The organism is Dysgonomonas sp. UBA7630, assembly GCF_002483985.1.
GTDB lineage: Bacteria > Bacteroidota > Bacteroidia > Bacteroidales > Dysgonomonadaceae > Dysgonomonas.
This window is the reverse complement of the sequence record NZ_DLIY01000012.1, coordinates 139,271-196,941: the sequence shown is the minus strand read 5'-3', so window position 1 is coordinate 196,941 and position 57,671 is coordinate 139,271. Positions and strand designations below refer to the sequence as shown.

Sequence of the window (57,671 nt, the reverse complement as noted above, 5' to 3'; positions counted from 1 at the left end):
AATTGCTGAGTGCGCCATTAGACACAAAATGAGTGTAAATAGCAATTTTCTGATTATTGTTTTCATGGTATTAAATAAAATGTTAGTAACTATTTCCCTTTTATTTTTACTGAGTTGTCATATATTTCATATTCTATTGGTGTTATTTTGTTAAATAGGTCGAGAAACTCTCGCAGCGATTCGGTATTCAAAAGGAATGTGTATCTTTTACTTTCATCTAATTGAGAGTAAGAGATATTAACTCCATACCATCGTTCGAGTTTCTTTATTGCAGTATATAGTGTCGCATTATGAATGAGCAATTTATTTGCAGTCCAAAGTTTTGCTTCCTCTGTATCTTCGTTTATTATTTCGTATTTCAGATTGTGTTTATTTATGTGTGCTCGTTGAGACGGTGACAGATTAAACATATGCTTGTCTTTTTTTGCATCCAGTACTTCTACTTCACCTTCGATAAGGGATATTTCGAAAAAATCATCACTTTCGTAATTGGAAACATTAAAGCTTGTACCCAGTACGCGGATTTTTACTTTGCCGATGTCTACGATAAAAGGCTTATTCTGATCGTGTGCAACATCGAAAAAAAGTTCTCCATGTGCTTCTATTGATCTATTTTTATCATTGTAGTCGCTAGCAAATGATAGCTTTGACTTAGAATTAAGCCATATCTTTGTCCCATCAGCAAGTATTGCTTGAGACTTTTCGCCCCATTGGGTACTTATATATGTAAAAGATTTGGGTTTGTAAGTATTATTAATCAAATATCCCGATATCGTGAGCAAAGACAATATTAACACAGCAGTAAGTGCCCACATAGTATACGGAATAGAATGTTTCTCTCTTATACCGGTGTCTTTTTCGAGATATTGTTTGTAATCTGTTTTATTACAGACTTGCTTCCATACCGCTTCTTTATTAGGAATAACATATGATGGATTATTTATGTAAATCCATTCTTTCTGTAAGTCAAGAAAGGTATTTAGGTTGTTGTCATCAGCAGCAAGCCAGTCTTCAATAAATCGCTTTTCTTGGATATTGCATTCATTTTTGCAATATTTGATTAATATTTCGTAAGGAATCTCCATCTTCTAATGCTTTATACAACTATGACACATACGTTGAAGAAAACCCTACCTTAGAATGGAAAATATTTTTTTGAATTGGCTATGGGGAGGTGTTTTTTATTGAGAAAATCAATTATTTTTATTCAAATATAAGGTTAGCCTCTTACCCGTTTTCTGCTTTTTTATGGTCAATATCCCGATTATTTTTTATATATTTACAAACCGGAATCATTTATACAAGCACAATAGCATCCTTTTAGCTGTACCAGTGTTTGCTCCGGATATGATTAGACAAATATCGTTGTGGCATATTTTATAAACAGATAAGATAAATTTTTGAGTCTTATCTAATTTAGCTTAATTATCATTTAAGCTTGTCTTTTTGCCTCTTAACTGATTGTAATTATTCAGCTAGCGACATTTATGTCTCTGCAAAATATATATTAAATGGCCTACGCTTAGATTATCAATAAGTGTAGCTTAAAAAACTTAACTATAATATGAATAAATCCCGAAATCAACTAAAAACGTTCACATTACACAATTATCAATCTATACCTCAAATAGCCAATATTCCAAAGGAGTTTGTTAAGGATATTGAAGTTGTAGGAAGAGTACTCCCATTCAAAACAAATAATTATGTAATAGATGAATTGATAGATTGGGATAATATCGACACTGATCCGATATTTACATTAAATTTTCCAAGAAAAGGAATGCTTGATAAAAAGCATTATGCGATAGTTGAAAAGCTACTAGATGACAATGTCGAAAAATCTATTATTGAAGATGAAATACACAAAATACGTCTTTCCTTAAACCCCAATCCTGCAGGACAGGAGCACAATGTCCCATCTTTAGGTGAAATAAAGCTGAAAGGTATCCAACACAAATATCCGGAAACTGTATTGTTTTTTCCCAGTCAGGGACAGACTTGCCATGCTTATTGTACATTTTGTTTTAGGTGGCCTCAATTCTCAGGGATGAGCGAATTGAAATTTGCAATGAAAGAAGTTGATCTGTTACTTAAGTATCTGCGAGTTCATAAAGAGGTTACAGATGTTTTGTTTACGGGTGGAGATCCAATGGTAATGAATGCTGCTATTCTGGGTAGTTACATCAAACCATTATTGACATCTGATTTTGATCATATCCGTTCTATCCGTATTGGTACAAAGTCATTAGCCTACTGGCCATATAGATACCTTACCGATTCTGATAGTGATGATATTATCCGGTTATTTGAAGAAATTAACAAATCAGGGAAGAACTTATCGATTCAAGCTCACTTTAATCATCCACGAGAGCTTTCTACCGATGCTGTTAAACAAGCGATTTTACGAATAAAGAATATCGGTGCACAGATACGGACGCAATCACCTCTACTAAAGCATATCAATGATAAGCCTGAAATATGGGCGCGGATGTGGCGTAATCAAGTTGATTTGGGCTGTATTCCTTATTATATGTTTATCGCACGAGATACAGGATCAAAGCAATACTTTGAACTTCCACTCGAAAGATGTTGGAATATCTTTCGCCGAGCATATCAGCAAGTGAGTGGTCTATGCCGGACGGTAAGGGGACCGAGTATGAGTGATCATGCCGGGAAGATACAGGTACTAGGTGTACAGGAAATTAAAGGAGAAAAGCTGTTCGTTCTTCGTTTTATTCAAGGACGTAATCCTAAATGGGTACATATCCCATTTTTTGCTGAATATGATTCTAAAGCAACTTGGTTTAATCAGCTTAAACCTGCATTCGGTGAAGACAAATTCTTCTTTGAAGAAGACCGTCATAAACTTATCGATACGGAACCATTTTTGTTTGAGTAATAAATAACGTTATAGAAAGATACAAATTTGATAGCTTAGGCCACCTTATGATGGCTTAAGCTATTCATGAATTCTATTATTTTACTCCTGTCACAGTAATGGAATAAATACCGACATTTCCTTTTTTATATTTTTCAATTGTCGATTCATCGAGATGTTCCTCTAAAACATCATCAGGAATGATTACCATTTTTGTCCTTTCAATTTTTATATTAGTAAAATTAGCTTTTTCAATCTCGCCTAAATAATCGTCTTTTTGTATGGCACTGGCTATACAGCCTGCATACATAGAAGCATTATCCGTAAACTCTTTTGGAAATAAACCATTCAGCACCACATCGGAAATACAGAAATGGCCTCCATGTTTCAATATCCGATATATTTCTTTAAATATCTTATCCTTTTCAGGTAACAAATTTAAAACACAATTACTTACTACAACATCTATAGAACTATCGGGTAGAGGCATATTTTCTATATCTCCCTCAATAAATTCGACATTGGTATATCTTCGCCTAGTTGCATTCTTTCGCGCTTTTTCTATCATTTGTGGAGAAAAGTCAATGCCGATTACTCTCCCTGTTTCTCCGACTTCTGCTCGGGCTATAAAACAGTCGTTGCCCGCACCCGAGCCTAAATCCAAAACGGTATTACCCTCTTTAATACCTGCATACTCAGTAGGTAATCCACAGCCTACTCCTAAGTCTGCATCTGCTTCATATCCATTAAGCCCACTGTAATCTTCGCTCATGATCGTAAAGACCTTTTTTGAAGGAGTAGCAGGACTCGTTCCACAACAGCAACCTGACTTTAGAGCATCGCTATTCAATGCTAGTTCGCTATATCTCTGCTTTACTAAAGCTTTCTTTTCTTCGTTTGAATTCATCTTAAAGTATTGTAGTTATTTTATTTGTAATATTTCTTCTTTAACCAAAAAGCAATGTTCACTAAAAGTATGAGTACAGGTACTTCAACCAATGGCCCTACTACTCCAGCAAAGGCTTGCCCGCTATGTAAGCCGAAGACTCCGATAGCAACTGCAATAGCCAATTCAAAATTATTGCCCGTAGCTGTAAATGCTATCGAAGCATTTTTATCGTAAGATGCTCCCATTAATTTTCCTGCAAAGAAGCTGAGGAAGAACATGACTACGAAATAGATCAATAACGGTATGGCTATACGTAACATATCCAACGGTATTTGTACGATCAGTTCCCCTTTGAGACTAAACATTAATACAATGGTAAATAGTAAGGCGATTAAAGTAATGGGAGAGATTGCCGGGATAAACTTTTCTTTATACCATTGTTCCCCTTTGATTTTAACTAATATCAAACGGCTTAGAATACCCATCAGAAAAGGAATTCCTAAATAAATAGCTACTGTTCCGGCAATTGTTTCTATGGATATATCAACAATTACACCTTCGAAGCCAAATAACTGTGGTAGCTTTGTTACAAATAACCAAGCATAAAAACTATAAAAGAATACCTGGAAGATACTGTTTAATGCAACCAATCCTGCACCATATTCGGTATTCCCTTCTGCCAGGTCGTTCCATACAAGCACCATTGCTATACACCGTGCAAGACCTATCAGAATAACCCCAACCATATATTCAGGATAATCGTGCAAAAAGAGAATGGCCAGTAAGAACATTAAGACAGGCCCGATAATCCAATTAAGGATTAAGGAAATAGATAATATTTTTACGCTAGAAAATACTTTCGGTAGTTGTTTATAATCCACTTTTGCCAATGGTGGGTACATCATCAGAATAAGACCGATTGCCAAAGGAATGTTTGTTGTACCGCTCGACATAGAATCTATGTAGCTGCTGAAAGTGGGTATAAAATAACCTAATCCTATACCGATAGCTATCGCAAGGAAAATCCAAAGCGTTAAGTTTTTATCTAAGAAATTCATCATCCTTTTACTCATGACCTTTTATCTTATCGGTGTATAATTTATAAAATATTTTTTTGATTTCATCCCGTACTCTGATATACTCGGATTGAATAAATTCAGGTGTTCCTATAGCTTCGGAGGGATCATCAAAACCAATAGGTAAGCGGTTCTTTACTTTTCCTAAGAATGTTGGGCAGCTTTCTTTTGCACCTCCGCAAACAGTAATCACATAATCCCACTCATCATTCATGTATTTGTCTACACTATCGGATGTATGATGTGAAATATCTACTCCTGCATCCTGCATGACTTCTATAGCCTTTGGGTTTACTTTTCCGCTAGCTTTTGTCCCTGCAGAATAAACAGACAATGAAGGATCAAATGATTGTAAAAAGCCATGTGCCATTTGACTGCGACAACTGTTGCCAGTGCAAAGTATGAGTATTTTCATATTTTATATTTATTAGAAGTTAATCCGTTCGTTGTTCGTGAAAACACGAATATTGCAAATAAATTTTTTACTTCGCATTACAATTATCTTCATTGCGAATCTCTATGAAAAATGTTGAAAATAAACCTTTCGCTTTGTTCCAATTCTCCTTATTGATACAATATTTCACAGTAGGTAATGTGATTGTACCTTGAATTAATCCTGCATCTTTTAGTTCGTTCAAATGCTGAGACAGCGTACTTTTGGCAATGGGTAAAACTTCTGACATATCACCATGATAGCAGCAAGATTGATTGGCTAGCATTTCAAGTATAGCAATGCGAATAGGATGTCCTAATGCTTTCGCAAAGCGTGCAAGTTGTTCTTGATCGGCAGTTAATTCTTTTTTTGACATTGAGTTAATGTTTTTTTTATGTTCGCAAATATACGAATAATATTTTAATTCGTATATTTACGAACAATTCTTTGATGCAAATATTAACTTAATTCAGTAATTTTTTAATTTTTGAGTTTTAGAACCCTAAGTCATTGCCAAAAATTGAAAAAATGATGTACCGGGCCATGTCCTTTCCCTATTTTGTATTCTGCTCCGGCTAGTATAGCTTTATTTATATATTCCTTCGCTTTTATTATAGCATCGTTGAGCGAGATACCATGAGCTAGATAAGCTGCTATGGCAGACGAGAAAGTACAGCCTGTACCATGTGTGTTTTGTGTTTTAATTCGCTTTGAACTCAGATGTATAATTTCATCTGTTTCAGCGTTATAAAAAACGTCTATTAACTCATCATTAGTTAGGTGTCCTGCTTTTAGAAGTACAGAAACAGATCTGTCAAAAGATAAATCTTTGATAACTAAAGGTAAATCCTCTTGTGTTTGGATTTTTTTTTCTAATATTATCTCCGCTTCGGGTATATTGGGTGTTATTACCCGCACAAAAGGAATAAGCTCATTTTTTAATGTTTGGATGGCTTCATCTTGCAGCAATTTATCGCCTGATGTAGCTACCATAACAGGGTCTAATACAATATTTTTTATATTGTAATGCGATAATGTTTCTTTTACGGTACGTATAAGTTCAGAAGAATGTAGCATCCCTATTTTTATAGCATCCGCACCAATATCGTCTAGTACAGATTTGATTTGTCCTGCTACAAATGGAACCGGAATAGGGTGTACACCTGTTACACCAATCGTATTTTCGTCTACTACCGCCACTATTGCTGTTGCTCCATAACATCCGCAAGCAGAAAACGTTTTAAGGTCTGCCTGAATGCCGGCTCCTCCACTAGGGTCGCTTCCTGCTATGGATAACACTCGCTTATATTGTTTTTTCATTTTCCTTTGCTGTTTAAATTATCCACTTTTCTTGTTTATATGCACTGTCCCAAAACATCCATTCCAGTTTGGAGCACATCACAAATGCCTCGGTCATAGCTTGTTTTTGTGATTCGGTACATTGTGCAGCAACCTCATCGCAAATAGCAATAGCTCTCGATACAGATTCTTCGAAACCATCTCCGCCATAAGTGTTTATCCAACTCTGATATGGATTATACCCTTCAGTTTGATTTTTTAATATATAATCTCCCACTTTCTTATAAATCCAAAAACAAGGTAAAACAGCAGCTAATGCTACTTCTATAGGAGCATGGGCTAATTGTTTATGTAGGAATGATGTATATAACAAACAGGTAGGAGATGCTTCACTCTTTTCATCTTTTATTTCTTGCAGAAAAGATTCATGCAATGCATTTTCTACATTTATACTGTCGCTGGCAAAATTGACAAAGGCAGTAGTATGTTCTGTTTTGTCCAGCTTTGAGGCTATGCCTATCAATATCTTCCCATATTCAGCGAGGTATAAGGCATCTTGTCTGATGTAGAATATAAATCGTTCTTTTGTTAACTTTCCGTTTATTAATTCTTTTATAAATGGTAACTCCAGTATCTTATCATAAACAGGTTTTGCGGAAACCCATGCTTCTTCACTCCACTTCATTTGATTCTTTATTTTTTGATTTAATTATAATTTCTAATAATTCCGATGCTCCTAGTCGGGGATTGTCAGCAGACATAATAGCCGATACGACGGAAACCCCATCTGCTCCGGCACGAATAATATCTTGTGTATTTGATTTATTAATTCCTCCTATACCCACACTCGGATGTTTCGATATTTGAGTTATATCATGTACTCCACTTAAGCCTAAAGCTTGTGCGGTATCGGTCTTGGTTAAAGTTCCGAAAACAGGGGATATACCAATATAATCTATGTCTAGTTTATTGGCTTCAATAGCATCCTGTATATTCTCTACCGATAGACCAATAATTTTATTTTTGCCTAAGATTTTACGTGCTATATGATATGGTATATCATTTTGACCGATATGCAGTCCTTCTGCATCGCAAGCTAGTGCAATATCCAATCTGTCGTTGATTATTAGAGGTACATTATACGGTTTCAGACATTTTTTTAATTTCAAGGCTTGGTCATAAAATTCTTTCGAAGAACATGTTTTTTCTCTTAATTGCACCATCGTTACACCTCCTTTTACAGATTCTTCCACAACATCGTCTAATGCTCTGCCGAGGGATAATGAACGGTCGGTAACCAAATATAGGGTTAGATCAAAGTCTTTCATAGCCTGATGTTTTTTCTTACCATTTCTTCATTGATATTGAATAATGTATCGAGAAAGTTTACTTGTAAGCTTCCATTCCCTTGCGAGTGTGCAGCGGCAACTTCTCCACATATTCCCATCACCAACATCCCATGTGTGGCAGCTTCGAGCAGATTTTTATTTACTGCTGCAAAAGCTGCAACCACGGCTGTAGCTGTGCATCCCATTCCTGTGACTTTCGCCATCATTGGATTACCGTTTTTTACAGTTTCAACAGTTATGCCATCGGTTATATAATCAGTTTCGCCGCTGATTACAACTATTGCTTTTGTTTTATAAGCCAATGTTTTAGCCGAGTCTAATGCCGAGTCAGAAGCATTTGTGCTATCTACGCCTTTCGTCTGAGCCTGAGTATCAGACAAGGCTATTATTTCCGAAGCATTACCGCGTATAATCGACGGTTTACATTCTTCTATCAATTGTTTACATACCTTCGAGCGGTATGATGTTGCTCCGGCTCCAACCGGATCGAAGACAATTGGGGTAGATTTATTTAACGCTGTCTTCCCGGCTATAAGCATAGCCTCTACCCATAGAGCCTCTAATGTGCCGATATTGACAACCAATGATGAGGCTATATTTGTCATCTCTGCTACTTCGTCCACAGAATGTGCCATTACAGGAGATGCACCTATAGCCAGTAAGGCATTGGCAGTATTGTTCATTACTACATAATTTGTTATATTATGTATAAGCGGTGATTGTTTTCGGATCAGATCCAGATCTCGTATAAGAGATTCGATATTTATCATAATTATTTATTTTATGTATAGATATTTTTTATTTTTTACAATAAAAAAAGCCGCTTCATATCTATGAAACGGCTTGATTAATACTCTATATATAGTATTATTAATATCTTCTATTCATTCCGTTTCCCTACGACGCCAATTACAGCATATCAGGTTCAAGGGTTTAATCTCAGCTCTTATAAAAAGAACACCCCTAACAGAGATAAAACAAATTTACATATAAATATTGACAATAAAGGATATTCTTGCGACTCATTATGAACTAATCTTTATTTATTTGTTATTTAATGTTATTTATTTAATATTTTCTAATTATTTCTTTTAGAATTATTTTCTTGTGGAAATTATTTATTATCTTTGTAGCATTATAATATAAGAATAACTAGATATGCAAATTATAAAAAACAATTGGACATACCTTTTAGGTGCTCTCATCGGAGCAGTAGGCGGATATATGTACTGGAGGTATATCGGTTGTAGTACCGGTACTTGTCCCATAACTTCATCACCTACTATCAGTACTCTATACGGAGTATTGTTGGGAGGTTTATTCGGAGGAATATTTAAAAAGAATAAAGTAAAGAAACAGTAATAAAATAAATAATATGGCAGGATTTCTTAGCAGATTTTTTGGACTAGAGGACAAAGCTGACTTTAAGGCACTCTTAGAGAATGGTGCTATACTTTTAGATGTTCGTACAAAAGAAGAGTATAAACAAGGGGCGGCAATTAATTCAATCAATATTTCGTTAGATAGTTTAAGCAGTAATTTATCTAAACTGAAAAAAGATAAACCGATTATTGCTGTATGTGCGAGTGGCATGCGTAGCCGCAGTGCCGTAACACTTCTAAGAAATAAAGGTTTTCAGGAAGTATATAATGGTGGAAGTTGGTTTAATTTTAAATGAATAAGAAAATGAATCGCATATTGAAGAATTGGGATTTTGCACGGATCGTTCGTTTGCTATTAGGAATACTTATGGCTATCTATTCTATGATTTCGCAAAATTATATATTTCTGGTTTTTGGAGGATGGCTGCTTTTCCAGGCAATTATGAACATTTCCTGTTGTGGTTCCGGAGAATGCTATACAGATACTAAGCACAAAGAAAATATTTATGGAGATCAGATAAAAAAATATAAACCCGATTAATATGAAGTATACAGTATTATTCTCACTCGTGGCATTATTGCTTATTTCTTGTAATAACAAGGCAGAAACAAAAAATCAAATAGAAGAAACAATTAAAAAAGAAAATAAAATGACAACAATACATTTAACAAAAGCTGAATTCTTATCAAAAGTTGCTAATTTTGAAACAAATCCTACTGAATGGAAATATTTGGGGGATAAGCCGGCATTGATCGATTTCTATGCTGACTGGTGTGGCCCTTGTAAGGCTATAGCTCCGGTGTTGGAAGAATTGGCTGCAGAATACGGAGATCGTATATATATTTATAAGATAAATACGGAAACAGAGCCAGAACTTTCTGCTGTCTTCGGAATAAGAAGTATACCATCTTTACTGTTTGTTCCGATGAATGCACAACCTCAGATGGCTGCAGGAGCATTACCCAAGCAGCAATTAAAGGAAGCTATTGATAATCTTTTATTAAAAGAATGACAGTAAATATAAACTTATACTAAAATGGCAGACAATATAAATAATTCGCAAGTAAAAACATTATGTCAGATCAGGGATGTGTATCGGGCGATTTATGACTTTGAACTAAACTTTCAACAATTATATGATCTTGGACTGAATGAAGGAATGCTACTCTGTTCGTTAAATACTCAAAAATATTCATCAAATGAATTGGCGAGCGTATTGGGGCTGAGTAATTCAAATACATCGAAAGTGATAAAGTCGGTCGAGAAGAAAGGTCTTATCCGACGTATTGTCGGCAAGGAAGATAAGCGCCAGATGTATTTTATGTTGACTGATTTGGGTAAGAAAAAGCTTGAATCGATAAAATGTGCTGAGTTTGATATTCCCGAAACGCTTGGATCTATTATAAAACGATAGGATTGTGATCTTGTGATTAGGTGTTTTCCTTTTTTCTACTATAAAACACGTCGTAAATACACAACAAAATAGCTGCATATTAGTAAGTTAGATTTTTTAGTTAAAATCTAACTTCTATGTATTTTTATGGGTTAGACAAATTTTATTATCTTTGTAAGAATCTTGGATACATTGAGAACAACCTTGTTTTTCTCCTCTTTAAAATCTACTTATTCGGTAGATATCTTATTTATACGGAGTTAATCCGAAATATAGCCAATATATAATTCAGTTTCCTTAAAAGAATTTAAGTTCGTCTTTTTGGCTTCATATGATAATTAATCTGAGGATAATAAAATTTTTATAGGTTCATTACATCCTTCTGTGTTCGAGAGAATTATTCTATTTTTAATAATCGGATCGCCCTGCCCGATATAAAATATGTATTATGAAGTTGATTATTATATCTAATAGATTACCACTAAAAGTGGTGGAAGAGGAAAATGAGTACAAGGTCGTTCCTAGCTCGGGAGGCCTTTCAACCGGACTGAACTCATTAGAGATAAATATGGAAACGCATTGGGTTGGTTGGACAGGAATGTATCTTGAAGATGTTGATGAGCAGCAGAAAATAGACAAACAACTAGCTGATCTGAACTTTCATTCGGTAAATCTTACTCCTTCACAAATAGAAAATTATTATGAAGGATATAGCAACAGTGTAATTTGGCCGCTTTCTCATTACTTTTTCAGCAATGTAAGGTACAATAATTGCTACTGGACTGTATATAAGGAAGTGAATGTTTTATTCTGTGAAAAAGCGATGGAGATCATAGAACCTGATGATATTGTTTGGATCCAGGACTATCAATTGATGCTTTTACCCCGAATGATAAGAGACAGAATGCCTGAAGTAAGTATTGGTTACTTTCATCATATACCATTCCCTTCTTATGAATTATTTAGGTGCTTACCCGAAAGAAGTGATATTTTAAACGGTCTGCTGGGCGCCGACCTTGTTGCTTTTCATACGCATGGATATATGAGACATTTTATTAGTGCTGTTTATAGGGTACTAAAATTAGATTGCAATCTCGATGAAATCCATTTAGATGGCAGAATCGTAGATGTGGATGCTTTTCCAATGGGAATAAACTATGATATGTATCACAATGCTTTATTAAATCCTCATATAAAGAAACAAGCAGAGAAACTACGTGGTGAGTTTGGCAACAGTAAGCTTATATTATCTGTAGATAGGTTGGATTATAGCAAAGGGATTCTTATGCGTTTAAGGTGTTTTGAAGACTTCTTAGCAAACCAACCGCAATATAGAGGAAAGGTTAGTCTCATTATGATTGTAGCACCATCAAGAGACAATGTTGATATTTATGCAAAGCTGAAAGAAGATATAGACCAGAAGGTAGGAGCCATCAATGGTAAATATGCTACAGCAGGATGGCAACCAATCAATTATTTTTATAGGTCATTCGTCTTCGAAGAGATAACAGCTTTGTATCATATATCGGATATATGTTTAGTCAACCCTTTTAGGGATGGAATGAACCTTGTTGCAAAAGAGTATATTGCAACAAAACGAGATGGGAAAGGGGTACTCATCTTAAGTGAAATGGCCGGAGCATCTATTGAGTTATCTGATGCGCTGATAGTGAATCCAACTAATATAAAGGATTTAGAGAATGCTCTTCTTATAGCATTGGAAATGCCGGAAGAGGAGCAAAAAGCAGCTATATCAAATATGCAAGAGATTATTTCTTCTCAACATGTTGGGCAATGGGCTAAAGATTTTATAGATGAATTGTTTTCAGTAAAAAAGAAAAATAAAGAATTACAAAAAAAAATAATCGTACGAAAAAACTTCAATGAAATAAAAGATGCATACCAAAAAGCTCAAAAACGTCTGATTATTTTAGACTACGATGGCACATTAGTCTCATTTCATCGCAATCCGATGAAAGCATCACCAACGACTGAAGTTATTGATCTTTTGAAAAAAATGTGTGCTGATAGCCATAATAGAATGATAATAAGTAGTGGTAGAGATAAACAGACTCTTGAAGATTGGTTAGGACATTTGCCATTAGATATGGCAGCCGAACATGGTATGTTTTACAAAGAGAATGGTATATGGAAAAGCAAAGGGCAGAAAATTGAATGGGATCAAGAGATAATAGACATAATCAAACATACAGTAAAAAAGACTCCTCGGTCGAAACTTGAAATAAAAGAAACAGCCTTGGTCTTTCATTACCGGGATGTTGATGTCTGGTTGGCCGAACTGCGTGTAACACAGCTGATAAATGCTTTAATAAATCCAGCATCAAGACAAAACTTGCAGATAATGAAAGGAAATAAAATTGTAGAGATTAAGTCAGGCGAATTTAATAAAGGCTCAGAAGCTTTAAGGCTAATCAATCAAAGTGAATACGATTTTGTGATGGCCATAGGAGACGATACAACTGATGAAGAAATGTTTATGGCATTACCCGATACGGCTATAACGATAAAAGTAGGAGACCCATCAAATGCAGCGCGGTATAATATTCCAAAACAAACTTTAAACATTGATTTCTTGAAAAAACTAATAAAATAATTTAATTGCTTATGGATAATCTAGATTACGGTGTAGTCGGAAATTGTAAAACTGCTGCTTTAATATCAAAAGAAGGAAGTATCGATTGGCTTTGTTTTCCGGTATTCGATTCTCCATCTGTATTTTCTAAATTATTAGATAAAGATAAAGGCGGGAGTTTTTCATTCATTGTTTCTGATAGTTATCGTATTACACAAAATTACTTTAAAGAAACAAATATACTTTGTACTCGCTTTGCTTCTGATGAGGGCGTATTTGAAGTACTCGATTTTATGCCGAGATACAAGACCCGTGGAGACGAGTATTATATCCCTTCCGAAATCTATCGTTATATAAGACTCATTGATGGTAAACCACGTTTTAGGATAAATTATACTCCTGTAATGAATTATGCCAGAGATTCGGTCATACACAAAAAGTTTGCCTACTTTATAAGAACATTCTCTTTAGTAGATGGAAATGATAATATCTATTTATATTCAAGTATTGATTTTGACACCATATTAAATCAAGAAGAAATTATTCTGGAGCAAGACCAGTACATGCTATTGTCGTATAGTCAAAAACTAGCGAATATAGATATCAACCGAGCCTATCTCGAATATCAGCGTACAAAGATTTACTGGTTGAATTGGAATAATCGTTCCCGAAAATTCATAGAATACAACGACTATATTTGTCGCAGTCTGTTGGCTCTTAAACTGATGTGTTATGAGTCATCCGGAGCTATTATGGCAGCTCTTACCACCAGTATTCCGGAAACAATAGGCGAAGTCCGTAACTGGGATTATCGATTCTGCTGGATTCGTGATGCATCGATGTCTATAGGAACTCTCATAGAACTTGGGCATCATTCAACAGCGAAGCGGTTTATGTCTTTTGTGAAGGATATATTGAAATCTAAATCAGATTCTTTACAAATTATGTATGGAATAGATGGCAGTCGTACGTTAAAAGAAGAGATGCTACCGCATTTGGCAGGATATGAAAATTCCCAACCGGTAAGAATTGGAAATGCCGCATATTTCCAAAAACAAAATGACACTTTTGGCTATCTGATGGATGTTATACATAGCTATTATTTCCGTTTTCCAGGGACATTGGGCGAGTTGGAAGAAATGTGGGAAGTTGTTAAATCGATCATCAGAACGGTTTATATTGTTTGGCGAAATCCTGATCAGAGTATATGGGAGTTTCGTAACATCGAAAAGAATTTTGTCTTCTCGAAGGTAATGTGTTGGGTAGCTCTTGACAGAGCAATAGAGATAGCCAAACTTTTAAATCAGACTGACTATGTATCAGCATGGCAAAAAGAAGCGATGGCTATAAAGGAAGATGTGATGCAGAATGGATGGAACGATCAGATTCAGAGTTTTACTCAAGCCTATGATAATACGCATATGGACTCATCATTGCTTTTGATGGAGCAGTATGGTTTTATAGATGCAAACGACGATCGCTATATAAAGACAGTAAAACGTATAAAAGAAGAATTATACCATAATGGATTAATGTATCGATATAAAGTCGATGATGATTTTGGTTTGCCGTCTTCTGCTTTTACTATCTGTACTTTTTGGCTAACTCGTGCATTGTTTATGATTGGTGAGAAAGGCGAAGCCCGGAAAATATTTGATCAGTTACTGGAATATTCGAATCATCTGGGGTTGTTTAGTGAAGATTTGGATTTCGAAACCAAACGTATGCTAGGTAACTTTCCTCAAGCATATTCTCATCTGGCGTTGATAGATACAGCTTTGCTATTCTCTGAAGAACGAAAATATATCAATTTTATTAAACCTTAAGACTGAATCAGTAGCCTTTTATAAGTAATATAATAGAGGCAACGGTAAATGATAACCGTTGCCTCTATTTTTATTTATATCTTTTTCCCGATAAAGCGTATTACCGAGGCTTTTCCATTATGCCCTATACCTTCAGCCAATTCTACTTCTACCTCTTCCAAGAAATCGATTTTTAAAGAATCAAAGATCGAGAGAATCTCTTCCTTCGAATACATCATTTCCACATGTGGAGGACCCCCCGCCAATGGATTTTTTTGTTGGTATTTTACATGCTCTTTACTGAATCCTTCGATAATAATATGCCCTCCAATTTTCAAAAAAGGCAATAATGATCTGTGATATTTTACTTTTAACTGTTCCGGTAGATGAACATATGTAAGAGCGACTGCATCATAAGAGTCTACAATATAATTTTCAGAGATGTCTTCGAAATCAATCACTTTGAATGAAATATTCACACTGTTTTTTTGAGCCAAACGCAAGGCTTTTTCTTTAGCTTGCTGGCTTTGGTCGAAAGCGTCTACACTCCATCCCCTTGTTGCTGCATATACACCATTTCGTCCCTCCCCATCAGCCGGAAGAAGAATTTTTCCTGTAGGAAGCTTATCGATGACTTGCTTGAAAAATAGATTCGGGGTTTCTCCGTAGCGGTATTTTTCAATATTATAACTTTCGTCCCATTTATTATTCATAGTCATTCATTTTTTGTTAATATGCACTGAAGAAATCCGGCTTTATCGTAAATCCTATTCTTACCTGATTTGTATATTTCTTGTAATTTAGCAACCCTTCTCCATATCCGGCATAATAATCCAAAGTTAAGTATTGATTTGAATTTTTGGATACTCTAAATGATAAAGATGTATGTAAATTAGGGTTTATAACCTTATCTCGAGGCATTATATTAAGGCTAAACCACCATAGATTTTCCTTATCTATATAATTGACCGAAAAAATGCCATATCCTTTGTAGCGCAATAAATCTTTATTATTACCACCATCTACATAGGGCAGATATATTTGAGCTTTAGCCGATAATCGCATATTGTAAAAGTATTTGGCTGATAGATTTATATAATTCCAACTCCGTGAGTCTTCTCCGGCTTTACCATTCGACTCATGTTCCAAAGAAATCATCATTGCCCCTTTCAGTTTATTGTCTTTTATAACATACCTGCCAAAGCCTATTCCCGGATTATAATTTGTATCGCGGAAAGGACTTGATTCGTCGTAAATATCCCAAAATGATTTCTGAGAATAAGTAATGTATAAGAATGAGTTGAAAGGAAGTACACTTCTAGTAACTCTGTGGCGAATGCTAAATTGAAAGAAAGCATCAGCAGTTTTGCGGGTTACCGATTTATTTAAAGGGATTCCGGTTACCATATAATTATCCTTATATACCGCAAAAGGTGTCTGCTTGTCGAGTACAGATCTTACAAGGTCTTCCGAAACTTCAATCGGTTTATGTCTCAATACATTTATCGACTGCATCTCATTCAGATAGTTATTCCGAAGTGAAATACTATCTACCTGTAAGATCGTATTTTCCTGTGAGTAGACGCTGGGAATGTGTATAATGAGGATAAACAATATGATTATTGTATAAAATATTGTTTTCATATCTAAAAAAGAGAGCAAAAGACGATTTCTGTATTCGGTTTTTGCTCTCTCATGTTTAATTAATCAATTTACCGTTTAATATTCAGTTTATCGAGCAGGATTTCCAACGGACAAAATTTAGTAAACGAAGACTGTATAAGATTCACTCCAACAAAAGCAGGTAACAACAGCCATCCGATAGAAACAAAATAAGCCAGAGAAATGCCTGTTAAAACCATTGTACCCGCTACTATCCGTATAATATATTCACGTTTCATAATCAAATCAGTTTAGAAAAATTCTCTACATCAAGGACAAAAGCATGTACAGGGAAAGGATTTTTTGTCTCAATATTACAACTATCAATTTCTAAAATAGCCTTGTCTGCAATTTCTTTTGTTACAAAGCTGAAAAGCATTATCGAATTAGTTTTTGCATTATTTCCATTCGCTGCAAACCAGCCCAAGTTTTCTTCCTTCTTTTTATATCCGGTGATATTGGTTACACTAAACCGTTTTACTCCGGCATCATGGAGCAGGCTTCCCACCTGCTCCTGATATTCCTTTATACTTAATACAACTAATAGCTTCATAATCATTTTACTTTCTTTTTCAACATTTTGAAATACAACAACGGCACAACAATCAGTGTCAGTACAGTAGAGGTTATTGTTCCACCCATCAAAGAAATTGCCAGACCTTGAAAAATGGGGTCGAATAGAATGACGATTGCCCCCAAGACTACGCCTCCGGCAGTCAGTATGATAGGCGTGGTGCGTACAGCTCCGGCTTCAATCACAGCTTGTTTTAATGGAATACCATCTTTGAGTCGTATGTCGATAAAGTCGATAAGTAGTACAGAGTTTCGCACCATAATTCCGGCTAAGGCAATGAATCCAATCATAGACGGAGCACTAAAGTAAGCTCCCATAATCCAGTGACCGAAAATAATACCAATCAATGATAAAGGTATGGCAGCCAGCTGTACCAAGGGCGTTATAAAGTTTTGGAACCAAGCGACAATGAGTACATAAATAATAATTAATACAAATAAGAATGCTAATCCTAAATCACGGAACACCTCGTATGTTATTTGCCATTCTCCATCCCACTTTAAGGAAAAGTTGTCTTCATATTTTGGTTGTTTACTATATTCTTCTGATAAAGTGTATCCTTCAGGGAGTTTTACCTGAGATAACTTATCCGACACTTCCGTAATAGGATATATTGGGCTTTCTAAACTTCCTGCAACCTCGGTTAATATGTAAACTACACGTTTTTGATCTTTGCGGTGAATGCTCTTTTCCTTTTCTCCTTTAGTGACCTTCACCAAATCGCTGACGGGAATTGCCATACTTTGTTGATTCACAACTTTCATGCTTAGTACATCTTCTATACTCGATTTCTCTTTTTCTGACAGTTGAAGTACAATGCCTACCTGATTGACAGACGAAGGTTGATGCAATATACCTACAGGCATACCCGATAGAGCCGCTCTCATATTCTGAACAACTTGTGCATTTGGAATTCCCAATTTCATAGCTTTGTCTTTATCTACCTCAAACTTATATTCAGTCTGAGCATCTTCTACCGACCAATCAACATCGACCACATTGTCAGTTTGCGCCAACAGATCTTTCACTTGTTTGGCTACAGCTATTTGTTGATCATAGTCTGGACCATATATTTCGGCTGCAATTGTAGACATTACAGGAGGGCCGGGAGGTACCTCTACTATTTTCACATTGGCATTGTATTTTTTACCGATAGCTTGCAAATCGGCACGTACCGATGTGGCTATATCATGACTTTGTTCGCTACGTTCTCCTTTGTCAATAAGATTAACCTGGATATCAGCTACATTGTCACCCATGCGCATATCATAGTGGCGAACCAATCCATTGAAGCTAATAGGAGCAGAAGTACCCACATACGTTTGATAATTGGTTACTTTATCATTTCGGCTGATATACACAGCTAATTCTTTAGTCACGGCGGCAGTACGTTCCAAAGTTGTTCCCTCCGGCATATCAATCACTACTTGAAATTCATTCTTATTATCGAAAGGCAACATTTTCACCGGAACAGATTTTGTATAAAACAACACAAACGATCCCAGTAAAACGACAGTTAAGCCAATCATAAATGTCCAACGGCGTTTTCTGTTTTCCAAAAACGGAGTTACTATTTTAGTATATAATTTGTATATTTTTGTTTCATGCAAATCCGTTTCTTTTTCTTCGCTTTCGTGTCCTTCTCCTTTTTTCTCTTTATGTCTTAAGAATAAATAACCGAAATAAGGAGTCAACGTCAGAGCTACTAGTAAAGAGAAAATCATGGCTATGGATGCACCTATAGGCATCGGACTCATATATGGACCCATCATTCCCGATACGAATGCCATGGGCAGTACGGCTGCGATAACAGTCAGCGTTGCCAAGATAGTTGGATTTCCTACCTCATTGATAGCATATAGCGCAGCTTGTAACGGTGGTAGTTTTTTCATCTTAAAGTGACGGTGCATATTTTCCGCAATCACAATGGAGTCATCCACAACAATGCCTGTAACAAATACCAAAGCAAACAGTGTAATCCGATTGAGTGTATATCCCAAGAAGTAATAAGCAAAAAGAGTGAGGGCAAATGTTACAGGCACGGAAAGAAATACTACCAAACCGCCACGCCATCCCATAGCTATCATTACAAACAGGGTTACAACTATAATTGCAATGGATAAGTGGAACAGTAATTCGGATACTTTGTGTGAAGCCGTCTCTCCATAATTACGGGTAACATCTACATTTAAATCCTTTGTGATAACATCTTTTTTCAGGTGATCCACTTTATCAATAACTACTTCTGCCAGCTTCATTGCATCAGCACCTTTTTTCTTAGCAATAGAAATCGTTACAGCCGAATAGTCATCGGGCATGCCGGCTTTTTTATCGCCTGATGCAGCTCCATATCCAAACGAAACATATTGTTTGGGTACTTCCGGTCCGTCTTCTACTTCTGCTATTTGATACAGGTAAACCGGCTGATTGTCATTTGTTCCTACAATCAGATTCTTCACTTCATCCACATTCGCAAAGAAATTGCCTGTCTGCACAGAGTAAACCATATCTCCTGTTACGATATTTCCGCTTTGCATCTGTGCATTATTTGCTTGCAGTGATTGGGCTATTGCTCCAAAGTCGAGCTTGCTCTGAGCCATCTTGTCTTTGTCGAGCATGACCTTCACCTGTCGGCTTTGTCCACCTACAATATTCACTTGTGCTACATCAGGTATTTTCTTTATCTCGTTGCCAACTACTTCTACTACCTGGCGTATTTGGTAATCACCCATTTTATCACTCCAAAAAGTGAATGCCAATGCGGGAACATCATCTATGGCTCGTGATTTTACCAATGGCATAGTAGCACCTTGTGGCATACGATCCATATTCTTCATCATTTCGTTGTAAAGTTTTACTAACGAACGTTCCACATCTTCGCCCACATAAAATTGTACGGTGAGCATACCCATACCATTCATAGAAGTAGAATAAACATGCTCTNNTTTGATATTCGATATGATTTTTTCGATAGGTTGTACAACACCCGATTCTACTTCCTGGGGTGTTGCTCCGGGATAACCAATCATGATGTCCGCCATAGGAACTTCAATCTGAGGTTCTTCTTCGCGGGGTATGAAATATATGCTGAACAGACCTAAGAGCATAAAAGCTAGCATGAGTAGGATACTCAATTTAGACTTGATAAACGCTCCGGCTATTTTTCCTGAAATTCCGTTTTCCATAATTTTATTTATTTACAGATACTTTTACTCCGTTATATAATTTGCCTTCGGCTTTGGATACAATTTTGTCGTTTTGGCTCAAACCCGAAAGTACTTCTACCTGATTGCCGATTGTCTTGCCTAAACGTATCCAGCGAAGATTAGCTTGACTTTGGTCGTCTATCACATATACTCCCGTAAGCTGATCACGGTATACAATAGAGCTTTTATCCAGCATGATTTTAAATGTAATATTCTCTCCTGTTTTGTTAGGTATCAATATATTTACATACATCCCCGGGCGTATATTTTCTTTATCTTTGGTGTCAATAGCTAATTTCATAGAGTATTGTCCTCCTGTGCGGAATGCCGACGGACTGAGTTCGGATACCTTTCCATCGATCGTTATCCCTAATGATTTCAATTCCATTTGGGCTATATCACCTACTTTTACATACTGTATATAGTTTTCGGGTATAGATGCTATAACCTGCAATTCACCATTCTGCTCAATCGTCAAAATAGGCATTCCCGGATTTGCCATGCTCCCTTCGTCCACCATCTTTTGTGTTACGACTCCCGAAAATGGAGCACGTATATTGGTGTAGGAAAGCATCGCATTTACTTCGTTCATCTGTTGGCGAGCCATTTGTACTTTCGCATTCATCGAAGTATTCTGCAAAGCCACATTTTCGAGTTCCTTATCAGATACGCTGTTTTGGTTGCGCAGTGTTTTGAAACGCTCATAATCACGTTGGGCATTTTTTGCTGCTGCTTCAGCTTCGGTGATCATAGCTTGTATCTGAGCCTTTTTTGCCAGAATATCATCGCTGCTAATAGATACGAGGAGTTGTCCTGATGCTACTTTATCACCCGGTTTTACATATATCTTCGTTACATAGCCCATCATTCGGGTGCTGATGTTAGCGGTTTGCTTGGCTGTGACTTCACCGCTAAGATAAAATCCTTCGTTTGTAGATTGAGCCGGAGAATAAGCTTCTACTTTTACTATAGTCTTATCTTTATCCTCTAATTTATCGGAAGAAGAGCAGGAGTAAAGAGTTGATATTCCCACTATTCCTAAAAATGCATTTCTTAAAGTTTTCATATCTATTTATAGGTTTTATTTGTTACTTAGTTTTTGATAAAAAATTGAGGTATGCATCTGTTATATTATACGACATAATAGATTGAGATAGCATCAGTTTTTGTTGAAAGAATTGAGCCTGTGCCATTAGCAAGTCTGTGGTACTCGCTAAACCTTCACGGTGACGATTGGAGAGAATACGTAATGCTTCATCAGCTTGTTCCACGCTGGCCTTTTGTTTGTTGATCTCGATTTGGGAATCGTTCAGATCACGTTTGGTTTTATTTAGCTCTAGTTCTTCTTTTTTGATATGCAGGTTGAGCTCTTCTTGCATTTTATCTCTTTGGAATTGTGCCGATTTCATCTTACTCCGGTTTTGATTGCCTGAAAATATTGTCCAGCTTAGATTTATACCAACGAGGTAAGAATCATTTCCAAATTTGAAAGCCTTCGAATCATTTAAGCTATATGAACCAAAAGCATTGATACGTGGCAGAAATGCCATTTTTGAAGATTTTACCATCATGTTTGTCGCATCTACAGCTTTGTTTAGCGCCATGATATCGGAACGATAAGACGAAAGCTCTCTATCTTGATACAGGCTTATTTCTTGCGACAATGAATCTGTTGTATATACATCGCTACTTGTTTCCAATCCTATCAGAAGACGCAGTCCGTCTGAGGCATTCTGTATATTACTTTCAGCTTTTGCCAATGCAGTTTCAATTGTATTGACTTGTACCTGAGCATTCAATACATCCGATTTTTGAACTAATCCTTGATTATAAAAATTGGAGACTGATTGATGTATTTGTTTCACATCCGCTAACGATTTTTGAAGGATGTTTCGAGCCTGATACGACATTTGTAATTGAGTATATGCTTTTCGCACTTCAAATTCGATGTATTCTTTGGCTCGTTCTGTTTTGTATTTGTAAACTTCCTCTTGTGCTTTAGCTCCTTTGCGAGCATAGATCATATCCATATTCAACAATGGTAGCTTAGCTTCTACCTGAGCACTGTAATTTTGTTTTGCTCCGGGATTATTCAGTTTTGCCGGATCGAAATCCATCGCAGTAACGGATTCTTGCTGCAATAGAAATCCGAAAGCATTTAGTGGGTTATTTGTACTTAAAGCGGTATATCCAACCGTCACTTGTGGGAGAAAAACGGCATCTGTTTGATGATAATTTGCATTCGCTACTTTTTCATCCAACTCGGATATTTTAACATTGTTGTTATTTTTCATTGCAATCTCTACTGCATCTTTTACCGAAATATGCCGGAGATTCTGCGCTTGCGTTAGAAAACTAACTAGAATAGCACTAATAATAATACTTGCCTTTTTCATTTTATATTTTAATATTATTTAGATCAATAAAATATCTATTGGAAATAATATCCTTTAGAAATATATTGCAAAGTAAAATATAATTTTCCAAAGAAACAAATTTCCAATGGAAAATATTTAGATGGGTATTATTTGACCTTTCAAATGGATATATAAGTGACCGTTTAAACTTTTTTGTTTAGTAACTTCGCTGCTGACAAGAATATGTACTCTACAGGTTCCCAACTCAATATGTCGTATCCAATACTTGTAGGAGTAACGCCTTCGGACGTTTATGATAAAGTGAAAGATCAACTATTCAGAGAAACAAAAGAGAAATACAATGATCATATAGCAGTAGGATTGGTGGGCGTTTCTATTCTTACCAGATGGGCTATAGAAAACAAATCGGCAGACTTTATGTATTTTATGTTGAAAAAGCGTGACTACCCGGGATAAGAGTTTTTTTTGCTGTAAATAAAATTGTTGAGTTCAAAAGAAAACCTCAGTATAGTTTATTGATTTATACTGAGGTTTTACTTATAAAGGGGCTTTTATCTAGTGATCATGATCGTGGTCATCATCTTCTCCGTCGTGACTTAATACAATATTACGTGCAACATACGATTCGTTCCCGGCGGCATCTGTACAATATACCATCAAGTGATAATTACCAGGGGTTGCATTTTCCGGTATGATTATTTCATGATGATGTATCTTGGCTGTTTTTTGTCCGGTTACACTCCATGTTTTCTGAAAAGCAAATGCGGTAGTAGCGTCTTCGGCTTTTAATGATTTTGTATGATTATGACCATCGAAGTTGTTATGTATCTCTACTTTATAAGAAGATAATATTTCATTGTCGGATAATTCCATGTCGAAATGAATATCTGATCCAATCTTTAATACAGCACCTTCTGCCGGAGCAGTTAGATTGATCGCAGGTGGAGTTGTATCTCCCTCGTCATCATTACTACAAGAAGTAAATGATATAGATGTTATTATACTAATAATTGATAGGAATAGGATTTTAATAATTGTTCTCATTTTAATTTACTTTTAAAAGGTATTTTAATTGATAATTGAAAGTTGCGTCCCGGTTCTGGAATCTCAACTTTCCTGTAAAAACTTAAGTGGTTATAATATTTAGTATCCAATAGATTCCGCAGTGATAAACTGATATCTACCATTGTGTTATATATCGGTATATTTATATTTCCTCCGAGATTAATTAAATTGGTTCCTGATGTTGTACTTTCGTTCTTTGACACTCTATTTTGATTTGCAATACTATACAGTTCGGCATGTATTTGGAATTGATTCTTTTTCCATGTTATTGTATTTCGCATAGATGCCGGTGGCGAGAAACTTAAAGGAGTATTCTCATCAAGGTTGTAAGTATATACATACTCGCCTGTGAAGGAATAATTCAGATGTGGAAACAAGTCTATACTGAAAGATATCTCCGTTCCTGCAAAAATAGCTTCAGCACCCGTATATCGATATATCTGTCCCGCATGAGGGAGTACAGACCATTCGCCTGTTGGTTTCAGAAAAATGTAATTACTAAACCAGCTAAAGAATGGAGTGATGGAAAATGAAATGCTCTTGTTTTCATACAAGTAAGATGCATCCAGCTGCCATCCTCTTTCCGAATTAAGAGAAGGGTCTCCTTGCTCGTGTCTGAACGTACCATGATGTACTCCATTTGCTGCTAACTCATTCGCACCGGGAAGCCGAAAACTGTGTCCTATATTCGCCTTTATAAGATGATATATATTCAGATTCCATATAATACCGAGCGATCCCGAAAAGTCTCCAAAGTTGCGATTTACAGCATAGCTACGCCACTTATATTGCTTTATCAGTTCGTTGTCATATCCCATTACCTGCAGATATGTTTCAAGATAAGGATCATTATATGCTGATATGTCTACATTCCCATGATCGTAGCGAATACCTCCACTAAAGCTAAGCTGCTGTGATGGTCGCCATGTAGCAAGACCAAATACTCCACTGGTAAATCTATTGTATCTGGGTAAAAGAAATGAATATCCCGATATACGGTTTTGTTGGTATTGAATATCAAGCCCGACATTATATTCCCATGTAGCTGAGGCTATTGTTTTCAGCTTAATAGAAGAGCTATATGTATCTAAAGTGAAAACCAATTCTTTATCCGGATCTTTATGGGGAGGTGCTTGTGTTCCATAATGCGTATGAAATTTACTCCACTCTTCCCTGTGATTCTTCTGATATCCAACGTCCCAATATCCAATGAGTTTATCCCATACGTATTGCTGTCGTGATGTTATCTTCATATGATTTACTCTGCTGTATGGTAATTCAATATTACGGTCATCTCCATCGTCCTGAACACGGGATATATCAGGTATGCCATGTGCTCCGGGAAAAAATCCTATTTTTTGGTAGGCATTACTCATTGAATAATTGGAGTAATACTTTCCGCTACGGTATTCGGTGTATGAACTTATATTACGCTCAATACCGGCTGTATTCTTCAACTTCCGATTATATATTGGAATTTTCTGAGTAAGATAGACAATGGTATCTGTAGGTATGCGATAATCTCCAAAACGCTGTTCGGAATATCGAAACTTTGTATACCATGCACTTTTTTTCAGGCCTAATAATACAGAACCACCGAATGTTTCATTTACACTTTTGCCTAGTACCACAGCTTCACCAAAAATCTGATTGTCGAAGGGTGGGGGAGCTTGAGTTATTTCCACTACGCCACCCATCGCATCGCTTCCATAGAGAAGTGAGGATGGCCCTTTGCGGACAGTGGCTCGTTCGATATTAAATGCGTCAATCTCTAATCCGTGATCGCTGCCCCATTGTTGGCCTTCCTGTTTTATTCCGTTTTCGGTTACAGAAATGCGATTAAATCCCATTCCCCGTATCATGGGTTTCGAAAACCCGGACCCAATATCCATAGAACGGACTCCCGGTATATGCTCTAATGCTTGTATAAGATTGCCTGTAAAGTGATTTTTCAAAAAATCCTTTTCTGCTACTTCTATCGACAGAGCTGAATTGATTTTACTCGATGTCTTATAAGATGTTGCAGTTATAGTAATACTTTTTAACTCTACCTGTTTGATAGAATCTGATTCTTGACTATACAAGGGCAATACAAATACGAGCAAGAGCATAACCCGAATAATTCGGATATGCATATAAGTATTTGTTTTTATTTTATTAAAATAATTTACGAATAAAGTTGGGATAGAATTATCCCGGAGGAAAATATATTTTTAACAGAGGGTGGTGCTCGTAGATAATTGAGTTGGGTTATCGAGTTATATCCATTCTCCAGATATAAGGAATATATCCGGCTAGTATATATTATTTGTATTGTATCTGAAATGCGAAAACTAGCTTCAGTAAATAAAGATAAAGTCTGTTTACAAACCTGACATGTATTGCTATTATGTTGAGGTTTATGTTTATCGTTAGCGTGTGAACAATGCTTTTCATAGCACTCATCTTTATAAATATGAATACCCTTAACTATAAGCGGAGTTATGAATATAGCCGCTAATAGCCATGCCAAAATAATTTTGTTTACTTTATATTGTCTCACACCGAATTTGTATTTTGACTAGGAGATTGCAAAGATATAAATTTTATTTAAATGCAACATTGTTTCAATATTTATATTTTATCAATTTGTGTAATCTCTGATTTTGTCGTACTTTTGTTTCGCTATAAAGATTGATATTATGAATGCAATAGATTTACTCAGAAGTAAGGGGTTAAAGAAAACAGCTCAGCGAGTTATGCTGATTAATATCTTGCAAAAGAAGAGTATTTCTTTAACCGAGGGTGATATAAAGATGGAGATGGGAGATCTTTACGATCGCATAACTTTTTATCGTACTGTTCAAACATTATTGGAGACTGAAATTATACATAAAATTACAGTTGATAACATAACAAAATATGTACTGAATGATGTTCATCTTTCAGTCAATAAAAAAGATCATGCTCATTTTTATTGTAAAAGCTGTCATTCAATAACTTGTCTCGATAATATATCTTTAAAAAAGTATAACTTACCGGAAGGATTTAAATCTGACGAGTGTGAGATATTAATAAAAGGGAGCTGTAATAAATGTAGTGAGCATGTATAATTAGATTCTTACTTGGTGTGTTTATTTCTCCAATTTAACTATTTTGAGTAGATTTTCTTTTAACCTTCTCCCATATTCCGCTATTACTTCTTTTCTTTAAATAAGAATATGCCTTTATGACATTTAAGTTCATAAAAAGAAAATAATATGGAATAAACAGCACTTTATTTTTTATCTCCTTTTTAGCAAGTGTGTATCCGATAAAACCTAATGAGTAGAAAAGAACTTGTAATATTAATAATATAGCAGGCAATGTACAAGTAGGATAGGCCTGTATGCAAAGTAATACATTAAGAGGTAATAGAGCAAAAAGAGCCAAAGGTGTTATGGTCCATCTCAAAACGCGATGGGATATGTACTGAAAGCTTAGTATCTCATATCTGAAAATATTAAGTATAGGACGTAATCTCCATACAGCTTGTAGTCCTCCTGCTGCAATTCTTACTTTTCTTTTTTCTTCTTCTATCATCGAATCGGAGCTATATTCCATTGCATATGCTTTGGAGCAATATGCTATGCGATAACCTTTTTGTGCTATTTTTAGAGACAAGACGAAATCATCAAGAATTGTATCATTTGGAATATATTCAAACAAATCACGTCTTATGGCAAATAACTCACCCGCAGCACCAACTACAGAGTATAAACGAGAGTCTAAGCTTTTTAATACAGATTCGTAGCGCCAATAAAATCCTTCGCCACTAGACGATGCGTTATCTTTTGATTCTATGTTTACTCTTTTTTCTCCTGTTACACAACCTACTTTACTGTCTGCAAATAGTGATACTATCTCATTTATACTTTGAGTGTTTAATATAGCATTTGCATCTGTAAATATAACAATAGGAGTATCTATGTAAGACATGCTTCTGTTTAAGGCGGCAGTTTTGCCTTCACGTTCAGGTCTATGTAAGACTTTTATATTAGTATACGACTTTAGTATTTCTACTGTACTGTCTGTACTACCATCAGTAACCCAGACAACATGGAGCTTTTCCTTTGGATAATCTAAAGACTCTATATTGGCCATTTTTTCGACCACAACATTTTCTTCGTTATAAGCTGCAATCAGCAAGGTTACATCGAGTAATTCTACATCTTGCAATTTATTCTTGCTTTGTGGTTTTAAAATTTCTTTGATTTTAACCAGAAACCAAATTAAGATGCCATACCCTAAGTAAGTATAGAAAATAATGAATACAAATAGGCAGAATACAATAATTAAAATCATAGAAACAACAATTCAAATCGTTTATTTACAAGCTGAAATAACCTTCTCCATCTGATTCTTCCATGAAAGATCATTGATAGAATTGCGTATTTCTATAGCAGGTATTGTTTTTACTTTTTCATAAAATGCAATCACATCGAGAATATTTATTGGAGATTCATCGGCACCTACTTTCATAATATAAGGTTTTTCTTCAAAATCATCATCTATCTCGGAGTAGATAAACGGAATGCCTCTTGCTGCGTATTCTCGGTTTTTTAAAGTCTTTATATTGCTGATCCCACTTCGATGACGTCCCAGACTGGCAATACCCAATGATGCCTCATTAAACAAGTTATCTAAGCTTTCTCCATATTGTGGGCCATGAAATGTGACATAGTTTTCCAATTTATTCTGGATTATGTAATTTTTCAATTTCGAGATTTCACGTTCATCTCCGTAACCAACAATTTCATACCGAACTTCGACATCTTGTTTCACTTTATAATATTCGGTTAATCCTTTTAGTAAACGGTCGAATCCATGCCAAACATGAATTTCAGCTACACTTATCAGAGTTATTATATTCGGATTATTATTTGTCCGCTCTTTTATTTTTATAGCATCGAAGTCTATACCATTCGATATATTAATTGTTTTTGCTCCAAAGATATTTGTTTCGTTTGAAAATGTCACAATTCTGAATATATTATGAGCTAGTTTGCGGCGAAAGAGTTTATCTGTAAGTAGCTGTAGGCGAGTCGGCAAAGAACTGTTGATGTATTCGTTGTCGTATGGATAGGTAGGGATTTCGAGTAATGTTTTCACCCCTACTTTAGCCGCTTGCTTAACAAAGGAAATTAAAAACGGATTTGCATTGTGATATGATCTAATATAAATCAAGTTGATGTTGTTCTTTTCTATATAATTTAATATCGCAGAATAGTCAACTCTTTTCTTTATTTTGGCTTTAATTCCATGCCCAATATTTTCAAGAACCTGATCATCTATCATTCGTCTCTGATAACCATCATTGTCAATATGAATATAGCATAGATGTGTCTTTACACCACACTGTTTCAAAGCACTAACCTGATAGTGTATTTTTTTACTGATGCCGTTATATGCTTCAAATCCATGAAAAATCAGGTATAATAGTTTCATCTCAATTAAAAATATGTTGTAATCTTTTTATGGCTCTTTTATATAGATCGTCAATGCTATATCTCAATATTTTTAATTTTAGCCCTAGATCTTTCGGATTAGGTAGTCTTACCCATTCAGATGGAATTAAATCCTGAAGATTCCAATCCTTCATTTGTTTTCCAAACCAGTTTTTTGGTGCTATAACTATTTTCTCCGGATTATTGTTTAACCACGCTCCCCACCAACTGAAAGAAGAATTGCTAATGATATTGTGATTACACATTGTTTGGAGATAAAGATCAACAATAGAACTTTCTCCTTCTGAGAAGAAAAAATTATTCCCTTTGAAATTTTTCTTACACCATTCTATGTCATCACTAATGATTAAATATAGTTTATCTTTCCCAAAGTAACTAATCGCATTTTTAAAATAAGGCATACAGCAAACCGGCTGGCGTAGGGGACGGTTTATATAATCGCCCCGTCTGACATGTAGAGAAATTACTCCTTTAGAAAGGATATGCCCATACTTTTTTTGTATGTATTCTTTTGTTTGCTCATCTATTTCGAATAGCTCACGGATAAAATCCTGATCGAAATATTTTTCTGTCTGATAATATCCTCTAAGACAAATATTATCGACATATTCTATAGGTGTATAACCAAAATCAGGCTGATTATAGGTTACAATATCTGTTGGGAGAGTATTTATGATTTTGACTTTCCTAAGAATTGTATGCTCATATTGCTTAATATATTTTTCAATCTGTTCTCCGTTTGGAACTTCAAAATCTGTAGCACATCCCATGTAATCGGTATTGTTTCGATGTGCCAATGATGCTCCGGCGGCAATCTGGAATAAATTATTTCCTATTCGATCGGTCAATATACTATATACCATATCTTGATCTTGTTATATTAACTGTTTTTATTACTAAACTTACTGATAATAAAAGCTTTTAAATTTATTAACCTATCCAATTGTTTGTACGAAAAAATAGCAACAGCCAAAACTAATATAATAGGTAATATATAAGCATATAGGCTATCGAGACTATTAAAAGATAAAAAGGCTAAAGCAAGAATTAATAGCTGTATTATAAAGATTCTTTTCAATGATTTACTCATCCTGAATGAGTATAGTTTGAATGTAATAATATTGATAGCTACATAGTATGCTGCATTCACAAATAGGAATGAATAAGCTAAGCCGCTGAACCCTCCGATGCTATATCCTAATATATTGAATATAAGAGTTGCAATATTAATTCCTACACCTTCGAGTAGGAAAAATGTTTTTTTGTCACCTTTCGAAAAGGATATAGTTCCTAAAGGATATGAGGCCGCTTTGAAGAACATCCCTAATGCTAAAATTCTTATAAAACCTTCAAGTGGCATAAACTCAGAGGTAAGTAGTAGATGTATCAATAGTGGTGCTGTAACCATCAATACGAGTAGGATAGGAGTAGATAGCAATAACGTTATCTCGGCTTGTTGATTTACCATACGTCTTGTTTTTGTCCTATCATGGCTTACTGCCGCCAAACGAGGAAAGTAATCGATAGACATTGCTGAAAATACCAGCCCGATGGATTGACTCGTAATGCTCATCCCCGCCTGATATAACCCCAGGTCGGATGCTGTTCCGTAACTGTATATAAAAGTGTTTACTAAATATGAAGTGGTAGATCCGATTGTAGTTGCTGCCATCATTGCTATACCAAGCTTGAGCATTTCTTTTCCTTTGTCTATCGTCTCTTTTTTAGTAACTTCGAGTTTACCTGTCTTTATACGGTTGATATAATATTTACTTAAAACAAAACTGACAAACGATGATAATATAATAGCAGGGACGATTGCCTTAATTCCTCCAAAATAATAAACCGGTATAGTAACACATAACGAAATGAGAGAAATAGAAACCGTTAGTTTTGCATATGCACTCAGATTACGGGTTCCTTGCAATAGCACTACTGCTTCTGTCGACAGAATATTTAATACCAGGCTGACCGCCAAACATGCAAATATCCACGTTTCATCGAATCTCGAGAATGTGAAATAACTGAGAGCGGGAGAAAAAATAATAGTTAGCAGAAATCCGAGTAGAGCAGTGAAGCCAAGGCATCTGCGAAAAATAACGATGATTTTAGCTCGACTTTCTGTCTCCGTAGTTTTTGATATTTCGCGTACAGCACTAAAATTAAGTCCCAATCCCGAAATATTATTCATCATAGTCATGGACGATACCAGAAGGCTGTTTAATCCCATACCGCTCGACCCTAATAAAATCGCAATAAGCTTACCTCTTATCAGATTGATAAGTATCTGAAACACCTGCACGCTTCCGAACAAAGACGTTGTTTTTATTATAGACCTATATGCTTTATTTTCTCCCACTATGTAATTTTTTGAAATAAGATTTAATAGTAAGAAAAGATGGGAACAAAAGTACTAGCCAACTTTTAAACGAGATATATTTACGAAATTCTAATATACAGGTTTTGGCTACAGACATACGTTCCTTAAAGCTTAAAGTATGAGAGGCGTATACAGCCGGATCAAATATGTATTTTATCGTCTTTGCATTCAGTTCTTGTATTGATTGAGGCTTGTTTTCTACAAACTTTAATAAGTATCTAACTATTTTAAAATAAGAGGTGATATTTCGTATTGAGAAGAGACTCGTCATTACAGAGTTAGCTCTTATGCGCCTCATGAAAAATACTTCAGGTATGTATCTTACTTTTTCAGCCAGATAAAATATTTGCGCTGAAAATATCTGGTCTTCATGAGATAATCCGGCTTGCAATAATAATTCATTTTCTTTAATAAAATAAGTCTTAATGAAATAAAGCCATAAAGGAACTCTGTATTCTTTTATATCAAGCAGTATGTTGAGTATCTCAGGTCCTCTATAAATAAGGTGATCGTTGATTTTTCCTTTTCTGTTGTAATTTAGAGGAAAAGATATATTTTCGCTACCAAAATTGAGGGCATCAAAAAAGACAAAATCCAATTGTTCTTCGTTGCATTTTTTGTAACAACATGCTAAAGTGTCTTTTTTCAGGATATCGTCACTATCCATGAAATAAATATATTCCCCCTTTGCGATACTTAGTCCTAAATTGCGGGCTACAGATTGTCCTTGATTTTCTTGAGAAAAAACTTTTATACGAGAATCAATATCAGCGAGTGTTTTTATTATTTCGAGACTGCTGTCTGTTGAGCCATCGTCCACAACAATTACTTCTGTCTCGCTCAGCGTTTGATTGAGTATAGACAGAATAGCCTCTTTAACAAAAGACTCAGTATTATAAACAGGAATTATAATACTTACTTTTGGATTATTTATATTCTCACCCATTCTTTTTTCTGAAAGTCAAACTTTTTTATAATTCTTGCCGGATTTCCAGCAACTACAGTGTATGGAGGTATATTTTTTGTTACAACACTCCCTGCTCCCACACAACTATGAGTGCCAATAGTTATTCCTGCTAAAATTACGACATTAGCTCCAATCCATACATTATTCTCTATTTTTATTAAATTTTTTGATACTCCTTGTACATCGATATTTTTTTCTATATTCTCATAATTATGGTTTAAGCCCGAAAGAACAACATTCTGGGCAAGATTAACATTATTCCCGATAGAGACAGGTCCAATGATTGTGTTGGACATACCTATGCGGCTGTTACTTCCTATAAATATGTCTCCTACAGCATTATTTAATACCGAGTAAGACTCGACAACTGAATGATGATCTATTACAAACTTATTAAATGGGGTTATATCTTTACGAACACTTCTATATATAACACTTCCTTTGCCTTTTTTTATATATATGAATTGGAAAAAACGAACCCATAATCTTGGCCTGGTTTTAATCGGATGCATGACCGCATTTAATACTATCTTTTTTAAATTAGGTTTATTTTCTAATAAGATTCTTACCTTTTGTATATTCATAATACAGAGTTATATACATTCATCAGTTTTTTAGCCGTCCATTCCCACGAAAACGAATTTACTCTTAATCTTCCGTATTCAACTAAATTTTGATATTTTTCTTCGTCATTTTCAATAAGTAGAAGCTTATTGGCAATATCTTGTTCGTTATATGGATCTGTATATAAAGCTCCTTCGCCTGCAACTTCGGGGATAGCAGATGTATTGGATACAATAACAGGGGTTCCGCAGCCCATCGACTCCAAGATTGGAAGNCCAAAGCTTTCTCTCAAAGATGGGTAAATAAAAACAAATGCACCATTGTATATATATGGCAGATCTGAATTATTTATATATCCGGGACAATGTACAAAAGGCTTTATGTGCTCTATGTTTTCTTCCTTCAGGATTTCCTCAATGATAGATTTATTAATATCTAAAATTAAAAGAGGTCTTTTATAATCGGATTTCTCGAGATATAGAGCATAAGCTTTTATTGTTCGCGAAGTGTTTTTTTTAGGATCAGTGTTTCCAAAGAATAAAATGTAATTATCCTCTTCTATATATTTTTTTGTAATATCATGATAATTTGGTATATAATGAAACCGCTTGTTGTATCCATTGTGAATAGTGACTACCTGAGATGGTGGTATATTTGTCTTTTTGCAAATATTTTCACGTTCAAAATCTGATACGGTAATAATTTTTTTGCTTTTCGATAAAATTCGAGGCACAACAAGTTTTCTATATATGCGCCCTAGGTTTTGGTATAGGGACTTATTAGAACTTTGTTTCTTTTCTAAAAATATTATATCATGTAATGTTACTATCAACGGTACATTTACAAATAGGGGAGCAGTATTACTTGTACAGTGCAGCACATCGGGTTTTATTTTAGATACAGCACGAGGCAGTCCTATTTGCTCCCATAATATATAGGATGGACATTTTACTTCTACTATATGAAAGTTTGAGGTTTTTTCTAAACACTTATCAGGTCCCGGAGCTACGAATATATAATATTCATTAAACGTATCTTGTCTCTGTAATTCCCGCAAAGCTTCTAGGATGACAATATCCATCCCGTGTTTCTTCTTCCGAAATATACGCTGTGCTTCAATTGCAATTTTCATTTACTATTCTCAATATCAATGTTCTGTATGTATAAATTTCTTTTTTGCGCCTTTCATTCGGAATAGATTTATAATCATCAAAATAAACAGCTTCGGCAATTTTCTGAGTATTTTTATCAAACGTTCATTAACCATCTCATCCGGAATAGCAATGGCTAAAGATAAGCACATAAACATTAACAATATCCACCATTTTATAGCCCAAAATATATTAATAAATAAGAATAAAACTGCAACAACGAATATCAATCCCAATAAGATCAACCGAGGAAGCATAGCCCATTGTATAAGTTTATTACATAAATCGATATTTCCTGCTGTCAAAGCCTCTGAAATATATTTCATCCCTCTTACCAAATTGTCGTATTGAGAAGCCATCCATCTTCGTCTTTGATTGTAAAAGACTTGTTGATTCTGTACTTTCTGGTCATAGGCAAATACATCTTCCAGATAATCAATGTATATACCTTGTCGTAATAACTGTAGTTCTAATTCTTTGTCTTCTCCCACAGAAGATATGTTTTTAATATTCTTTTTAAACCATTTGTATTCGAAGGCCATCCCTGAACCACTAAGAGCAGACGATAAGCCTAACCGTATATGCCCTCTTCTAAAAAAAGAATTGTTTATCTCTTCGCTTGCAGCATCCAAGATAGCCATATCTGTCTCCGGTTCTTTTGCTATACGATGAACCTGTAGGGCTCTTATACCAAAGGAAAAAGCTTTATTTATTTCATTCAAAAAATTAGGACTTACCGTATTGTCTGCATCTATTATTACTACAGCATCATAATCATCTTTACTTAGATTATCAAGTGCAAAAATTAGAGCTTTTGCTTTTGTGCTGTCTTTGTAATTAGCAAAGAGTAGATCAACAGGTAACTGAGATAGTTCTTCGTTTGTTTCATCTTCCAGTTGATCCGATATAACAACAATATCGAAATGACTTTTAGGATATTCCTGAGCAAGGAAGGAGGTTACAGATGATACTATAACCTTATCTTCTTTGTATGCAGGGAAAAGAATAACATATTTGAGTTTGTTTTCTGTTTCAGGGTAATGTATCTTTCTTTTTTTTAGCGAAGCTATTGCAAATAGAAGAAGGTACAAAACAGAAAATAACATCAATGCAAATAATATTGAATCAACTATATTAATGATGTTCATAAAGTTTTTCTCATGTTAGTAAAACTAATTATTCCCCTTATAGAAGCTCGAACTAAATCGAAGCGCCCGTTGAATATATAGGTAAAAATACCTTTAGGATTGGCTATAAGAAATTGGTATAATATAGCTATTAATCGAATCAAGCCTTTCCTATTTCTCCATGCATACAATAATCTATTACGTGTCATATAATAACATCGCAAAGGACTATTTTGTCCTACACTCCGGCTTTCTTTATGAAATACTACAGCCTGAGGGTTATACCACAACTCAAATCCATTCTTTTTTATTTGCTCACACCAGTCTAATTCCTCATAATATAAAAAATATATTTCAGGCATTAGACCCACTTTTTTTATAATATCTCGCCTAAGCATCATTGCTGCTCCATGGAGGAATGGAGACTTAGCCGGTGTATCATATTGACCTAAATCAACCTCTCCAAAACCAATAAGACTATTTCTCAATGTGACTTGAGATAAATCGGTATAGCCTGCAAACTGAATAATATTGGAATCTGCAAATTTTATTTTCGGAGAAACAGCTCCTACAGTTGTGTTTGAATCTAAGAACTCTGCGAGACTTAATAATGAATCATCAATAATATATGTATCATTATTCAATAATAAGACGTATTTCCCCTTAGCCTGCATTATGCCCAAGTTATTGCCTCCTGCAAAACCTAAGTTCGAATCACTTTTTATACAATGTATGTTTTTATATTTTGCTTGTATTTCGGTGATTTCATCTTTTAAAGAAGCATTATCCACTATAATGATTTCATACCATACTTTTGACAGATGTTGCATTAAGCTATCTATCATATGGCATGTATCATTCATTCCATTATAGTTGACGGTTATTATAGATATATAGATATCATTCATATCCTTATGCAAAATCTTAATTAGAGTTATATTCGTTTTCTGAAGATAACTTGCTATTTTCGGTTTCTTTGTTTTCTATCTCTTTGTCAAAATACCGCCCCATCATAATAAATGTCATACATATATATAAAATTGGCCCGGTAGGGAACTGTTGTAGTACCTCATTGCCATAAGATGCAATTAAAATTCCGGAGAGGCCGGCTATTAATGCACTCATTATGCCCTTAAGTTCTTTATTTTTGATACGAAACAATATATCATATATACCTCTTCCTAGTACAAATAGAAAAATAGAAATAAAAAGAATGAGGCCTACAATACCTGTTTCTATCCATACATATATAAGAGAAGAATCGGTCGCTAAACCATACATGTGATCCTTTGAATCTGTGTGTTTAGCCTTTCCTATACCAATTCCAAACGGATGGGCAGGCATGAACTCCCGCATTTTTTTCTGATTTTCAACCCGAACATTGAATGACGCATCTTCGGTGCCATGAAAAGCAGTTCTCATACGACGTATATCAGCATTGCCCTGACCTATATTGGTGAAATTGAGAAAAATAAATAAGGATAATATAAGAAAAGTTCCACCAATAATAACTTTACCGAGCTTTGATATTAAAATAAAGGTTGCATATCCTGCAAATAATATGGCTAAAACCGTTCTAGTTCCCGATATAAGCATGCCATATCCAGCTAAGATAGCTACAATAATGAAAAAAAATCTTAGCTTTTTACTCTTGATATATAATGCACTTATTGAGAATACAACCATAGATAAAGCCATGCTACACCCAAAGTTAGCAGCATCAGTGAAAAATGAAAAATATCGTATGCCCGAATAAATAATATGTGTTCTTGCTCCGTCTTCAAGATAGAGCCAATGATTTTCAGCCCAATCAAACCCTATAAATTTTTGAATAACAGCCTTTAAAACAGCAAAAATGGTGAGGATTCCCCATAAAAGCAGTATTTGTTTCACATCTTTATAGTGTTTGAATAAAGCCGTGGTAACAACTACAAATAAGAATAAATAAAATCCCAACCCTCTCACTGAAGTCATCCAAAGCTCAATTGTTGTATATGGGTTTAAAATCTCCAAGATACAGTAAATAAGCCAAATAAGAGAAAGATATGTTAATGGATTATTAAATCTTTTCCAATAATCGACAGAAAAGAAGACCGTACGTACAAATAGAATAAATAGTATTAATAGCAATAAAGCATCCATTACTATTCCTCCGGAAATGCTCGAGACATACCGGCTGAGGCCCATAATTATGTAATTGACTATGAATAGAGTAATTAGAAGCGAATGAGGAAACTTAAAAAAATAGAATAAAATGAGGCATGCTATTGGAATGCATGCGAATAATATTCCGTTAATAAAATTTGTTGTATATATTGTTATCCCTAATATTGTCAGTAGTCCAAGAAAGAGCCCTAGATAAAAATATTTATCATAACATCTGGAATATATATCTGAGACTTTGCTCATTACTAGCTGATGTATTAATTATTGGCTTCGAGTTCTTTTTTAAGAGGTTTTAGCCCGGTTATATTTTCTACTACTGTATGACTTACATTTGTTAATAGAATCATAATCGGAACTTCTTTTGAAAGTCTTGTTATTTCATCAAAAATTAATTGATCGCTTCCTGTCCATTGTTTTTTTGCGTCGAGTAATATCAAATTAAAAGTAGCTGTCTGTAACAAGTTTTTAGGTATTGGATTTTCTTTTATTGAAGGATATTCAACAATCACAACATCGTCATTAACTACATCTATATCCAGATCTGATAATTTGTTGACTAATAGATAGCTTTTTGAAGAGTTAGAGAAATCTTTCTTCCAATCAATATTTTTTACGGATAAACCTATGCTTTTCCAATAATCCGATAAAGCATTTGCTATATATGTTTTTTGAACCCCTGGAGAAATACTGAAGAAGTTTATTATGCTCGGCTTTTCAGATGCGAAGTAATTTAATAAGTTATTTCCTAATAGCAGTATACAGGTTTCTTCATAAGATTTTCTGAATATTCTTTTACCTAATTTGCCTTCTTCAGGAAATACTCCTAACACTTTACCTAAAGTAATGTGTTCAGTTCGCATTTTATCCAATAATCTCCTGTCAAATAATTCTTTTAATAAGAATAGCCCAAGTATAAATATAAAACTGGAGATATAAGATCCTAAAACGATAGCTTTTCTTTTTGTTGGCTTTGACAATAGTGGAAATGTAGGTTCATTGAGTACTTTCAATGAAGCTGAGTTCATTTCTAAGCTTTTTAATCTTAATCGAGCCGTATTAAGGCTTGATAAAATTGATAGATAAGAACGTTCTAGAAAGTCGATACTTCTTTCTTTCCGCTTTATTGTGGAGCCTATTGGTGAGAAATGAAGATATTCCTGATCTAATTCTGAGCGTCTCCTTTCCAATACTGCAAGTTCTGCAGAAGCTTTTTCATTTTTCAATACTTCGTCAAGCCATTGAGATACAAAATTTGATGTAGGGTAGCCATCCTTTGTATATTTTTGATTACTCAATGTATTCATAATTACATGAAGATCACCTTCCGCCGTTTTTAGATCGGCCTTATACCGGTTAATCTGTCTTTGATTTGCAGGACTAACCAGAGTATCTTTGTAGAATGGTTCTATCTCTGCAATTTTACTGCGTAATTGAGATATAGTATTGAGTTTGGCGACAAATTCAGAGTTGTTTTTTATTGATGCTAAGTTTTCGGCTATCTTACTTTCAAGATGAGCAATCAATGCCTTAGAGCTACTGTATCTGAGCAAGGCATCCTGATATATCAGCTGGATATCTTTATCATAAGCTGCTACCTGTTTTGTTTGTTCATCGTAGTTAATAACACGGTTCTCGATATTGTAATTAGTTAGAGAATCTTCTCCGTTTTTAAGTTCCGCACTAACTTTAGCAAGTTCTTTTTCGAGGTAAAGAATAACATTATTGGTTGTTCCGAACTGGATATCCTGATACTTTTTCTCATACGCTTTATTTAGTATTACCAAAGTATTGTATGCTATGCCCGGATCATTTGCCGAATATGTTATTTGTAGCATATCACTGCTTCCCAGTTTCTTTACCGAGATCTTGCTTAATGCCTCATAACTATAGTGTGGATGATGCCAATTTAGTAATCCATATATAAAATTCGTAGGATCAGACTTTTCGTAAGCAAGAATATTTTCGAGCGTTTTTTCTTCTGATTTTTTATCTATAAGGGCCTGGACCTCTTTCGGTGTTATACTTAAAAGTTTCCTGTAATTGGAGGCTTTGATGTAAGTATTATCTTTTTCCGCATTACCATGTATCATATCTTGTACATAAAGCCTGAGTGCAACATCTTTCAATGTTTCTTTAGAAGTTACAATGTTTATTATATTTTCTAAAGTGTTATTTAAGATATTCCAGTTTTGTGTTGTTGGCTGTTCAGGATCTAGTCCATAACCGGAGACAACTCCTGTAAAAATTGTAGTTTCTACACCATACTCGAGGTTGAGATTTCTCGTAGATAAAATAACTAAACCAGATATTAGCAACGGTACAATCAACAACCACCATTTTATTTTATTGATGAACGTATATACACATCTTATTTGTTGCATATTCTTTTATTTAGATATAATTTTAGTTTTTGCCAATATCTCAAGTTGAAGTAGAGAGGAGTTTAAATCTGCTTTGGTTACCTCATATTCTGATGCTGCTGTTGTATATGCAGATTTTTGTCGACCTAGGTCTTGAACAGAGATTTTACCATTAATAAAATCATCTTCGCTAAGCTTCAATTGTGCTTCAGTAAATAGTAGGGCTTCAGATTTGATTCTTATTAATGCTAAGTCTCTCATTGCGAGACTGTACATTGTTGCTATACGGATTTTTTGTTCATCATACCATTTTTCTTTCTCAAACTCCGTCGCTTCCATATCCATCCTTTGTTTTCTTACCTTGTTCTTTCTATCAAACAGGTCATCTAATGGGATGGCTACAGAGACACCAAAGTTATACCAGCTTTGTTTATTGCCAGAATATTGATAAAATATTGGAGTGTTTGTATCCGAAAAAGTAGTATTGTTACCTATTATTCCATATTGATAGTTGGTAACTAGTTTAATAAAATTCAACCATCTTTTTTTTTCGGAATCCATCAAACTTTTATTTGCTTGCTTCTTTTTCTCATAATAGCTGAGAATAGGACTAGCTTTGGCGTTTTCGTATAGAACAGATATCGGTGGTAGCTGAAAGTCTAGATAATCTTTAGGCTTTAACTCTGTTATATCTTGAGCTAGCAGAGAGATACTACAAGAGAATAGGAAAAATGTAATGATGACTAGTTTTAGTTTCATAAATGTAAGAACTTGCAGATGCTTAATAGATGTTAAGCATCTTCTTTTTGTATAAATGAGAAAAATGTTTTAAAAATAATTTTGCAATCAAGCCATATAGAGTAATTGTGAGCATAATATATATCCAGCTGTTTTCTTTCTTCTGCTGACATCTTGCCCTCTCCTCCGCGCCTTTCCACTTGCCATAGTCCGGTTAATCCTGCCGGAGCTATAAAGCGTTCAATATATTCATCTCCGGTCAATAGCTCTGCTTCATAAAGAGGTAAAGGTCTATTGCCTACTATTGACATATCTCCTTTTAATATATTTATCAGTTGGGGGATTTCATCGATACTATATTTTCTCATAAATCTACCCATTTTTGTGACTCTGGGGTCGTGTGCTATTTTAAAAAAGGTTGTATCTTTTTTCTCTTTTTTCTTATTTAGATATTCATGTTCTGATATTTCGTAATCGTCTGAAACTAGTACCGTATCATCATTGATAATATCAGAGTTTGTTGTGCTTACTTCCGATGTTTTTTCTTTCGATTCTTTGGTGTACTGATTCATTGATAGATAACTAGAGAGGCGTTCCTCTGCATCTATATACATAGATCGGAATTTCAAGAAATTGAAAATGTAAAAGTTGCTCCCAACTCTTTTAGACTTATATAAAATAGGTCCTCTACTTTCAAGCTTGATTAAGACCATTATTAAAATCAAAAAAGGAGCTAGAACGATAATGGCTGATAGTGAAATGATTATGTCAAATATACGTTTACCTTTAGGTATTGTAAATACTTCATCAACCTTATTCTTTTCTTTTCTTTCTTTTTTATTTAGAATTTCATTCTTAGATATAAAATTAGTGATTGCTTTAAATACATCTGAATCAGCATACGGAGAAATAGTATTATTTGCTCCTGCCTCTATATATATACTAGTTTCTTCTTTTCCTATTTTTTTTGTAACGAGAATTATATATAGATTTTTGAATTTCTTTTTCAGGTATGCAATATTAACCTTATCTACATCAGGATTAATTTTTTCATATAAAAGAGGCTGGATTTTATTTGAGGGTAATTCTTTCAATATAATACCAGCCTCTTCTTTATTTTTGACTATAACTATATTTTCTTGTAATAACTCTTGAAAATGATTGATATATTCTTTATTACTACCTATATATATAATAAAAGTCATTTAAGGATTTTTTTTAGTCTAACTTTTAACTCCATGGGGTTAAAGGGTTTCAATATAAAATCTTCCGCTCCATTTTCTAATAATCGAACNNTACTGTTATCTTCACTAGAAAGGATAACCACGGGGATAGATTTAAAAAGCTCATTTTTTTTGATATATGCCAAAAACTCTTCACCGGTCATGAAAGGCATTCTCAAATCCAGGATAATCAAATCCGGTATCGAATTTTGCTCTAACCATTGAATTGCTTTTAATGGATTCTCAAAATAAATACATTCATAGTCTTCTCTAAAATAGTTAGCTATAACTTTGGCTATAGCTTCTTTATCATCAATAATTAATATTCTTTGCATTATTTCCTTTTTTTTCTGGGATTCTTAGGATAAACAAACAAACATGAAGATAGGAATAGTTTGTTCCAAATTTCACGAATATCCCAATTTAATAAATTAATTTGAGATATTCGTAATATTTTCTATTGTTCTAATAGATATACTTTATTTGTTTCGTAAGTTTCATACCAATTAGGATAATTTTGACCATTTGAGGACACCCATGATTTAAATTGAGGATATGCATCGATTATTCGAACCCACTCTAGTGGATATTTTAAAGATTGAGGAACTCTTATACCATATACTAAGTCAGATGTACTATAGTTTCTTCCAGAAGATACATCTGTCGATTTTTTTGTTGCCGCATAATTCCTTAAGTGAATTTCCTTCCTATTGGATGTATTATAGCCTCCGTTCACAATGAATACGTTTAGCATATCAATTAAAGATACATTCGAGATGTCTATCGGCTCGTTGAATGATATGCTGATAGTGATAGCTTTAGCCGGAAAATGAGTTTCTCCTGCTTTAGTATTTATTATCTGAGAAGTATTAGCCCCAAACAATGCGTGAGCATTATCTGTAAGCGGAATAACAGCATAATCCTGATCGTTTTCCACACCATTACTCATAGAGAAAACATCGCCACTGAAGCTAGTGTTTGAGTTTGTTATACTTTTAATATTACCTTTCAATACACCGTCCAACTGAATAGCAGCAGCAAGTCTTTTTGTAGCACCAACAGCTCTTACTTTACTTTGGATGTCTATTTTTGAAACCTTATTAGCTGCAGATAATGTAAATCCTAAATCTATGTCTAGAACAAAGTCATTCATGTCATAATCCCCTATACTTGGGTAATTATCTTCAAAAGCATAAGTATAAGTTGTTCCTAGTGTCGCACTTAGTGGATATGTTATAATAACTGGACCTCCTCTTTGAACAATATTTCCACCCTCGTTGCAGCTTGTTGCTTCAATGTCAACAGTAGACTCTCCTTTTCTTACAAAGTTAACATATTTAGTATCTGAAGGAACGTCATACCCTGTTGATCCTGAATTTGCAGGATAGTTCGATGACTCTATCTCTAAATAACCGGTAAATGCCGGGTGTCTCCATTCTGTGATTGAAAATTTTTCTAATTTTACTAATGCTTTATTGCCTGAAGCAGGACCATTTATACTAGTTCCTGAGTTACTGAATTTAAGTTCATTGGTAACGTTCATTATAGCATAAGATCCAAGATTTATTTTATTATTACCCTGAAGATCTAAAATGTTACATTTCAACAATGTTTCAGCAGCTGTATTTAATGTTGTGCCCTGGAAAGTTCCTTTATCATTGATGATAAATTTACATCCATTTTCAATTGTAGCATCATTAACTGTTATATTCTGAGTTGTAAATGCAGAATTGTTATTGATAACTGAGTTCTGTAAGAATGTATTGCCATTAACCGTAAATTGACCTTTATTGATAAAATTCGCATTATTGTTAATAGATAAGTTTTGAGCTGTCAAAGAACTCTCATTTATAACCTGGACGTTACTTGTATTTGCTGATAATGTACCTGATACAGACATTGTCCCATAATTAAACAAGCTCCTTATATTCGAAATGTTATTGATATTGAATACAGTACTGTTGTTTACTATTTGTCCATTTTCATTATTCATATCCACATTAACCTCTTTCTTATCCGCATTGAATTGCCCTGTTGTAGCTACAACAATTTTAGCCGAACCATTTGCTTTTATGTTTGAAGAAGTTTGTGTTGGAATATATTTTCCTCCATCTTGAATAATTATTTTTAAATTATTCAATTCTGTATTAGTTGAAGTGTTTTTCCATGTTCCTTCCACATATACGTATGCATCGTACCAAGAGCTATTGTTTATTTGCCCTTCAAATGTTTGACCTGCCGGTATCACATATTGATTGCTTGAATAGCTGATGCTATATGATGATCCGGATATAACGGTTGCATTAGATGGTGTTGTATATGTTCTTGTTGGCGCAGTATAATTTATGTCTAAACTTTTAGTTGATCCTGTTTTTAGTGTTGCTAGGGTTGCTGACTTTAATGCGTTAGAGGTATAAATTGCTCTTACTGATCTTTTTCCTGTTGGGTCAGTTTCTTGGACATACAAGATACTATCAGACTTAGCATATGTAACCTTAGCTTTAAATGGTTCATTTTTCTTAGCTAGGCCTTCTGCCAATAGTGATGCATTTGGTGAAATGATAGGGTTTTGATTAAAAACTTGTAATTTGTAATAATATGAACCATTGTATTGGTCGTCCACATCCAAATTGAGACTAATATTGGAACTTGTGGTCCAGTCAAAACCGGAAGGAACGGTTAAGTCTGATAATTCATCAGGTATTACCTGAGAATTAGGGTCATAATAATCTTGTTCACTGCAACTAGTTAGTAAAGCTATGAACAGCAATGCTGTATACGCAAATTTGATTTTCATAATTAAATAAAAATGGGGTTTTCTGATTGTCCTCAATATAAACTATATATAGTATAAATGGTTTTATAAAAAACTGAGTAAAAGTATATATATTTTCTTTATTATTAGTCATTTATTTCCAAAAAATATTATTGAAATATCTTAAGGTCATAGCTATAACAAAAATAAATATGCTCAAGTTCATTAAGAGAAAAAATTAACACATTATGATTCTTTTGAATAATTCAGCTTGTAATGTCTTCAATGTCTATCTTATGTGAACATGCCTTTTTCTTTTAAAAATGTCCCGTTTCGTGAACTTCATAGGCACTTGTTTGTTGTATCTAATATCCAATAAAAAATTTTTATTAAAACTAACACCTAATTATTTAAAATGAAAATAAATCATTCCGATTATACAATATTAGTGGTAGATGATGTGATGACGAATGTATTACTCCTTCAAGTGTTATTGGATAAGGAGGGATTCAACGTTGTTACAGCAAATGAAGGACAAGCAGCCATTGAAATAATTCGGAATGATGCGCCCGATCTTATCCTTTTGGATATCAATATGCCTAATATGGATGGTTTTGAAGCGATAAGAGAAGTGAAAAAATACTCATTATATAGAGAGATTCCTGTCATATTTTTAACTGCGATGAATGATGTTGACAGTATTGTCAAGGGGTTTAGATTAGGTGGGAGTGATTATATAACAAAGCCTTTTAATAAGGAAGAATTAATGGCCCGTATAATTCATCAACTCTCATTGCTTGCCGCTAAACGTATAATTGTAAAACGAACCCATGTGCTTAAGAAGACGATTCTGGATAGAGACAAAATGTATTCGGTAATAGCACATGACCTACGTTCGCCAATGGCATCGATGATGATGATAATGAATTCAATAATGCATGATGTTGATAAAGATAAAGTCGATCCGGCAATATATGAGCTTTTGAAGCTTGCAAATAAAACAACCGAAGATATATTTTCCCTCCTAGATAACTTGCTGAAATGGACTAAGTTGCAGGTTGGTAAGCAATTGGCTATTCCTCAAAGTGTAGATCTTGTACCTATAGTGAAAGGTACTACGGACGTCTTTATGAATGTTGNNCAGTATTAAGAATATCAAAATAGAATTTAATACAGAGGTTAAATCTGCGAATATTTTTTCAGATATAGATATGTTGAAAAGTTGTACGCGGAACTTAATCAGCAATGCCATTAAGTTTAGTTATGAGGGAGGATTAATTAAAGTACAAATAAAAGAAACTGATCATGAGTATATTGTATCTGTATCTGATAACGGATGTGGTATAAGTGAGGCAAATCAGNNCAAGCTATGGTACAGCTCAAGAAGAAGGTTCCGGTTTGGGACTGTTGTTAACATTGGAATTTGTTCAGAAGAATAATGGCAGACTATGGTTTGAATCGAAAGAAGGAGTGGGGTCTACATTTTTCTTTTCTCTTCCCAAAGAAATAAACAATTAATAGTTTAATACTAAATCCATGATAACGGGATTATGATCGCTATAAGCTTTCTTCGGTGAATCATATTTTATTCCTGTAATTTCTTTTGAATATAAGATATAATCAATCCGTAGCATATTTAATAAACCTTTATAAGTATGCCCAATGCCGTTGCCACATTCTTTAAATCCATCTTGTAGATCTTTTTTGATGGTCTTGTATGCATATGAGGTTGGGGTATCATTCATATCTCCACAAAATATAATAGGCATTGTACTCGAAGAAATTTCTTCTCTGATAAGATTAGCCTGAGATGCCCGTATTCTTTGGTTTACATTCATTTTACTAATGGTCTTATGCAATGAGTTTGGTGTGTTCCATATCGAACCTATTCTTTTCTGATTGAAGTTTGTCGTCTGTAGATGGGCACTGATTAATCGTATCGTTTTGTCTTCAACCAGCAAGTCTGTTGCAATGGCGCTGTTATTGCTATTGTTGAATAATATAGGCTTTATGTTTTGTATTGGATAGCGTGAAAAAATTGCTACTTTTAAATAAGCACTCCCATTTTCGGAGAAGGTATAATATGGTAAAAAGCTAAGACATTTTCTCAGAGAGTCTCCTATTTCCTTGTTGTTAGGATATTCTTGAATACAAAAAATGTCTACATTTTCTGTTTTTACAAACTCTACTATTTGGTGTAAATTGTCATAACTATCATTCTTAGCCTTATTTTCACTTATATTAAAGGTCATTACCCGTATATTCTTTCCTCCTGGATCTATTTTTGGAGAAGAGTTAGGAAGTTTGTAGCCGGCTCCTAGAAAACCAATACAGAACGTGATGGCAATAATGGATGCGATGATAAACCTTTTAGTAATAAGTAGGTATAAGCAGCTTAGTATATTGAGGATTAAGATTACAGGTAATATTAGTCCTATAAAAGGAATAATACTATAATCTCTAGGGTCAAAGAATGGGGAGAGGACACCTACAATTGTAGTGCCTGCAATGAGTAGACTAAAAATAACAATATAAAAGTTTACTAATTTTATTGCAGCAACTTTTCCCATTAAATTCAGATTTTTAAATAATATATTTATGAATAGTTTCTATTAATTTATCCTTGCAGATTGGCTTTGCTAAGAACTCATTACAACCTGAATCAATCGCTTTTTTTATGTCTTTTTCATAAGCTTTAGCACTAATTGCAATAATGATAATGTCAGGAGAAACTTGACGGATAATTTTTGTTGCTTCAAATCCATTAAGCGTTGGCATATTCAAGTCCATCAGGATCATATCAGGATTATATTCTTCAAACATTCTCACAGCCTCCACCCCATCTAGCCCCTGTAACAAAGTATACTCTTCTCCTATCATTGCATCTATCAGTTGATAACTATTATCATCATCGTCGGCAACTAAGATCGTACAATTCTGATCGAAAGAATAGTTCTTGACCGAATTATCAGTATTATTTATTTCTCCTTCCACGTTTTTTGTAGGTTCATATGGCAATGTAAAAGTGAAACAAGATCCTTTTTCTAATTCTGATTTAACTGATATTTCTCCACCAAGACGCTCTACTATAGAACGACAAATCGCTAAGCCCAATCCGGTTCCAATAGCATTGCTGTCAACTTGCATAAATCGTTCGAATATTTTATCTAATTGATCCTCTATTATTCCGATTCCGGTATCATTTACATAAACTTTGATCTTATTGTCTATTACCTCAAAACCATACTTTATATATCCTTTCTTCGTGAATTTTTGAGCATTAATAATAAGGTTTGATAGAACTTGATGTATTCTGTTTCTATCGGATCGTATCCATAACTCTGTTCCTATATTATTATAGATAAGTTCTGTTTCGGGATGGCATTGAGATGCGTATGTTTCATATATCTCCAGACATAACATGCCAAAATCAAAATCTTCGGGTTCAAATTCTACAATGCCGGATTCTATTTTCGAAAAGTCTAAAATTTCATTCACTAAGGCTAATAACCGACCACTATTGGACTCGACGAAATTAAAATAATAATTTCGTTTTTCCTGATCATCGGTTTCTGCTATAATGCGAGAGAATCCTAATATCGCATTCAAAGGTGTGCGTATTTCATGACTCATGTTAGATAGAAATGCAGATTTGAGCTTGTCTAACTGCTCTGCCTTCAACTTTGCTGTTGTAAGCTCTTTTTCTATTTTTTTAAGTTCTGTAATATCCCAACCTAAACCTATAACTAGAGATGAATTATCCGTTTCGCTGTTTAATCGTATTTTAAGGATATCAACATATCGGATATTTCCATCATCATCTACAAATTCCTGAAATACTCTTTGGGGAACTCCGGTTTCAAATACCCCTATGTCTTCAGCCCGATATCTCTCCGCTAATTCTTTGGGGAAAATATCAAAGTCCGTTTTATCGGAAAAATCATCATTTTGAACGAGATAAAATTGTGTTGATATCTTATTCCAATATATATATCTATAGTCGTTCAAAGGGTTTTTAATGAATACAGAAATAGGCATATTATCTAAAACCATATTCATGAGATTACGTGTGTTTTTACTTTCAATCTCAGCGTATTTCTGTTTCGTAGTATTTGACCAGTAACTCCATATAAATTTTGTACCGAAAGTATCTCTCGTCAAATATGAGATACAGTCAAAGTAAGAAGTCTTTTCAGTCTCACTATCTGTGTAAATTATATTATACTTATAGCTTTCATTCGATTCCAGATTTTTTAGAATAAGCTCCCATTGTTCTGTGTTAAGTTGTTTGAGATCTGATATTTTATAATCGGAAATATCTTTATCTTTTGATATATTATTGTGAAGTAAAAATTGTTGATTGGCAAATATTAGTTGGCCATCTTCCATATAAACTCCAAAAACATGATCGCTTGTCACATTATTCATGAAGTTTACTGTTTCATATTCCCAACGATTTTTTATAACATCATCTATATTTTGCACGTACCCTTCTATGATTGTTTCGCCTTTATATTCGTATACACTGGTTATTTGTGTTCTTATATAAGATACAATCGAGTAATTGTCTTTCGTGTAAACTCGTCTGTAGTCCAGGTATTTACCGTTGTAAATCCTGCCGTTCAGATAATCTATAAATGCCTCTTTGTCGGCCGGATGTATTTTAGATGAATATTCATCAATAGATATAATCGCTTCCTCTTCAACTATAGAGAATATATTTCCAAATCCGGAATAATACAACATTCCTACTTGAGGATTATATTTCCAATGTCCTATTTTTGCTATTTTTTGCGTTTCTTTTAGCTTTCGGTTGGCGTTATCCAACCTCTTTTTCATTTGGCTACGCTGAGTTATATCACGATATTGACAAAGTACAAACTCCTTTTCATAAAGTTGTATGATACATTTGAAATATATGGTGTTTCTTTTTAAAGGAAGATCATAGTTAAGGCTTGACGTTCCTCCATTTGTTACAACATCATCGAAATGAGCTTTAAAATTTAATGCAGTTTCTTCGGGGAGTATATCAAAAATATTTTGCCCTACAATTTGTTCCGATTTTAGAAACCAGTGATTTGATTTTATAATGCAATCTACACAGGTTCCGTCGTAGCGGAATAAAAAAAGCGAATCACAGGTTTTTAGTAAAATTTCAAAGGCTCTTTCTCTATCATGCAACAGATTAACATTGGTCTCCTCCGTATTACTATAGGATACATTCCCTACATATTTGTTTATTAATTCTTTCTGTAATGCAAAATTGTCATATTCCAGATCTTTTATGCGCTGTATCAATTCATCTTTGGAATATTGTCTATATTTTATATCCATTGTATATAGTGTATTAAAAGAGGAAACTATACTTATAAATACTATCAAAAAAAGATGATTATAACAACACCAATGAGGGTATAATGGTTTAGTGGTCTCAACGGTTTTGCCACTATATATTTTATCCAAAACTGGTTTTGTAAATTTAAAATATCAATCAAATAACGTGGAATATAGTATGATCAAAACTTTATTTAGTTTTTCTTATCTGTTACTGATTTATATTTGTTTTTTGTAAAAGTATAACAATGAAGTATAAAGCTTTCTGTCTATTTAGGGCAAATTTTAGGCTTACTTCATGTTTATAATTATAAAAAAGAAACTAATTACTACGCTTAATCCTCGTTTCTATGTTATAACTGTTTATAGGGGATATCAAAGATGTTTCCTTCTTGTATATTCCCTGTTTGGAGTCCTTTCTTCAACCAACGTATACGTTGAGCAGATGTTCCGTGATTGGAGGTGTCGGGAACCGTGTATCCTTGCGATTGCATTTGCAAGCAGTCGTCTCCAATCTGCGAAACTGCATTCAGTTCTTCTTCTATATCACCGTCTTCAAGCGAATTGAACTTTTCATTATCGTGACAGGCCCATACTTCAGCATAAAATTCAGCTTGTAGTTCAAACCTAACGTTAAGCTCGTTACTTTCTTTTTCCGCCAACTGTTGTTGCTTTTGTTGTACTTTTTGCACCGTACCCATCAAGTATTGTACGTGATAACCTACTTCGGGAACTATATATTTTAGCCCGTTCTGAGCAAATATGTCAGTCCATACATCTTCTGTATCGGCCAATATCGTTTTTGCAAAAGTAGCAGCAGATTCTTCTTGGGCAGATGACACATAGATTTTCTCCGGCGATATTATATCGGTTGCTTGCTGAGTCATAAACTCCATAGGGTTACCGCCAGCAAGCCCAATAATGAAACCAATTATGATTGTTCCGCCAATGCCTAAGGAAATTTTACCCGAAGACCTTTCTCTTCCACGGTCATCTACGTTGTCACTAGTCCTTCTGCCATCCAATCTCATATTTTGTATTCTTAGATGTTGCTCAAGTATACATTATAAATACAAACGTATAAAACAAAGAGATTGTTTAAATCTTCCTTTGCCTCTGTTTGTATCTCTTGCTGCTGCATCATGCGAAGAAAAAGTGTTATTGGATTAGTCCAATTTCCTGAATGGCGGTTTTACTACCTCTGCTTTCAAATTCTTTTCTCGTACTTTAATAAAAATAGGAGTTCCCAGCTTAGCATATTCCGGTTTTACATAACCTAGTCCCACTCCTATTTTTGAAGTTGGCGACATTGTACCCGAAGTGACTGTTCCTATTTTTTCATTATTTTCGTTTACGATATCGTAGCCGTGACGTGGAATTCCTTTTTCAAGCATCTTGAATCCACACAGTTTCCGATTTACGCCTTCCTGCTTTTGCTTTTCAAGTATTTCGCGAGCAGTGAAATCCTTTCCTTCTGTAAATTTGGTAATCCAACCTAATCCGGCTTCGATAGGAGTAGTTGTATCATCCAGATCGTTTCCATAGAGGCAAAATCCCATCTCGAGGCGAAGTGTATCGCGAGCACCCAGTCCTATCGGTTTAATGCCAAACTCTTCTCCTGCCTCAAAAATAGCATTCCATATATCTTCTCCGTATTCAGGGTAAAAGTATAACTCAAAACCTCCTGCTCCGGTATATCCTGTATTGGATATAATTACGCTCTCTAGTCCCGATCCCTTAAGACTACCAATAACAAAAGAATAATAAGGAATCATTGTTAGATCTATCTTGGTTAGCTTTTGAAGCGTCGCCAAGGCTTTAGGTCCCTGTATGGCTAATTGGGCTATCGTATCTGATGAGTTTTCAAGATCAGCCAATTCTTCATTATGATCTGTCAACCATTTCCAGTCTTTCTCTATGTTCGATGCATTTACTACTAACATGTATTTCTCGGGTTCGTAATGATATATGATTATATCATCTACTATTCCACCCTGATCGTTAATAATGGCAGTATACTGGGCTTTACCTATTTCAAGAGTCGCAACATCATTGCTTAACATTCTCTGTAAAAAAGGAAGAGCTCTGGATCCTTTTACCCATATCTCGCCCATATGAGATACATCAAATACTCCCACGCCTTTGCAGACGGTCATATGTTCATCTATAATACCTGAATATTCGATCGGCATGTTATAGCCCGCAAATTCATGCATCTTAGCGCCAAGAGCAATGTGGATGTCTGTAAATGGAGTTTTTTTCATTACTTATTATATTTCGTTATTAGTGTTCAATATTACTAAAAAGTAACAAAAGTAACACATAATAATATAGGTTTTACTTGTTACTTTTTATTATTTATAGTGTGTTTTCATATAATATAGATAATTTTATTCACATTAGAAAATGAATGGACCTATCTATATAAAGAGGGATTTATTTACTCGTTACCAATTCTGCAATTTTAACGATCACCTGTACAGCTTTTTCCATCGATTGGATAGGTACAAATTCGTAACGTCCGTGGAAGTTATGCCCACCTGCAAAGATATTCGGACAGGGCAACCCCATAAATGATAGACGTGCACCATCTGTTCCTCCTCTGATAGGTTTCACAATAGGGGCAACGCCTACAGCAGTCATTGCTTCGAAAGCCAAATCAACCACATGCTTTACAGGCTCAACCTTCTCGCGCATATTATAATATTGGTCTTTTATTTCTACAGTAGTACTATCGGGGTATAGTTTATTGATGAAAGCGATAGTGTCTAACATTACCTGTTTGCGCTTTTCGAATAATTCACGATCGTGGTCACGTATTATATAACCTATGGTTGCAGCATCTACGGTTCCCGATATATTTGTCAAGTGGTAGAAACCTTCATATCCGGTAGTATGCTCGGGACGTTCATTTGAGGGTAGGAGAGAGACTAGTTTGTTGGCTACTACCAATGCATTAACCATCTTGTCTTTCGCATATCCGGGATGTACGCTTCGTCCCTGTATATTAATTTTTACGCCGGCAGCATTAAAATTTTCGTACTCTAATTCGCCAATAGGTCCACCATCTATCGTATAAGCCCATTCGCAGCCAAATTTTTCAACATCAAAATAGTCGGCACCTGCGCCAATTTCTTCATCAGGAGTAAATCCTATTCGGATTTTTCCATGCTTGATTTTCGGATGATCTTTCAAGTATTTGATTGCAGTCAATATTTCTGCTATGCCTGCTTTGTCATCCGCACCTAATAGTGTTTTACCATCAGTTACTATCAAATCCTGACCTACATAGTCTTGCATCTCAGGAAAATCGTTAGGAGATAAAACTATATTAAGCTCTTTATTTAATATGATATCTTTTCCGTCATAATTTTTTACAATCTGTGGATTTACATCTTTACCCGTTAAATCGGGGCTGGTATCCATATGCGCAACGAATCCTATTGCCGGCACTTTTTTATCTGTATTAGCCGGAAGAGTTGCCATTATATACCCTTTTTCATCCAGAGAAATGTCTTCTAAACCCATTTCATACAACTCTTTTTCGAGTTCACGGGCTAGAACCATTTGTCCGGGAGTACTTGGTGTTGCACCTGTTTCAGTGCTTGATTCTGTGTCAAATTTTACATACTTCAAGAAACGATCTACTACTGTCATATTCTCTATTTATTTTTTATAATATTTTTATCGAAAAATCAAATTTGTTAACGCTTTGATATCTAGTATTTTCTTTCTGCAAAAGAGTTTCATACAAATGTAGTAAAAGGAAATCAAAGGAAAAAATTGAAATCATATTTTGTGAATATGAAAAATTTATCTACTTTTGTCGCGGGTAAGTCCTATACGGTCAGCTCCCGATTAATCCCCCAGGGTTTGATCGCAGCAAGGGCCGTCGGTTGTAGCGACGCGATATAGTAAGCTTACCCATCTGCCTCTTTAGCTCAGTTGGCCAGAGCACGTGATTTGTAATCTCGGGGTCGTTGGTTCGAATCCGACAAGAGGCTCAAAAAGACTATCCAAATTGGATAGTCTTTTTTGTTTATATCTATTTTTATCCTCAATATAATAATAAAACAGGGTTANNTAACCCTGTTTTATTATTATTATTATTATTGGAAGTACGTAATTTCTGCCTTTTGATATACTGAATTACCAACCTTTTACAGCTCCGCCCTTAAATACTTCTGCAGCAACTTTCTCTACCTCTTCCGATTGATACGATTCTACAAACTTTTTGATTTTGTCACTATCTTTATTTTCTTCTCGGGTCACAATCAGATTGACATAAGGAGACTCCTTATCTTCTGCAAAGACAGCGTCTTTAAGTAAGAGCCCTGCTTGTCCTGCAAAATTATTGTTGATGATAGATAAAGATACTTTTGCGTCATCTAAGACTCTAGGGAGTTGTGGCGCTTCTAGTTCTAATATCTCCAGATTTTTAGGATTTTCTATTATATCAACTAGTCGTGGAGAGGTTGCACCATCTTTGAGTTTTATCAATCCCGACTTTTGTAATAATAGCAATGCTCTGCTATTGTTTGATGCATCATTCGGGATCACTACTACACTTCCATCTTTCAACTCATCCAAACTTTTTATTTTTTTTGAATATGCTGCCATTGGATATACAAACGTATTACCTACGATGGCAAATTTATACCCACGGTTCGTAGTTTGTTCTTCTAAAAAAGGCTTTGTTTGGAATACATTGGCTTCTATATCTCCTTGATCTAATGCTGTGTTTGGCATTACATAATCACTGAATTGTACTAATTCTACTTCTAGTCCATATTTTTCTTTCGCTACTTTTTTAGCCGCTTCGGCTATTACGTATTCAGGGCCTGAAGATACCCCTACCTTAATATGATTTGGGTCGCTATTTTTTTTGTTTCCGCAAGATGTGAGTAGTATAAGGGATGCACATATAGTAATCAATCCATTTATTTTCTTCATACTGATATTATATTTTCTAAATTATTAAATAATGACTTGGCTAATCGTATTTGTCTTCAATGATAAAATAATAACCTGCAAATCTTCATCTAGCACAAAAGTAAAGAATCTAATTATAATAAAAAACTTATGACCTGTATAGTCTCTGCAAAAGTATAAGGCTTCCATTTAATCATAAATACCATAAATGAGGTATTTATTGTATAAGCGATATCGTTAATTTTGTGTTTTGTAAAGAACAAAGGAGAATATTGAAAATATAATTTTATAAAATAGCTTGGATTGTGTACTTTTGGCAAAATAATTAAAAGAAACAATCTATATATTTAGATGATTGAAATAAAGAATGTAACAAGGGTTTTTCAGGGAAAAAATACGTCTTCTACTGCTCTGTCGAATATATCCCTTACTGTCCCTAAAGGTAAGATATTTGGTATAATAGGAGAGTCGGGTGCAGGCAAAAGTACGCTGATTCGCTGCGTGAACTTATTGGAACGCCCTACTTCTGGCGAAATATATATTGATGGACAAAATATGATGACTTTGTCTCCTACGGAGCTCACAGCTACCCGAAGGAAAATAGGGATGATATTCCAACACTTCAACTTGCTATCCTCAGCTACGGTATTTGAAAATATTGCATTTCCCCTAAAGCTGAATAAAACACCTAAGGAATTAATTAGACAACGGGTTTTGGAGTTGTTGGCTCTTGTTGGTTTAGAAAACAAAGCTGATGATTATCCTGCAAAACTTTCGGGTGGGCAGAAACAGCGTGTTGCTATTGCGCGCGCTTTAGCTAATAATCCTCAAATCCTTTTGTGTGACGAAGCAACTAGTGCATTAGATCCGGCAACTACTTATTCTATTCTTTCGTTGTTGAAAGATATTAATAAGAAGATGAATATTACAATATTGTTGATTACACATGAAATGGAAGTTGTAAAAACGATTTGTGATGAAGTGGCTGTCCTCAACAAGGGAGAGTTGATAGAGCAAGGGCTGATCACTGAGATCTTTTCACATCCTAAAAATGAATTGACCAAATACTTTATAGATTCTTCTATAAGACTGCATATCCCTTCTAATTATTTAGATCGGCTGACAGAGCAATTTATGGATAATAAACATATGCTCATTCGATTGGAGATATCGGGACAGTCTGAAGCAAATGCAGTGCTATCGGATATTGCGAAGTTGTATGAGGTCAATAGTAATATTGTATGTGCTCAAATAGATCATATAAAAGGTGTTAAGTTTGGGGTTATGCTGATAGAATTACACGGCTTGCCAGAAAATGAAGTATTAGCTGTTGAGTATTTAAAAAGTAAAAATATAAACGTAAGTGTTTTAGGATATGTCTAGTGAAATGATCGATTTATTGTTAAAAGGGACAGGTGAAACAATCGTCATGACCCTTGTGTCCGGTTTTTTTAGTTTTTTGCTGGGATTACCACTTGGAGTTTGGTTGTATATAACACGCAAGGGACAGATAAAAGAAAATTTGCTATTGCATAATATCCTATCAACGGTCGTAAATATTTTTAGGGCTATACCTTTTATTATTCTTATTGTATGGATGATTCCTTTCACTCGCGCATTGGTGGGAACGTCAATAGGAGTTTTAGCTGCACTTGTTCCATTGAGTATTGGGGCTGCTCCTTTTGTTGCCCGAATGATAGAAAATAGTCTAATCGATGTGCCGAGTGGTTTGATAGAGGCTTCTCGATCGATGGGGGCTACGCCATTTCAGATCGTCAAAAAAGTTTTATTGCCTGAGGCATTACCATCCATTGTAAACTGTGTATCTATAACGTTAATTATGCTTGTCGGCTATTCTGCTATGGGGGGTGCTGTGGGAGCCGGAGGATTAGGGCAAATCGGTTACCAATATGGCTATGTTGGCTATAATCTGGAAATAATGAATATCGTTTTAGCTTTGCTCGTAATATTAGTCTTTATAATCCAATATACAGGTAATTATATTTCTAAGAAATTTGACCATCGATAACCGCTTTACTCTTAGAACATAATGAATAATATTCATAAATTCAGTTAGAGAATGAAACTATCTTATTTTTTATTTACAATTATTCTTAGTTTGGTATCTCTTTCTATTGATGCACAGATAGCTGATGCAGATACGTTGAGGTCTTTGGCTGCACGTAAAGGCACTGTTATTGTTGATGTGCGTACAGTAGAGGAGTACAATGAAGGGCATATCGAATCGTCTANNGATCTGTCGAAGTGGCAGACGAAGTGCTAAAGCCAAAACTGAGTTGGAAGAGGCTGGATTTACGAATGTATATAATGGGGGTGGCTGGGAACATCTAAAGGCTATTTTAGAAGCACGAGAAGAAGAGTAGCACGAGAAGTTTTCGTCCTTATAAAAAATAAGGATGAAGGTGTAAAATAGTATTCTTATTTTTGGTCAGAGTTCAGAAAATATACTAATTTTACAACACCGATTGCGAAAGTAGCTCAGTT

53 protein-coding genes, 1 tRNA gene and 2 pseudogenes (1 of these 56 cut by a window edge) are annotated in these 57,671 nt (G+C 34.7%); 16 read left to right on the top strand and 40 right to left on the bottom strand.

Annotated features, from left to right (window positions below):
- A protein-coding gene (locus B3P17_RS04845) for a SusC/RagA family TonB-linked outer membrane protein (protein ID WP_291103939.1) crosses the window boundary here: on the bottom strand, positions 1-66 show its beginning. 3,294 nt of this gene lie to the left of the window's left edge; the window shows 66 of its 3,360 coding nt (coding positions 1-66); it begins with the start codon at positions 64-66; its stop codon lies beyond the left edge, outside the window.
- A 23-nt stretch (positions 67-89) separates the two neighbouring features.
- The gene (locus tag B3P17_RS04840) at positions 90-1,085 is read right to left on the bottom strand and encodes a FecR family protein (RefSeq protein WP_291103936.1); all 996 of its coding nucleotides are present in this window, start codon (positions 1,083-1,085) and stop codon (positions 90-92) included.
- Positions 1,086-1,564: 479 nt separating this feature from the next.
- On the opposite strand from B3P17_RS04840, the gene B3P17_RS04835 reads away from it, so the two are divergent.
- Positions 1,565-2,899 carry a KamA family radical SAM protein gene (locus B3P17_RS04835; protein WP_291103933.1) on the top strand — a complete coding sequence of 445 codons (1,335 nt, stop codon included), beginning with the start codon at positions 1,565-1,567 and terminating at the stop codon, positions 2,897-2,899.
- Between the two features lie 76 nt (positions 2,900-2,975).
- On the opposite strand, the gene arsM is transcribed toward B3P17_RS04835, so the two are convergent.
- The 8 genes from arsM to thiM form a co-directional block, all read right to left on the bottom strand.
- A complete protein-coding gene (gene arsM, locus B3P17_RS04830; protein ID WP_291103931.1) occupies positions 2,976-3,785 on the bottom strand; it encodes an arsenite methyltransferase in 810 nt (269 codons plus the stop codon).
- Positions 3,786-3,805: 20 nt separating this feature from the next.
- Positions 3,806-4,840 carry an ACR3 family arsenite efflux transporter gene (arsB, locus tag B3P17_RS04825; protein ID WP_289781711.1) on the bottom strand — a complete coding sequence of 345 codons (1,035 nt, stop codon included), beginning with the start codon at positions 4,838-4,840 and terminating at the stop codon, positions 3,806-3,808.
- Positions 4,833-5,258 (bottom strand): arsenate reductase ArsC, encoded by a 426-nt coding sequence (locus B3P17_RS04820; protein ID WP_252639068.1) that lies wholly within the window; start codon positions 5,256-5,258, stop codon positions 4,833-4,835. Before B3P17_RS04820 ends, arsB begins: the two co-directional genes overlap by 8 nt.
- A gap of 67 nt (positions 5,259-5,325) precedes the next feature.
- A complete protein-coding gene (locus B3P17_RS04815; protein ID WP_252639067.1) occupies positions 5,326-5,652 on the bottom strand; it encodes an ArsR/SmtB family transcription factor in 327 nt (108 codons plus the stop codon).
- Between the two features lie 131 nt (positions 5,653-5,783).
- The gene (gene thiD / locus B3P17_RS04810) at positions 5,784-6,596 is read right to left on the bottom strand and encodes a bifunctional hydroxymethylpyrimidine kinase/phosphomethylpyrimidine kinase (protein WP_252639066.1); all 813 of its coding nucleotides are present in this window, start codon (positions 6,594-6,596) and stop codon (positions 5,784-5,786) included.
- A 13-nt stretch (positions 6,597-6,609) separates the two neighbouring features.
- Positions 6,610-7,260, bottom strand: coding sequence for a thiaminase II (gene tenA / locus B3P17_RS04805; protein WP_252639065.1), 651 nt, complete (start codon positions 7,258-7,260; stop codon positions 6,610-6,612).
- Positions 7,247-7,903: a thiamine phosphate synthase gene (gene thiE, locus B3P17_RS04800; RefSeq protein WP_252639064.1), complete on the bottom strand. Its 657-nt coding sequence runs from the start codon at positions 7,901-7,903 to the stop codon at positions 7,247-7,249. The genes tenA and thiE overlap by 14 nt, the downstream gene beginning before the upstream one ends.
- Positions 7,900-8,694, bottom strand: a complete 795-nt coding sequence (gene thiM, locus B3P17_RS04795; RefSeq protein WP_252639063.1) for a hydroxyethylthiazole kinase — start codon at positions 8,692-8,694, stop codon at positions 7,900-7,902. The genes thiE and thiM overlap by 4 nt, the downstream gene beginning before the upstream one ends.
- 388 nt (positions 8,695-9,082) lie before the next feature.
- Between thiM and B3P17_RS04790 the strand changes: the two genes are divergently transcribed.
- The 7 genes from B3P17_RS04790 (at position 9,083) to B3P17_RS04760 (ending at position 15,119) form a co-directional block, all read left to right on the top strand.
- Entirely contained in the window at positions 9,083-9,286 is a 204-nt protein-coding gene (locus B3P17_RS04790) for a DUF6132 family protein (RefSeq protein WP_252639062.1), read from the top strand.
- Positions 9,287-9,299: 13 nt separating this feature from the next.
- Positions 9,300-9,602, top strand: a complete 303-nt coding sequence (locus tag B3P17_RS04785) for a rhodanese-like domain-containing protein (RefSeq protein WP_252639061.1) — start codon at positions 9,300-9,302, stop codon at positions 9,600-9,602.
- An 8-nt stretch (positions 9,603-9,610) separates the two neighbouring features.
- A complete protein-coding gene (locus tag B3P17_RS04780) occupies positions 9,611-9,847 on the top strand; it encodes a hypothetical protein (protein ID WP_135104300.1) in 237 nt (78 codons plus the stop codon).
- Position 9,848: 1 nt separating this feature from the next.
- On the top strand, positions 9,849-10,319 hold the full coding sequence (trxA, locus tag B3P17_RS04775) for a thioredoxin (RefSeq protein WP_252639060.1): 471 nt from the start codon (positions 9,849-9,851) through the stop codon (positions 10,317-10,319).
- A 24-nt stretch (positions 10,320-10,343) separates the two neighbouring features.
- On the top strand, positions 10,344-10,721 hold the full coding sequence (locus B3P17_RS04770; protein WP_252639059.1) for a winged helix DNA-binding protein: 378 nt from the start codon (positions 10,344-10,346) through the stop codon (positions 10,719-10,721).
- A 427-nt stretch (positions 10,722-11,148) separates the two neighbouring features.
- Positions 11,149-13,314, top strand: coding sequence for a bifunctional alpha,alpha-trehalose-phosphate synthase (UDP-forming)/trehalose-phosphatase (locus B3P17_RS04765; protein WP_252639058.1), 2,166 nt, complete (start codon positions 11,149-11,151; stop codon positions 13,312-13,314).
- Positions 13,315-13,325: 11 nt separating this feature from the next.
- Positions 13,326-15,119 carry a glycoside hydrolase family 15 protein gene (locus B3P17_RS04760; RefSeq protein ID WP_252639057.1) on the top strand — a complete coding sequence of 598 codons (1,794 nt, stop codon included), beginning with the start codon at positions 13,326-13,328 and terminating at the stop codon, positions 15,117-15,119.
- 74 nt (positions 15,120-15,193) lie between these two features.
- Here B3P17_RS04760 and B3P17_RS04755 read toward each other — a convergent pair whose 3' ends face one another.
- From B3P17_RS04755 to B3P17_RS04725, 7 genes are all read right to left on the bottom strand, one after another.
- Positions 15,194-15,811 (bottom strand): class I SAM-dependent methyltransferase, encoded by a 618-nt coding sequence (locus B3P17_RS04755; RefSeq protein WP_252639056.1) that lies wholly within the window; start codon positions 15,809-15,811, stop codon positions 15,194-15,196.
- Positions 15,812-15,827: 16 nt separating this feature from the next.
- Entirely contained in the window at positions 15,828-16,742 is a 915-nt protein-coding gene (locus B3P17_RS04750; protein WP_252639055.1) for a phospholipase A, read from the bottom strand.
- Positions 16,743-16,810: 68 nt separating this feature from the next.
- Complete coding sequence (locus B3P17_RS04745; RefSeq protein ID WP_252639054.1) at positions 16,811-16,999, bottom strand: YgaP family membrane protein; 189 nt, start codon at positions 16,997-16,999, stop codon at positions 16,811-16,813.
- A 2-nt stretch (positions 17,000-17,001) separates the two neighbouring features.
- On the bottom strand, positions 17,002-17,313 hold the full coding sequence (locus tag B3P17_RS04740; RefSeq protein ID WP_252639053.1) for a hypothetical protein: 312 nt from the start codon (positions 17,311-17,313) through the stop codon (positions 17,002-17,004).
- A gap of 2 nt (positions 17,314-17,315) precedes the next feature.
- The gene (locus B3P17_RS04735) at positions 17,316-20,519 is read right to left on the bottom strand and encodes an efflux RND transporter permease subunit (protein WP_291103910.1); all 3,204 of its coding nucleotides are present in this window, start codon (positions 20,517-20,519) and stop codon (positions 17,316-17,318) included.
- A gap of 4 nt (positions 20,520-20,523) precedes the next feature.
- Positions 20,524-21,606: an efflux RND transporter periplasmic adaptor subunit gene (locus B3P17_RS04730; RefSeq protein ID WP_252639051.1), complete on the bottom strand. Its 1,083-nt coding sequence runs from the start codon at positions 21,604-21,606 to the stop codon at positions 20,524-20,526.
- Positions 21,607-21,628: 22 nt separating this feature from the next.
- Positions 21,629-22,936, bottom strand: a complete 1,308-nt coding sequence (locus B3P17_RS04725) for a TolC family protein (protein ID WP_291103906.1) — start codon at positions 22,934-22,936, stop codon at positions 21,629-21,631.
- Positions 22,937-23,131: 195 nt separating this feature from the next.
- Between B3P17_RS04725 and B3P17_RS04720 the strand changes: the two are divergent.
- Positions 23,132-23,371 (top strand): annotated as a pseudogene (locus B3P17_RS04720) (hypothetical protein); the annotation flags it as partial.
- 102 nt (positions 23,372-23,473) lie between these two features.
- Here the strand turns inward: B3P17_RS04720 and B3P17_RS04715 are convergent.
- Positions 23,474-23,962 (bottom strand): DUF4625 domain-containing protein, encoded by a 489-nt coding sequence (locus B3P17_RS04715; protein ID WP_291103903.1) that lies wholly within the window; start codon positions 23,960-23,962, stop codon positions 23,474-23,476.
- Positions 23,959-26,118, bottom strand: a complete 2,160-nt coding sequence (locus B3P17_RS04710) for a TonB-dependent receptor (RefSeq protein WP_291103900.1) — start codon at positions 26,116-26,118, stop codon at positions 23,959-23,961. Before B3P17_RS04710 ends, B3P17_RS04715 begins: the two co-directional genes overlap by 4 nt.
- A 546-nt stretch (positions 26,119-26,664) precedes the next feature.
- Between B3P17_RS04710 and B3P17_RS04705 the strand changes: the two genes are divergently transcribed.
- Complete coding sequence (locus tag B3P17_RS04705) at positions 26,665-27,075, top strand: Fur family transcriptional regulator (RefSeq protein WP_291103897.1); 411 nt, start codon at positions 26,665-26,667, stop codon at positions 27,073-27,075.
- Positions 27,076-27,109: 34 nt separating this feature from the next.
- Here the strand turns inward: B3P17_RS04705 and B3P17_RS04700 are convergent, their stop codons facing one another.
- The 15 genes from B3P17_RS04700 to B3P17_RS04630 form a co-directional block, all read right to left on the bottom strand.
- Complete coding sequence (locus tag B3P17_RS04700; protein WP_291103894.1) at positions 27,110-28,306, bottom strand: glycosyltransferase family 2 protein; 1,197 nt, start codon at positions 28,304-28,306, stop codon at positions 27,110-27,112.
- A 21-nt stretch (positions 28,307-28,327) separates the two neighbouring features.
- On the bottom strand, positions 28,328-29,449 hold the full coding sequence (locus B3P17_RS04695) for a glycosyltransferase (RefSeq protein ID WP_291103891.1): 1,122 nt from the start codon (positions 29,447-29,449) through the stop codon (positions 28,328-28,330).
- Between the two features lies 1 nt (position 29,450).
- Positions 29,451-30,332, bottom strand: coding sequence for an alpha-1,2-fucosyltransferase (locus tag B3P17_RS04690; protein ID WP_291103888.1), 882 nt, complete (start codon positions 30,330-30,332; stop codon positions 29,451-29,453).
- Between the two features lie 17 nt (positions 30,333-30,349).
- On the bottom strand, positions 30,350-31,828 hold the full coding sequence (locus B3P17_RS04685; protein ID WP_291103885.1) for an oligosaccharide flippase family protein: 1,479 nt from the start codon (positions 31,826-31,828) through the stop codon (positions 30,350-30,352).
- On the bottom strand, positions 31,815-32,795 hold the full coding sequence (locus tag B3P17_RS04680; protein WP_291103882.1) for a glycosyltransferase: 981 nt from the start codon (positions 32,793-32,795) through the stop codon (positions 31,815-31,817). The genes B3P17_RS04685 and B3P17_RS04680 overlap by 14 nt, the downstream gene beginning before the upstream one ends.
- Entirely contained in the window at positions 32,780-33,400 is a 621-nt protein-coding gene (locus tag B3P17_RS04675; RefSeq protein WP_291103879.1) for an acyltransferase, read from the bottom strand. Before B3P17_RS04675 ends, B3P17_RS04680 begins: the two co-directional genes overlap by 16 nt.
- Entirely contained in the window at positions 33,397-34,512 is a 1,116-nt protein-coding gene (locus tag B3P17_RS04670; RefSeq protein ID WP_291103876.1) for a glycosyltransferase family 4 protein, read from the bottom strand. The genes B3P17_RS04675 and B3P17_RS04670 overlap by 4 nt, the downstream gene beginning before the upstream one ends.
- Before the next feature lie 15 nt (positions 34,513-34,527).
- A complete protein-coding gene (locus tag B3P17_RS04665; protein WP_291103874.1) occupies positions 34,528-35,679 on the bottom strand; it encodes a glycosyltransferase in 1,152 nt (383 codons plus the stop codon).
- A complete protein-coding gene (locus B3P17_RS04660; RefSeq protein ID WP_291103871.1) occupies positions 35,676-36,566 on the bottom strand; it encodes a glycosyltransferase family 2 protein in 891 nt (296 codons plus the stop codon). The genes B3P17_RS04665 and B3P17_RS04660 overlap by 4 nt, the downstream gene beginning before the upstream one ends.
- A gap of 16 nt (positions 36,567-36,582) precedes the next feature.
- Positions 36,583-37,632, bottom strand: coding sequence for an O-antigen ligase family protein (locus B3P17_RS04655; protein ID WP_291103868.1), 1,050 nt, complete (start codon positions 37,630-37,632; stop codon positions 36,583-36,585).
- Positions 37,633-38,081: 449 nt separating this feature from the next.
- On the bottom strand, positions 38,082-40,205 hold the full coding sequence (locus B3P17_RS04650) for a GumC family protein (RefSeq protein ID WP_291103865.1): 2,124 nt from the start codon (positions 40,203-40,205) through the stop codon (positions 38,082-38,084).
- 6 nt (positions 40,206-40,211) lie between these two features.
- Positions 40,212-40,943 carry a TolC family protein gene (locus B3P17_RS04645; RefSeq protein WP_135104324.1) on the bottom strand — a complete coding sequence of 244 codons (732 nt, stop codon included), beginning with the start codon at positions 40,941-40,943 and terminating at the stop codon, positions 40,212-40,214.
- A 32-nt stretch (positions 40,944-40,975) separates the two neighbouring features.
- Positions 40,976-42,127, bottom strand: a complete 1,152-nt coding sequence (locus tag B3P17_RS04640) for a sugar transferase (protein ID WP_291103860.1) — start codon at positions 42,125-42,127, stop codon at positions 40,976-40,978.
- Positions 42,124-42,483 carry a response regulator gene (locus B3P17_RS04635; RefSeq protein ID WP_291104023.1) on the bottom strand — a complete coding sequence of 120 codons (360 nt, stop codon included), beginning with the start codon at positions 42,481-42,483 and terminating at the stop codon, positions 42,124-42,126. Before B3P17_RS04635 ends, B3P17_RS04640 begins: the two co-directional genes overlap by 4 nt.
- Positions 42,484-42,602: 119 nt before the next feature.
- The gene (locus tag B3P17_RS04630) at positions 42,603-44,942 is read right to left on the bottom strand and encodes an LruC domain-containing protein (protein WP_291103857.1); all 2,340 of its coding nucleotides are present in this window, start codon (positions 44,940-44,942) and stop codon (positions 42,603-42,605) included.
- Positions 44,943-45,315: 373 nt separating this feature from the next.
- On the opposite strand from B3P17_RS04630, the gene B3P17_RS04625 reads away from it, so the two are divergent.
- Positions 45,316-46,050 (top strand): response regulator, encoded by a 735-nt coding sequence (locus tag B3P17_RS04625; protein WP_414647332.1) that lies wholly within the window; start codon positions 45,316-45,318, stop codon positions 46,048-46,050.
- Positions 46,034-46,418, top strand: a pseudogene (locus B3P17_RS15865) (ATP-binding protein). The gene B3P17_RS04625 and the pseudogene B3P17_RS15865 overlap by 17 nt, the downstream one beginning before the upstream one ends.
- Here the strand turns inward: B3P17_RS15865 and B3P17_RS04620 are convergent.
- The 5 genes from B3P17_RS04620 to pepT all read right to left on the bottom strand — a co-directional run bounded on the left by B3P17_RS04620 (position 46,415) and on the right by pepT (position 53,891).
- On the bottom strand, positions 46,415-47,470 hold the full coding sequence (locus B3P17_RS04620) for an endonuclease/exonuclease/phosphatase family protein (RefSeq protein WP_291103854.1): 1,056 nt from the start codon (positions 47,468-47,470) through the stop codon (positions 46,415-46,417). The pseudogene B3P17_RS15865 and the gene B3P17_RS04620 sit on opposite strands and share 4 nt — an antisense overlap.
- A 13-nt stretch (positions 47,471-47,483) precedes the next feature.
- Positions 47,484-50,234 (bottom strand): PAS domain-containing hybrid sensor histidine kinase/response regulator, encoded by a 2,751-nt coding sequence (locus B3P17_RS04615; protein ID WP_291103851.1) that lies wholly within the window; start codon positions 50,232-50,234, stop codon positions 47,484-47,486.
- Between the two features lie 353 nt (positions 50,235-50,587).
- Positions 50,588-51,265, bottom strand: a complete 678-nt coding sequence (locus B3P17_RS04610; protein WP_291103849.1) for a neutral zinc metallopeptidase — start codon at positions 51,263-51,265, stop codon at positions 50,588-50,590.
- A 135-nt stretch (positions 51,266-51,400) separates the two neighbouring features.
- Entirely contained in the window at positions 51,401-52,498 is a 1,098-nt protein-coding gene (gcvT, locus tag B3P17_RS04605; protein WP_291103846.1) for a glycine cleavage system aminomethyltransferase GcvT, read from the bottom strand.
- 172 nt (positions 52,499-52,670) lie between these two features.
- A complete protein-coding gene (pepT, locus tag B3P17_RS04600) occupies positions 52,671-53,891 on the bottom strand; it encodes a peptidase T (protein ID WP_291103843.1) in 1,221 nt (406 codons plus the stop codon).
- 273 nt (positions 53,892-54,164) lie between these two features.
- Between pepT and B3P17_RS04595 the strand changes: the two genes are divergently transcribed.
- Positions 54,165-54,238, top strand: a tRNA-Thr gene (locus tag B3P17_RS04595).
- Between the two features lie 145 nt (positions 54,239-54,383).
- Here B3P17_RS04595 and metQ read toward each other — a convergent pair.
- Positions 54,384-55,187, bottom strand: coding sequence for a methionine ABC transporter substrate-binding lipoprotein MetQ (gene metQ / locus B3P17_RS04590; RefSeq protein ID WP_291103840.1), 804 nt, complete (start codon positions 55,185-55,187; stop codon positions 54,384-54,386).
- A 330-nt stretch (positions 55,188-55,517) separates the two neighbouring features.
- On the opposite strand from metQ, the gene metN reads away from it, so the two are divergent.
- The 3 genes from metN to B3P17_RS15815 are packed head-to-tail and all read left to right on the top strand — an operon-like array spanning position 55,518 to position 57,450.
- The gene (gene metN, locus B3P17_RS04585) at positions 55,518-56,549 is read left to right on the top strand and encodes a methionine ABC transporter ATP-binding protein MetN (protein WP_291103837.1); all 1,032 of its coding nucleotides are present in this window, start codon (positions 55,518-55,520) and stop codon (positions 56,547-56,549) included.
- 4 nt (positions 56,550-56,553) lie between these two features.
- Positions 56,554-57,195 carry a methionine ABC transporter permease MetI gene (gene metI, locus B3P17_RS04580; RefSeq protein ID WP_291103834.1) on the top strand — a complete coding sequence of 214 codons (642 nt, stop codon included), beginning with the start codon at positions 56,554-56,556 and terminating at the stop codon, positions 57,193-57,195.
- Between the two features lie 51 nt (positions 57,196-57,246).
- Entirely contained in the window at positions 57,247-57,450 is a 204-nt protein-coding gene (locus B3P17_RS15815) for a rhodanese-like domain-containing protein (protein WP_349681154.1), read from the top strand.
- Positions 57,451-57,671 lie beyond the last annotated feature (221 nt).

What these genes read in the sequence shown, in the direction of transcription:
- B3P17_RS04840 (WP_291103936.1), bottom strand. Translation starts at nt 1,085, where the DNA reads ATGGAGATTCCTTACGAAATATTAATCAAATATTGCAAAAATGAATGC.
- B3P17_RS04835 (WP_291103933.1), top strand. Translation starts at nt 1,565, where the DNA reads ATGAATAAATCCCGAAATCAACTAAAAACGTTCACATTACACAATTAT.
- arsM (WP_291103931.1), bottom strand. Translation starts at nt 3,785, where the DNA reads ATGAATTCAAACGAAGAAAAGAAAGCTTTAGTAAAGCAGAGATATAGC.
- arsB (WP_289781711.1), bottom strand. Translation starts at nt 4,840, where the DNA reads ATGAGTAAAAGGATGATGAATTTCTTAGATAAAAACTTAACGCTTTGG.
- B3P17_RS04820 (WP_252639068.1), bottom strand. Translation starts at nt 5,258, where the DNA reads ATGAAAATACTCATACTTTGCACTGGCAACAGTTGTCGCAGTCAAATG.
- B3P17_RS04815 (WP_252639067.1), bottom strand. Translation starts at nt 5,652, where the DNA reads ATGTCAAAAAAAGAATTAACTGCCGATCAAGAACAACTTGCACGCTTT.
- thiD (WP_252639066.1), bottom strand. Translation starts at nt 6,596, where the DNA reads ATGAAAAAACAATATAAGCGAGTGTTATCCATAGCAGGAAGCGACCCT.
- tenA (WP_252639065.1), bottom strand. Translation starts at nt 7,260, where the DNA reads ATGAAGTGGAGTGAAGAAGCATGGGTTTCCGCAAAACCTGTTTATGAT.
- thiE (WP_252639064.1), bottom strand. Translation starts at nt 7,903, where the DNA reads ATGAAAGACTTTGATCTAACCCTATATTTGGTTACCGACCGTTCATTA.
- thiM (WP_252639063.1), bottom strand. Translation starts at nt 8,694, where the DNA reads ATGATAAATATCGAATCTCTTATACGAGATCTGGATCTGATCCGAAAA.
- B3P17_RS04790 (WP_252639062.1), top strand. Translation starts at nt 9,083, where the DNA reads ATGCAAATTATAAAAAACAATTGGACATACCTTTTAGGTGCTCTCATC.
- B3P17_RS04785 (WP_252639061.1), top strand. Translation starts at nt 9,300, where the DNA reads ATGGCAGGATTTCTTAGCAGATTTTTTGGACTAGAGGACAAAGCTGAC.
- B3P17_RS04780 (WP_135104300.1), top strand. Translation starts at nt 9,611, where the DNA reads ATGAATCGCATATTGAAGAATTGGGATTTTGCACGGATCGTTCGTTTG.
- trxA (WP_252639060.1), top strand. Translation starts at nt 9,849, where the DNA reads ATGAAGTATACAGTATTATTCTCACTCGTGGCATTATTGCTTATTTCT.
- B3P17_RS04770 (WP_252639059.1), top strand. Translation starts at nt 10,344, where the DNA reads ATGGCAGACAATATAAATAATTCGCAAGTAAAAACATTATGTCAGATC.
- B3P17_RS04765 (WP_252639058.1), top strand. Translation starts at nt 11,149, where the DNA reads ATGAAGTTGATTATTATATCTAATAGATTACCACTAAAAGTGGTGGAA.
- B3P17_RS04760 (WP_252639057.1), top strand. Translation starts at nt 13,326, where the DNA reads ATGGATAATCTAGATTACGGTGTAGTCGGAAATTGTAAAACTGCTGCT.
- B3P17_RS04755 (WP_252639056.1), bottom strand. Translation starts at nt 15,811, where the DNA reads ATGAATAATAAATGGGACGAAAGTTATAATATTGAAAAATACCGCTAC.
- B3P17_RS04750 (WP_252639055.1), bottom strand. Translation starts at nt 16,742, where the DNA reads ATGAAAACAATATTTTATACAATAATCATATTGTTTATCCTCATTATA.
- B3P17_RS04745 (WP_252639054.1), bottom strand. Translation starts at nt 16,999, where the DNA reads ATGAAACGTGAATATATTATACGGATAGTAGCGGGTACAATGGTTTTA.
- B3P17_RS04740 (WP_252639053.1), bottom strand. Translation starts at nt 17,313, where the DNA reads ATGAAGCTATTAGTTGTATTAAGTATAAAGGAATATCAGGAGCAGGTG.
- B3P17_RS04730 (WP_252639051.1), bottom strand. Translation starts at nt 21,606, where the DNA reads ATGAAAACTTTAAGAAATGCATTTTTAGGAATAGTGGGAATATCAACT.
- B3P17_RS04725 (WP_291103906.1), bottom strand. Translation starts at nt 22,936, where the DNA reads ATGAAAAAGGCAAGTATTATTATTAGTGCTATTCTAGTTAGTTTTCTA.
- B3P17_RS04715 (WP_291103903.1), bottom strand. Translation starts at nt 23,962, where the DNA reads ATGAGAACAATTATTAAAATCCTATTCCTATCAATTATTAGTATAATA.
- B3P17_RS04710 (WP_291103900.1), bottom strand. Translation starts at nt 26,118, where the DNA reads ATGCATATCCGAATTATTCGGGTTATGCTCTTGCTCGTATTTGTATTG.
- B3P17_RS04705 (WP_291103897.1), top strand. Translation starts at nt 26,665, where the DNA reads ATGAATGCAATAGATTTACTCAGAAGTAAGGGGTTAAAGAAAACAGCT.
- B3P17_RS04700 (WP_291103894.1), bottom strand. Translation starts at nt 28,306, where the DNA reads ATGATTTTAATTATTGTATTCTGCCTATTTGTATTCATTATTTTCTAT.
- B3P17_RS04695 (WP_291103891.1), bottom strand. Translation starts at nt 29,449, where the DNA reads ATGAAACTATTATACCTGATTTTTCATGGATTTGAAGCATATAACGGC.
- B3P17_RS04690 (WP_291103888.1), bottom strand. Translation starts at nt 30,332, where the DNA reads ATGGTATATAGTATATTGACCGATCGAATAGGAAATAATTTATTCCAG.
- B3P17_RS04680 (WP_291103882.1), bottom strand. Translation starts at nt 32,795, where the DNA reads ATGGGTGAGAATATAAATAATCCAAAAGTAAGTATTATAATTCCTGTT.
- B3P17_RS04675 (WP_291103879.1), bottom strand. Translation starts at nt 33,400, where the DNA reads ATGAATATACAAAAGGTAAGAATCTTATTAGAAAATAAACCTAATTTA.
- B3P17_RS04665 (WP_291103874.1), bottom strand. Translation starts at nt 35,679, where the DNA reads ATGAACATCATTAATATAGTTGATTCAATATTATTTGCATTGATGTTA.
- B3P17_RS04660 (WP_291103871.1), bottom strand. Translation starts at nt 36,566, where the DNA reads ATGAATGATATCTATATATCTATAATAACCGTCAACTATAATGGAATG.
- B3P17_RS04655 (WP_291103868.1), bottom strand. Translation starts at nt 37,632, where the DNA reads ATGACTTCAGTGAGAGGGTTGGGATTTTATTTATTCTTATTTGTAGTT.
- B3P17_RS04650 (WP_291103865.1), bottom strand. Translation starts at nt 40,205, where the DNA reads ATGCAACAAATAAGATGTGTATATACGTTCATCAATAAAATAAAATGG.
- B3P17_RS04645 (WP_135104324.1), bottom strand. Translation starts at nt 40,943, where the DNA reads ATGAAACTAAAACTAGTCATCATTACATTTTTCCTATTCTCTTGTAGT.
- B3P17_RS04640 (WP_291103860.1), bottom strand. Translation starts at nt 42,127, where the DNA reads ATGACTTTTATTATATATATAGGTAGTAATAAAGAATATATCAATCAT.
- B3P17_RS04630 (WP_291103857.1), bottom strand. Translation starts at nt 44,942, where the DNA reads ATGAAAATCAAATTTGCGTATACAGCATTGCTGTTCATAGCTTTACTA.
- B3P17_RS04620 (WP_291103854.1), bottom strand. Translation starts at nt 47,470, where the DNA reads ATGGGAAAAGTTGCTGCAATAAAATTAGTAAACTTTTATATTGTTATT.
- B3P17_RS04615 (WP_291103851.1), bottom strand. Translation starts at nt 50,234, where the DNA reads ATGGATATAAAATATAGACAATATTCCAAAGATGAATTGATACAGCGC.
- B3P17_RS04610 (WP_291103849.1), bottom strand. Translation starts at nt 51,265, where the DNA reads ATGAGATTGGATGGCAGAAGGACTAGTGACAACGTAGATGACCGTGGA.
- gcvT (WP_291103846.1), bottom strand. Translation starts at nt 52,498, where the DNA reads ATGAAAAAAACTCCATTTACAGACATCCACATTGCTCTTGGCGCTAAG.
- pepT (WP_291103843.1), bottom strand. Translation starts at nt 53,891, where the DNA reads ATGACAGTAGTAGATCGTTTCTTGAAGTATGTAAAATTTGACACAGAA.
- metQ (WP_291103840.1), bottom strand. Translation starts at nt 55,187, where the DNA reads ATGAAGAAAATAAATGGATTGATTACTATATGTGCATCCCTTATACTA.
- metN (WP_291103837.1), top strand. Translation starts at nt 55,518, where the DNA reads ATGATTGAAATAAAGAATGTAACAAGGGTTTTTCAGGGAAAAAATACG.
- metI (WP_291103834.1), top strand. Translation starts at nt 56,554, where the DNA reads ATGATCGATTTATTGTTAAAAGGGACAGGTGAAACAATCGTCATGACC.